Source organism: Streptomyces sp. NPDC001493 (genome assembly GCF_053597235.1).
This window is the reverse complement of record NZ_JBSFHV010000001.1, coordinates 288,108-345,778: the sequence shown is the minus strand read 5'-3', so window position 1 is coordinate 345,778 and position 57,671 is coordinate 288,108. Positions and strand designations below refer to the sequence as shown.

The following is a 57,671-nucleotide window of genomic DNA, read 5'->3' as shown; positions in this document are numbered from 1 at the left end:
CCGGTGCCGCAGCCGACGTCGAGCACGTCCCGCGCCTCGGACCCGGGGTTCCCGGCGGCGATCCGCGTCACCAGCGGTTCGGGATAGCCGGGCCTGGCCCGGTCGTACCCTTGCGCGTCGGCGCCGAACGACTCAGCCATACGCCGGGCCTGATGCGACGCCACTCGGGGTGATTCCGGCTGCTCCCGCGGTAGTGTGGGCATGCGCCCACTTTAACGGGCACATGCCCACTCGACAACGGGTTCCGAGGGGCTGACGCACGAGAGGATCTGTGAGTGCCGACCGGGGTGCACCTTCGCGACGCGCGGCAGCAACTGTTCGACGCCGCCGAACGCGTGCTGTTGCGCGACGGCCCGAACGGGCTGACCAGCCGGGCCGTCACCGACGAGGCGGGATGCGCCAAAGGCGTCCTGCACCGGCACTTCGCCGACTTCGACGCCTTCCTCACCGACCTGGTGCTCGACCGGGCCGCACGGCTGGAGCGGCAGGCGGACGTGCTGCGCGGGTCGGCCGGCACGGGCACGGTGGCCGACAACCTCGCCAGCGCGCTGACCACCTTGTTCGGGCCGGTTCCGGTGGCGATCATCCCGCTCATCACCTTCCGGGACGAGCTGCGCGCACGGCTGCGGCAGGCCCGGCCCGGAGGCGGCATCGCGATCCTCGCCGAGGCCACGGCCGCGATCTCCGGCTACCTCGCCGCCGAGCGGGAACGGGGCCGCATCGCGGCGGACGCCGACATCGACGCGCTCACCCTTTCCCTGGTCGGCGGCGGGCATCTCCTCTTCGCGGACCGTGACCCCGGCCCGTCGGACGCGGCGGCCGTCAGCAGGCTCGTGACCGCGGTCGTCGCGGATGCCGTGCGGCGGCGGCCGGTCTGAGGGCCGTCCGGCGACTGCGACTGCCCGCAGCCGCGTCCGGGGGCAGGGCTGCCCTCGTGGGGCGGAACCGCTGCGATCGCCGCCGGTTGGCGGCTTCTACGGGCGCCGCTCCCACGTGGCCCGGGTGAGTTCGTACTCGACTTCGCCGTGCTCGGACCCTTCGATGGCCTCCGGCCAGTCCTCGGTGAAACCGCGGAGGAACGACAGGCCCGCCTTCTCCATCACACGCCGGGATCGGGTGTTGACCGCCATGGTGTTCGCGGTCACCCGCTCCACCCCGAGAGCCGTGAAGCCCTTGCGGATCAGGGCCCGCGCCCCCTCGGTGGCGTAACCGCAGCCCCAGGCGGCCTTGTTCAGCCGGTAGCCGAGCTCCACCACGGCGGGGTCGTGGTCGTCCAGGGGCCGGAACTCGAACCAGCCCAGGAAGACGCCGGCGTCCTTCTCCTCGGCGGCCCAGTAGCCGCGGGTCCCGAAGCACGGGTGGTCGTGGAGGAGTCTGGGCAGGGTCCGCGTCTGGATCACCTCGCGACTCGTGGGGCGCCCGCCGTTGATGAAGCGCATGACGTCGGGGTCGTTGTCCAGTGCGAGCAGGTGGTCGGCGTCTGCCTCGGTGAACGCGCGCAGCATGAGCCGATCGGTCTCCAGGAAAGTTTTCACACCGCGATCTTCACCACCGGCAGTTGGGACCGCAACGGACATGCGCAGCAGCCGGAGGAGGAGGAGCGGGCGTACGCACCACCTCGGTCACGGCGATGGGTTGGCTCCTTGGACGACCGGCCATCGGAAGCGCGCTGCGGCTGACGTGAGGCGGTGAACCCCTATGCCGTGGAGGGTCACGAGGGCGGTGTGGACGGGGTCGAGTTCCCCGACCGGGCGCCCGAAGTAGGCGAGGATCTGCGTGAGTTCCAGGTCGATGGCTTCGGTCGAGTCGGTGATGCGGTCGAAGCGGGCTCCGAGGCGAACCGGCCCGAGCATGCAGCGCACGGTGGCAGTGGCCTCGGACGGTCCCACGATGGTGACCTGATCGATCGCCAGTTCCACCTCGACCGCGTGGATGCCAGACGTGAGGGGCTCGGTCATGACGCGGCTTTGGTGCATCGAACCAGGATGACGGCCTCGAAGCGGGCGGCGGAGGCGGGCTCCTCAAGGTCTCGCGGCTGTGCCGCTGAGCGTCTCACGTCCCAACACTACGAACCTCTCAGCCAGTTCCTCGCACATTTCAATGGCCTCGCTTGCACATTGCTCGTCTCCCCGTCCACGAGCCAGGAGTTCAACCTCGTTGCGCCAAAGGTTCATGGCCGCCATCAGGTTGTCCGCAGCACGCGCCATCAGGTCCGGCCCGAGCAGCTTCACGACGTCCACGGCTTCATCAGCCTCCTCGACAGCCGACCCGAACTGCTGAAGCGCTTCGGTCATGTCGGAGGGCCGCCGAGCACCCTCTCCCTGCAACACCACGTGGGCGGCGCGGCCCACTCGGTATGCGCGACTGCACGCCGTGGCGAGCGTCGAATAGGCCGAGGTTCTTCCCTGCCTCTCCGACTGATCGTTCTGAGTGCGCCGCTGTTCCGATCCACCGAGGCGGGTGGCGGTTCGCGTCCCCACCACTCCGCTCACTGCGCCCACGACTGTTCCGATCAGCCCGATAACCGCTCCGTCCATGTCCTCATTCAAGTTGAAGAGGGCGGATGATGCCCGGCTCTCTCCCAAACCTCGGAGCCGACCTGGTGTACGCATGGCACCTTCGTGCGCCATGTCTGCTCATGAGCGACTGCCGAAAGGCCGTGGCCCGACCGGCCATCCTTCTCGCCATGCCGGTCTGGCCACCGATGGCACCGCCAAGTCCGGAGTGGGCAGGATCGGCACTCGTACGCGCCGATGGGCCGGCCCCGCACATCTGGCCGGCGATGCGGGGCTCGACGAGCAAGGATCAACAGAGCGCGAGCTTGAACCCCTCGTGGCTGCGCGCGAAGCCCAGAGCGGCGTAGAAGCGGTGGGCGTTGTCGCGCTGCTTGTGGCTGGTCAGCTGGACCAGCGCGCAGCCACGCGCGCGTGCCCGGGCGGCCGTCTGCTCCATCAGGGTGCGGCCGAGCCCGCCCCCGCGCCGGTCCGCGCGGATGCGTACCGCTTCGATCAGGACCCGCTCGGCGCCGCCTTTGCCGAGCCCGGGGATGTACGTGGCCTGGAGGCACCCCACCACCGTGCCGTCGTCCTCCACCAGGACCAGCATCTCGTTGCGCGGGTCCGTGTCGATCGCCGCGAAGGCGCGCTCGTACGACTCCGTCACCGTGACCGCCGCCGGGTCCACCACGCGTTCCTCGTCGGCGAGCAGGGCGAGTACGGCGGGCAGGTCGGCGCGGGTCGCGGGGCGCAGGGCATGAGAGGGTACGGCCTCGGCGGACTCGGGAACGACCTCGGCGGACTCGGACTCGGGCGCGGGGGGAGCAGACATGGCACAGACCCTAACCGGCCCCCTGACCGGGGATGTTCGCACCCCCGTCCGGTGATCACGACCCCCCGGAAGCCGGGACGGAGCGCGCCGCCCCGTTCACCCGGCCCGGCCGGACACCTCCAACCGCTCTCCGCGTCACACGCCTTCGGCCACCACCGCCCTGGCGCGCACCGCGGCTGCCGGAGTGCGGGCGGGTCCGGTCGCGGCGTCGGGGACGGGCCCCGGGGTGGGGCGGCTGCCGCCCCGGGCGAGGAAGTCGGAGAGGGGCAGGGTGGCCGCGCCGACGGTGACGGCGTCCGGGCCCAGCCGGCCCATCTCGATGGTGACGCGGGCGGCGGCGTGGCGGAGCGCGTACGCGTCGGCGTACCGGCGGATCGCGGGGAGGAGGTGGGGGCCGATCAGCAGTCCCGCCCAGCCGCCGAGCAGGATGCGCTGGGGCAGGAAGAGGTTGACGAGGTCCGCGAGTGCGGCGCCGAGGCATTCGGCGGTCTCGTCGAGCAGGGCCACCGCGACGGGGTCGGGGTCGGCGCCGCCGGGCGGCGGGTAGGCGGCGGCGAGGAGGGCGGCGAGCGCCGCTTCGTCGTCGGTGTCCTCGGGGAGCGGTCCGCCGGCTTCGTACCAGCGTTCGCGCATCGCCTCGCCGCCCGCGTACGCCTCCAGGCAGCCGATGGAGCCGCAGCGGCACCGGCGCCCCCTCAACTGGACGGTGGTGTGGCCCCACTCCAGCGGGACGCTGCTGCGGTCCTCGTCGAGGACGCCGCCCCGGTTCACGCAGGCGCCGACGCCGGAGCCGATGAGGGCGATGGCGGCGGCGTCCGCGCCGCGGCCGCCGCCGAACCACATCTCGGCCTGCCCGAGCGTCTTGGCACCGTTGTCGATGAAGAACGGCACCTCGGCGGGGATGTCGACGGCCTCGCGCAGCAGCCGCTCGAAGGGGACGGCCCGCCAGCCGATGGTCTGCCCGTGCACGACCGCCCCTGATCCGTCGGGGCCGTCGCTCCCCGAGGCGTGGGGGCGTTCGATGATGCCGGGGACCCCGATGCCGATACCGAGCAGCCGGTGCGCGTCGGCGCCCGCGTCGGCGAGGACGTCCTCGACGGCGGCCCGCACATGGCCGACGATGCGCTCGACGTCGTACCCGTGCTGCGCCAACGGCCGCTCGGTGCGGGCGAGTTCCGTGAGAGCGAGGTCGAACAGCTCGACGCGCACCCGGGTTTCGCCGATGTCGATCCCGATCAGCAGGCCGCCCGCGGGCGCCACCCGGAGGAGGGTGCGCGGCCGCCCGCCGTCCGAGTCGACGATCCCCGCTTCTTCGAGGACCCCCTCAGCGACGAGCTCGGCGACGACGTTGCTGATGGAACCTGAACTCAGCCCGGTCGCCGGAGCGAGCTCCTGGCGGCTCAACGGGCCGTCGAAATACAACCGTTGCAATACCCTTGCCCGGTTGCCCCGTCGCAGGTCACGCACGGTCCGTCTGTTGCGCTCGGCCATGTTGCTCCCTTCCTTCCCGCAACATACCCCGGTCCAACCCCTTGACGCGACCTTCCTTCAGCTCTTAGATCACGGCATAAATTAAGTCATGGAGGCCGTTCGGTTCCCGAACGCAGCCATCCCCGGAAAGGGGCCATCCCGTATGCGCAACATCAGAGCCGCCGCAGCCGCCACCCTCGCGATCTCCATCGCCGCCGGAGTCACCGGCTGCGGAGGCGGGTCCAACTCGGGCGGCGGAAGCAACGAGTCGCCGAAGACCCTCACGTACTGGGCCTCCAACCAGGGGCCGAGCGTCGAGGCGGACAAGAAGATCCTCACCCCCGAGCTGAAGAAGTTCGAGGAGCAGACCGGCATCAAGGTGAAGCTGGAGGTCGTCCCCTGGTCCGACCTCCTCAACCGGATCCTCGCCGCCACCACCTCCGGTCAGGGCCCGGACGTGCTGAACATCGGCAACACGTGGTCCGCCTCGCTGCAGGCCTCCGGCGCGCTGCTGCCCTGGGACACGAAGAACTTCGACGCGATCGGCGGCCGGGACCGGTTCGTCGAGTCGGCGGTCGCCTCGGCCGGTGCGGAGGGTCAGGACCCCGCCGCCGTGCCGCTGTACTCGCTGGCGTACGCGCTCTACTACAACAAGAAGATGTTCGCGGACGCCGGCATCGCGACACCGCCGAAGACCTGGGACGAGCTGGTCGCGGACGGCAAGAAGCTGTCCAAGGACGGCAAGTGGGGTCTGGGTGCCGAGGGCGGCAACCTCTCCAACAACATCCACCAGGTGTTCGTCCTCGGCAAGCAGCACGGTGCCGACTTCTTCGACTCCGCCGGCAAGCCGACCTTCACCTCGGACGGTGCCGTCGCCGCCGTGAAGCAGTACGTCGACTTCATGGCCAAGGACAAGATCATCGCTCCGGGCAACGCGGAGTACGCGCAGAACCAGTCGCTCACCGACTTCGCCAAGGGCCGTACCGGGATGGTGCTGTGGCAGGCCGCCGCCACCACCTTCGCCGCCCAGGGCATGACGCCGGACGACTGGGGCGTCGCCCCCGTGCCGGTCCCCTCCGGGGCCCCCGGCCAGGACAAGCAGACCAACTCCATGGTCGCCGGCATCAACATCGCGGTGTTCAAGAACACCAAGAACATCGACGGCGCCAAGAAGTTCGTGAAGTTCATGACCAGCGACGAGGAGCAGAAGCTCCTCAACAAGACCTACGGGGCGATCCCGCCGGTCAAGGCCGCCCAGCAGGACGCGGCGTTCGGCGTGAACGACCTCGCGGTGCTGCGCGACACGCTGTCCACCAGCGCGGCCCCGCTCCCGCAGGTGCCGAACGAGTCCCAGTTCGAGACGGCCGTGGGCACCGCGGTCAAGGACCTGTGGGCCGACGCCGCGGCGGGCAAGCCGGTGACCACCGAGACCGTCAAGGCGGCTCTCGAAAAGGCCCAGCAGACCATGGGGCAGTGAGGTTCGAACCATGACTTCCACCGTGACCGCCGACCCCCGGGTCGGTAAGTCGGACAGCGGTGGGGGCCGGGGCACCGGGGGTGCGCGCAGGAGACTGCCGCGCATCCCCGACCGGATCCGCAACGGCGGACTGCCCTATCTCCTGCTCCTCCCGGCGATCCTGCTCGAACTGCTCGTCCACCTGATCCCGATGATCGTCGGGATCGTGATGAGCTTCCGCCAGCTCACCCAGTTCTTCATCAGCAACTGGGGCAACGCGCCCTGGACCGGCCTCGACAACTACAGCATCGCCGTCGACTTCGACGCCCCGATCGGCGAGGCCCTGCTCCACTCCTTCTTCGTCACCTGCGTCTTCACCTTCTTCGCCGTCGGCCTGTCCTGGCTGTTCGGCGTGGCGGCCGCGATCATGCTCCAGGAGAGCTTCAAGGGCCGAGGCGTACTGCGGGCGATCTTCCTCGTCCCGTACGCGCTGCCGGTCTACGCGGCCGTCATCACCTGGGCGTTCATGTTCCAGCGGGACAACGGCCTGGTGAACCACGTCCTGCACGACCAGCTCGGTCTCACTGACCAGCCGTCCTTCTGGCTGATCGGCGACAACAGCTTCTACGCGCTGCTGGTCGTCTCGGTCTGGAAGGGCTGGCCGTTCGCCCTCCTCATCCTGATGGCGGGGCTGCAGAACATCCCGCGCGAGCTGTACGAGGCCGCCTCCATCGACGGGGCCGGCATCTGGCAGCAGATCCGCAAGATCACCCTGCCGTCGCTGCGGCCGGTCAACCAGGTGCTGGTCCTGGTCCTGTTCCTCTGGACCTTCAACGACTTCAACACCCCGTTCGTGCTCTTCGGCCGCGCGGCTCCGAAGAACGCCGACCTCATCTCGCTGCACATCTACCAGTCGTCGTTCGTCACCTGGAACTTCGGCACCGGTTCGGCGATGTCCGTGCTCCTCCTGCTCTTCCTGCTGCTGGTGACGGCCGTCTACCTGCTGGTGACCTCACGCAAAAAGAAGGGTTCCGGTGTCTAGCGCCACGACTCACAAGCGCCGTTCCCCGATGGCGGCGCCGGCGTCCTTCGTCTGGACCCGGCGGATCGTCCTGACGCTGCTGACCGGCTTCGTGCTGCTGCCCGTCTACGTCATGGTCAGCAGCTCGCTCAAGCCGCTCCAGGACGTGTCCGGCAAGTTCCAGTGGATACCCTCGGGCCTCACGATCCGGCCGTACTTCGACATCTGGAAGACCGTCCCGCTCGCGAAGTACTTCGGGAACTCGCTGATCGTGGCCGGTTCGGCCACGGTCGCCTCCGTGATCATCGCGGTGTTCTCGGCGTACGCGGTGAGCCGCTACTCCTTCCGGGGCAAGCGGGTCTTCACCGTCACCGTGCTCTCCACCCAGATGTTCCCCGGCATCCTCTTCCTGCTGCCGCTGTTCCTCATCTACGTGAACATCGGCAACAGCACGGGCATCGAGCTGTACGGTTCGCGCGGCGGGCTCATCCTCACCTACCTGACGTTCTCGCTCCCGTTCTCCATCTGGATGCTGATCGGATACTTCGACTCCATCCCGAAGGATCTGGACGAGGCCGCCAAGGTGGACGGCTGCGGTCCGATCGGCGCGCTGTTCCGGGTCGTCGTACCGGCGGCCGTGCCGGGCATCGTCGCCGTCGCCGTGTACGCGTTCATGACGGCGTGGGGCGAGGTGCTCTTCGCCTCGGTGATGACGAACGACACGACCAGGACCCTCGCCGTCGGGCTCCAGGGGTACGCCACCCAGAACGACGTCTACTGGAACCAGGTGATGGCGGCTTCGCTCGTCGTCAGCGTCCCGGTCGTCGCCGGGTTCCTCCTGCTGCAGCGCTATCTCGTCGCCGGCCTCACGGCAGGCGCTGTCAAGTGACCATCTCAGAAAGGCAGTCCGTGAACGACCTCAACTCCCTCCCGGCCGATTTCACCTGGGGAGTGGCCACCGCCTCGTACCAGATCGAGGGAGCCGTCGCCGAGGACGGCCGTGCCCCCTCCATCTGGGACACCTTCTCCCACACGCCCGGGAAGGTGGCGGGCGGCGACACCGGCGACGTGGCCTGCGACCACTACCACCGGGTGCCCGAGGACATCGGCCTGATCAAGGAGGTCGGCGCGGGCGCGTACCGTTTCTCGCTGGCCTGGCCGCGCATCGTCCCGGGCGGTGACGGACCGGTCAACAAGAAGGGCCTGGACTTCTACGACCGGCTGGTGGACGGACTCCTGGGCAACGGGATCACCCCCTTCGCCACGCTCTACCACTGGGACCTCCCGCAGGCCCTGCAGGACCGCGGCGGCTGGACGGTCCGTGAGACCGCCGAGCACTTCGCGGCGTACACCTCCGCCGTCGTCGAGCGCCTCGGCGACCGCGTCAAGGACTGGGCGACCCTCAACGAGCCGCTCTGCTCGGCGTGGATCGGCCACCTGGAAGGCAAGATGGCGCCGGGCCTGACCGACATCACGGCCGCCGTCCGCGCCTCGTACCACCTCCACCTCGGCCACGGCCTCGCCGTGCAGGCGATCCGTGCCGCCTCCCCGGGGGCCCGGGTCGGCATCGTCAACAACCTCTCCCCGATCGAGCCGGCGAGCGACAGCCCCGCCGACATCGCGGCGGCCGTCCGCGCCGACGGACACACCAACCGCTGGTGGCTCGACCCGATCCACGGCCGCGGCTACCCGCAGGACATGCTCGACCTGTACGGAGTCGAACTCCCGGTACAGCCCGGCGACTTGGAGACCATCGCCGCCCCGCTCGACTGGCTGGGCCTGAACTACTACTTCCGCCAGGTCGTCACCGCCGACGAGTCGGGCCCGATCCCGCACGCCCGGCAGGTCCCGGTGCCCGGCGCCCCCGTCACGTACATGGACTGGGAGGTCCACGCGGAGGGCCTGGAGCAGCTGCTGCTGCGTCTGACCGAGGAGTACGGCGCGACCAAGATCTACGTCACCGAGAACGGCTCGGCCTACCAGGACACGGTCGCGGCGGACGGTTCGGTCCATGACCCCGAGCGCACCCGGTACTTGGAGGAGCACCTGGCCGCGTGCGGCCGGGCGGTCGCCAAGGGGGCCCCGCTCGCCGGGTACTTCGCGTGGTCGCTGCTCGACAACTTCGAGTGGGCCTACGGGTACGACAAGCGATTCGGGCTGGTTCACGTCGATTACGACACCCAGCGCCGTACAGTGAAGACCAGCGGACGGCGTTACGCGGAGCTGATCCGCGAACTGTCCTCCGGGCGAGTGGCGGACTCCGCCTGACGCCACTCCTCCGGGAGCGGGCCCCGGCCGCGCGACGGTTTTCCGCCGCGCGGCCGGGGCCTTGTCATTCTCTTTCCGGGGCGCCGACGGCCCGTCGGGAGTGCAGGGCCGTGGCGCGCGTCAGGCCGTGGTGAGCGTCAGGCCGTAGTGGCTGAGGATCTCGTTGATCGGCTGGTACCAGGTCTCGCCGCCGCTGGTGCAGTCGCCCCAGCCGCCGGAGGTGACGCCCTGGGCCTGGTCGCCGCTGATGAACGAGCCACCGGAGTCGCCGCCTTCGGCGCAGACGTTGGTCTTCGTCATCTGGTACACCGCGCCCTGGCTGTAGTTGACCGTCTCGTTCTTGGCGAGCACGGTGCCGCAGTGCCAGTGGGTGGTGGAGCCGGAGCGGCAGATGGAGGCGCCGACCGGAGCTTCGTTGGAGCCGCGTACCAGCTGGTCGGAGACGGTGCCCCAGCCGAGGACCACCGGCACCGTCCACCAGCCGTTGGCGACGTTCACCCAGGCGTAGTCGTCGCCGGGGAAGGTCGAGCCCTGGAAGTTGCCGATGGCCGATCCGTCCCAGCCGCTGACCGACGCGCCGGCCCCCGAGCAGTGCCCGGCGGTGACGAACCCGCCGTTCACCGAGAAGCCGATGGAACAGCGGACGTTGCCTGTGTAGTAGGGGTCGCCACCCACCGTTCCGGCGGACAACGTCTGCGGCATCGCCGCCGCCTGACGCACCGTCACGGGTCCCGCGGTACGGGCTTTCGCCAGGAAGGAGCGGACCTCCTGGTCCTCGGCCGAGGCGGCGGCGACCTCGACGACGACGGATCCGGCCTCCGCGTCGACGTGCCAGCTCGCCACGCCGTCAGGTGCGGTGAGCGCGTCGATGGCCGACTTGGCCCGGTCGAGGGCGCGTTGGGTGTGCGGGACGAGCCTGGTGTCGGCACCGGTCGCCCGTACGGCCGCGGCGGCCTTCGCGTCGGTGACTCCGACGGTCAGCCTGCCGGTCCCGGCGTCGAACCAGGATCCTCCGTACGAGGCCCCGGCGGCGCGGCGGGCGGCCGGCTCCTGGGCGGTGGCGGTCTTCTCCGCGGCGAGCCTGGCCTTGGCCTGCGCGGGCGTCAGCCCGAGGTCCTTGGTCATGGCGGCGAGCAGCCCGGCAGAGGCGGGTTGCGAGGCGGCGGCGCTCGTGGGGGGAGCGGTGTCGGCCGCCGATGCCGGGGCCGGGCCGATGGCCGCCCAGGCGCCGACGACGAGGAGCGCGGACAGTCCGGCGCGCAGGGGTGTCAGGTGTTTCAAGGCAGTGCCCCTTCTGGTGTTCCGATGCGTGGGGGTGGAACAGGAGGCGTCCGCGAGCACTCGCGGGGTACTCGATTGAGAGCGCTCTCAGCGCGGCACGCGACGACCCTAACGCAGCAAAATGGTCAGGTCCATGCCAAGAACGTGATTGGCTGACACTTCAACTGGCCTACAAAACATGGGACATGCTCGTTCCGGGGCAGAGCGAGCCCTGCATGTCGTCAGACGACAGCCGCCTCGATTCCGCTCAGCTCCATGAGGATGTCGGCGCGGGCGTAGTAGTCGGCGACCGGAAGACGGTCGCGGGATATCCTGACGAACCCGGCTTCCTCGTAGAGGTGGACGGCCGGAGCCAGCTTGCCGTTCGTGCCGAGGAACAGCCGGACGCCACCGAGAGTCCGGGCGCGGTCGATCGACGCGGCGACGAGCCCGCGGCCGATGCCCCGGCCCTGCGCATCGGGGGCGACAGCCATCTTGGCCAGCTCGAACACGGCGGCCGGATAGGCCAGAAGCGCGACACACCCGACAACGGCACCGCTGTCCGGCTCACGCGCCAGGAGAACATCGCCACCCGGTTCGACAATGCGGCCGAATGGGTCTTCGAGGACGACCCGATCCCGCTCCTGGAGGGTGAACACCCGGGAGATCCACTCCTCGTTCAACGCGCGAAAGGCCTCGGCGTCTTCCTGCGAGGCGATCGAGGAGACCACCACCGGGGCAGAGGTGTGCGGCATGATGCGGGTTTTCCCTTCTCCATGGCTTTCCGGAGCCGGCTTTCGCCGGGCCTCCGGTACGGACGACTTCCTGTACGGATCTCCGGTACCGATCTCCGGACCGATCTTCGTCAGTCTCCGGCGCCGGCCACCCATACGTCCAATACAAGGAATGACCTTGATCGATAAGCTGCCCCTATGGATCAGCGATTCGAGCTTCGTCATCTGCGGTACTTCCTCGCCGTGGCCGAGGAGCTCCATTTCGGTCGTGCTGCCCAGCGGCTGAACATCGCCCAGCCGGCTCTGTCCCAGCAGATCAAGCAGCTAGAGCGGATCGTCGGCGTCGAGCTGTTCCGGCGGACCTCTCGGAGCGTCCGCCTCACGGACGCGGGATCCACGTTCCAGCCGCGGGCGAGGGACCTCCTGGGCCGTCTGGCGGCGGACCTCGACGAGGCCGGCCGCGTCGGGCGCGGTGAGGCCGGCCGCTTGGACGTCGCCTTCATCACCTCCGCCACCGCGATCGTCAGCGAACGGCTCCGTGAGTTCTCCTGCCGCCGCCCCGATGTCCAGGTCAGCCTGCGTGACGGCTTCACCGCCGACGTCCTGACCGCCCTGGAGCGGGGCACCGCGGACATCGGTATCGTCCGGGACGCGGAGGAGTCGGCGGAGACCGACCTCCGCCCGCTGGCCACGGAACGTTTCGTCGCCGTCGTTCCGGCCGGCCATCCGGCCGCAGGGGGCGACCGCGTGGAGGCGGCGGCCCTTGCCACCGACCCGCTGATCCTGTTCCCACGTTCGGCGGGAGCCCTCGCCTTCGACCTGAACACGCGGCCGTTGCGGGACGCCGGCGTCAAGGAGGTCCAGGTCGCACAGGAGTGCTCGCACTGGCACACCATCATCACACTCGTCGCCGCCGGCCTCGGCGTCACCGTCGCGCCGTTGAGCGTCACGGCGCTGCTGCCGCCGGGCGCCCGGCGTCTCGAACTCGTCGGCCCTCCCCTCATGAGCCGGATCTTCATGGCCACCCGACGCGGCGACAGCCGCCCTCTCGTACGGGCTTTCGTCGCGGACGCGTAGACAGGGCCTTCCGCATGGATCGGGCCGGGCCGGCGAGCGGGGTCGGGTGCCGTCCGTCGCGAGACGGAGGAGGGAGTCGACGCGGAGCATCGGCGGCCGACGGCAACGCGGCGAGGTGCGGCACCCGGGCACGCGAGCCCGGCAGAATCCGAACGAAGGACCCTTACACGTCCACGACCCCGGGCCGGGGGCCGGCGGGTCGAGGCCCCCGAGCGCACACCGTGCGGGATCGCGCGACGCGCCCCGTACGTGGAAGGCCGAACCGGCGGCAGCCGGGGCACTCCGTGTCCGAGTGGCCGGGTACGGCCGGCCGCTCCCGGCTCAGCCCCGGTCGGAGCGGAACGTCCTCGCGGTCCGCTCCAGCCGGTCCACGTACCCCTTCCACCAAGTGGCTTCGCCCTCGGGCAAGTTGTCTCCCCGGGACCGGTAGCCGACCTCTCCGTCGATGAACTCCCGGACGATGTCGGCGTGGCCCGCGTGCCGGTGTGTCTCGGTGGTCACGTGCACGAGGATCCTGTGGAGCGTCACCTCGCGTTTCGCCTCGGACCACCACGGCACGACACCGATCGCGTCGAGGGGCAGCGCGGCGATGGTGGCGTCCGAGTGCTGCCACACGCGTCGATAGCGGGCGACGACCTCCTCGCGGCTCTCGTCCTCGGTCGCCCACATGTCGGCGTTGTCCTCGGCGCCCTCGTCGAGCCACGGGAAGGGCTCGTCCGAGGGCCTGTCGAACGTCTCCCCGAAATAGCCCAGTTCGACGCCCGAGAGGTGTTTGACCAGGCCCAGCAGGTTGGTGCCGGTAGGCGTCAGGGGGCGACGGACGTCGTAGTCCGAGAGCCCCTCCAGCTTCAGCAGAAGGGTGTCGCGTGCTTCTTGGAGGTAGGACCGCAGATCGTCCTTGGGCTGTGACCGACTCATCCGGGCAGTCTCGCACCCCGCGCCGACAACCCGTCGAGCAACTATCCCGGCCCTCCCCCACCGCATGACCCACGGGCATGCCCGGCGGCGAGCCGGTCAAGGAGTCAGGAGCGGCAGTCCCGCCTCGCGCCAGAGCGCACGCAACCCCCTTGCGTACGAGTCCCGTTCGGGGGAAGGCCCCTGTCCGCCCGGCTCCTCACGTGTACGCCAGTGGTGCACGTCCGGGTCGCCGCCCGGCCCGAGCCTCGCCCACCCCGGATCGCCGCACCCGGCGAACTCGGCCCACGACCGCATCATCCGCGCGGAGAGCTCACGGTCGGCGTCGCCCGGCGGCCCACCGACGAGGAAGTAGACGTTCTCGTCGTCGAGCGTGCCGAAGGCGAACGGAACGTCGGCGCAGTGCCAGGCACGCACCGGCCGGGCCGGGGACCCGCCGGACCTGCGGTCGAAGTGTGCGAGGAAGGCCGTACCGCCCGCCTTCGCGTGGGCCTCCGCGAACCGGTCGCCGTACTCGGCGAAGAGCAGGTCCCCCTGGATGGCCAGGTACGTCGCACGGACGGATTCCCCCGCCGCCCGGTCCCGGTACCCCTGGACCAGGGCGTCGGGAAGCCCGAAGTCCCGTGCGAAGACGGCGAGTCGGGCCTCCGTACCGATGTCCGCACTGCTGCCGACCGCTTCAAAGAGGGTGTACTCCTCCGTGGTGCGGCACACGAGGATTTCGACGCCGTCCGCCGCGAGGCCCTCGGACGCGGCGGTCAGGGGCTCGGCGGGCAGCAGGGTGCCGTCGACGACCGGTCCGTAGATGGCCGGATCGTGGTGGCGCCGGCCGGTCGCGGGGTTCCGGCGGCACGCATCGACCACGGCGTCGGACGCGGTGACCAGCGCCTGCGGGGAGGCTGCGAGCAGCGCCTCCCGGGTGGCGGGGATTCCGGCCGCCTCGGCGACCTCCCGGGTGGTGCGGGCGGCCGATTCGGCCGTGGCGCAGGAGTTGACGGCGGAGTGCAGTATCGCGCGCCGGAACAGCCCCCGCGCCCGGTCCATGGCCATGAGGCACGCGACCGAGGTGGCACCGGCGGACTGGCCGGCCACGGTGACCCGGTCGGCGGCGCCCCCGAAGGCGGCGATGTTGTCGCGTACCCATTCCAGCGCGGCGATCTGGTCGAGCAGCCCCCGGTTGTCCGGGCAGACGTCCCCGTCCCCGCCCGGTACGGCAGGGGCACCGGCCGGGACATGGCCGAACCCTTCGAAGCCCAGGCGGTAGTTGCAACTCACGACCACCAGGCCGAGCCCGGCGAGGGCGGCGCCGTCGAAGTCGGGCTGGGCGGAGGAGCCGAAGGCGAAGGCGCCTCCGTGGATCCAGACCAGCACGTGCAGCGCGTCGCCGGGCCCTCCCGGCGTCCAGACATTGACCGTCAGGATGTCCTCGTCCCCGGGCTTCCAGCCGGGCGCGCCGGGGAGTTCGGCGGACTGCGGGGCGACCGGACCGAAGGCGAGGCAGGGGCGGACGCCGGTCCATTCGGTCACCTGCCGGGGCTCCCGGAACCGTCGGGGTCCGAACGGTGGCGCCGCGTACGGGATGCCGAGCACGGCAGTGACGTGGGGCACCCGCCCGGCCGGCCGCCCGCGCACCGCGCCGAACCTCGTCGTGAACACGTCCACCGGTACTCCCCCTGTCGTCGCCCGGCCGCCCACCGGGCCGGGGCCCCATCGTGCCGACGGGAGCGGGGCGGGCGCCAACACCGGAGTTGGGGCGATTGACGCGGCTGCGATGTGAATGGGCGCGGCAGATCTCCACGGCCCTCCACCGCACCCTTCCCGACTCGCTGTGGACCGGGGTGACGGGCACGCTCCGAGGAGCGCCCTCCGCCCCCCAAGACCCCCTGACAGAATGACGTCAGGCAACCTGGTTGTGCCTCGAGATCCGTTTCAGCACTATGAGCCCTGACAGGGCTGGGCGGGCAAGGACGAGGGTGCACGGTGGAACTGATCGGCCTCTCGGACGGCGACAACAGCTTCAGCGTGCGCGTGTTGGGGCGCAGGTCGCCGGGCGTGCTGCACCTCCACGACCTGCTGGACGCGGAGGTCCTCGTCACGAGCGGATTCGTGAGCGGCCGGCTGGCCATGGCCCTGCGGCCCTCCGATCTGGAGAGCTGGGGTCGCGCTCTGGACCGGCTCTCAGCTGGTCAGGACATCTGCTGGAGGGACGCCGATCACAGTCCTGAGATCAGAATCCACCCTCACCACGAAGAGCATGAGACGGTCGCGGTCCGCGTGGAGGACCTCGGCAGTTCGTGCGTTTCCGTGTTCATCCCGTTGTGCCTCGAAGAGGGCTGGATCGACGAACAGCGGAGGCTGCTCGCGCAGGTACGACAGGAATGGCCGAGCGAGGTCCTCGAATCCTCATGGGGTGTCCATGAGTGGCGGCACTGAGGTTCCGACAGCCGTCGCCGGCAGATACGTGCGCATCCGAGAATCAGGAAGGCTTCGTGGATGCCGTCGCGGACCTCCGTCGGTTCCGAAGGCGGCGGAACCGGTGGAGCTGGGCGAAGGCGCGCTCGACGACCCGGCGTCGAATTCCCAGGCCGGAGCCGAAGCCCAGTTCCTGCGGCAGGTGTTCCCAGGCGATCGCGGTGTGCGGGACGAACAGGATGCCCTGGAAAACGGGTCGGTCCGGATGCCGTTCATGTCCGGGGTGCAGGGTCCGGCGCTCAGCCTTGGGCAGCAGCGGCTCGATCACCGCCCACAACTCGTCATCGACTTCCCGCGGCTTCGGCCGAGCCACCTCACACCCCCGTGTGACTGAGCAGTTCAGTCGACCGGCCAAGCCGACTTCTCGGCCACAGGCGTAACTCAGCTTCGTTGGTCCTCAACCGTCCAGCCGTCACCCAGCTCGCGGCGCAACACCTCCAGAGCTGCATCGGACTCACACCGGAATGATTCCCGCTGCTCACGAGTCCACGGCGAGGGGCCCATCGGGTGATTCCAGTCAAGCCCGGACTGGTACAGCTCGGCGAGCCTCGTCAGCGTGTTGCTGGTGTCCGGAGTGATGGGCAGGTTCTCCGGGACGCAGGGATACCCGTAGGGACTGTCAAGGTCGGGCATGTTCGACGGGCCTGGCCACAACGGAGTGTCGACGCCGTACTCGAAGAAGAACCGCAGGTGGTGGGGCATGGACTCAGCCTTTCACAGCACTGAGTACACGAGCGGCCGGCTGCACGTCTCAGCCGACGACTGAAGCGCTCGAACGCATCCGGGATCGTCGGTCCCGGAACAATCCCATCACCTCGAAGATCATTTCGTTGGGGGTTCCAGAAGGCCGGAGCGTCCCGAGTGGCGGGAACGGCTCGGAGGGTGTGTGGCCCCCGCTAGGCACCGTCGGGCCCAGTCGGGCCCCACAGAGCCTTCGCCGAGGGGTACGCGGGGCGCTTCGGCCGCCGCGATCAGGGCATACGCGCTTCCGGGGCGCCGCCACCCCGGCGCCTGCGGAGATCTTCCCTTTGCGGCGGGCGCGCGACCGGAGTGCAATTGCGGCAGGGGACGGTACGGCTCCGCCATCGGCGAGAGGACACGCAATGAGCGACACCGACCGGGGGGACGACGTCTATCAGCCCCAGCCGGAGCAGGCGTCCGACCCCGACGAACAGCTGGACATCGAGGACACCCTCGTGGACTCCGACCTCGGCGACGCCCTGGACGAGGGATACTCGCCGCCGGAGCGACCGTGGGCCGTGGAGGACGTGGGAACCACCGCGTCCGAGCAGCACGACGGGGAATCGCTCGACAGCAGACTCTCCCGCGAGCTGCCGGAGGTGGCCACGAGCGACGGCGACGGAACCGGCGACCTGTCCGACGGCGAGGGTGAGCCGTGGGACGACGAAGTGGGTACGGAGCGTGCCGGCAGGCTCACCCAGCAGGCGGACGGGACCGTACCGGCCACCCTCACCGCGAACGACGTCGGTGTCGACGGGGCCGCGGCCTCCGCCGAGGAGGCGGCCATGCACGTCGTCCCGGACGAGGAGCCATGGCTCCCCGAGTGGGACCACCCGGCCACCTCGCCCGGCCCCGGTCCGGACGCCGTCGGCGTCGAATCGGACGCCGCCACCGGCCCTGCCACCTCCGAGGACGACCCCGCCCGCGCCCGTTGATCCCTCTGCGGGCAGGTGGGCGGCCGGACTCCGCGGGCAGGTGGACCGGCCGGACATCCCGATGCATACCGGCCCGCGCGGCACCGCGCCGCCGCCCCACCGGCGACACCGCTTGTCGACAACCACCCCCGAGACAGCCAGGAGCACCCCCATGACCGGCATCACCCCGACCGGCACCGCTCAGATCGGCGTGACAGGACTCGCGGTAATGGGCCGCAACCTCGCCCGGAACTTCGCGCGCAACGGGTACACCGTCGCGCTGCACAACCGGACGAACGCCAAGACCCGCGCACTGGTCGAGGAGTTCGGGAGCGAGGGCAACTTCGTCGCCACCGAGTCCGCCGAGGAATTCGTCTCCGCGCTGGAACGCCCACGCAGGCTGGTCATCATGGTGAAGGCCGGCGACCCGACCGACGCCGTGATCGCGGAGTTCACCCCGCTCCTCGAGCCCGGCGACATGATCGTCGACGGCGGCAACGCACACTTCGCCGATACCCGCCGCCGCGAGAAGGAGCTGCGCGAGCACGGCATCCACTTCGTGGGCACCGGCGTCTCCGGCGGCGAAGAGGGCGCCCTCAACGGGCCCAGCATCATGCCAGGTGGCTCACCCGAGTCGTACGACAGCCTCGGCCCGATGCTCGAAAAGATCTCCGCGAAGGCCGGCGACGGGGCCCCGTGCGTCACCCACATCGGCCCGGACGGCGCAGGCCACTATGTCAAAATGGTGCACAACGGCATCGAGTATGCGGACATGCAGCTCATCGCCGAGGCGTACCACCTGCTCCGCGCCGTGGCCGGGTACTCCCCCGCGCAAATCGCGGACATCTTCCGCGCCTGGAACACCGGGCGCCTGGACTCCTACCTCATCGAGATCACCGCTGAGGTGCTCTCGCACGTCGATGCGGCGACCGGCAAGCCCTTCGTGGATGTCGTGCTCGACCAGGCGGAGCAGAAGGGAACCGGCCGCTGGACCGTGCAGATCGCCCTCGACCTGGGCGTTCCCGTCTCAGGCATCGCCGAGGCCGTCTTCGCACGCTCCGTCTCCGGCCACGCCGGTCTCCGGGACGCCTCACGTACCCTCGCGGGTCCGACCGCCCGCAAGCTGGGTGAGGGCCAGGCAGCAGCCTTCGCCGACCAGGTCGAGCAGGCCCTGTACGCATCGAAGATCGTCTCCTACACGCAGGGCTTCCACGAGATCTCGGTCGGCAGCGAGCAGTACGACTGGGACATCGACCTGGGCAGGGTCGCCTCGATCTGGCGCGGCGGATGCATTATCCGTGCCGCGTTTCTCGACAGGATCACCAGCGCCTACGAGGCCCAGCCCCGGATGCCGAGCCTCCTCTCCGACAAGAGCTTCGCCGAGGAGATCGCCGGCGCCCAGGACGACTGGCGCCACGTGATCGCCACTGCCGTCACCCAGGGCGTCCCCACCCCCGCCTTCGCCGCCACCCTCGCCTACTACGATTCCCTGCGCGCCGAACGCCTCCCCGCTGCCCTCACCCAGGGTCAGCGCGACTACTTCGGCGCACACACCTACCACCGCACCGACCGGGACGGCACCTTCCACACCCTCTGGGGCAGCGACAAGACCGAAGTCGAAAGCTGACCGACCACCCGCGACAGCCGACACCGGAGCGGAATCGCCCCAGAGGCGATCGGGAAGCAGAAGAGATCAGCAGAGATGAGCGAGGCCACGCTCCAGTCCGCGCCAGGACGTAGAAGCGGAGCTCCGGAGGACCGTAAGAGGGGGCCCTCTCGTACTACGGCGGGCTGCGCGCCGAGCGGCTGCCGGCCGCGCTGACCCAGGGCCAGCGGGACTGATTCGGGGCGCACACCTACCGGCGTACCGACCGGGAGGGGGCGTTCCACACGCTGTGGGGCGGCGACCGTTCGGAGGTCGACGCGGGCTGAACGGCCCGGCAGGACGCCCGGTCGAGGCCCCGCCCGGACGGGCCGCGCCCGGGTGCGGCCGGACCGCGCCTGTGGGTGAGTGGCAGTAGTCCCTGCTCCCGCCCCCGCTGCCCCGTCGCTGCCACTGGAGAGTGCGCCCGATGCCCGATGCCGTTCCGGACCCCGTCACTGTCCAGCCGGTGGTGGCTCCGCTCACCGAGGCGGCGCTGATCCTCGTCGGCACGATCGAGCCGGGCGGCGAGGAAGCCGTGCGCTCCGTGCTGCCGGAGGTGGCCTCGATCGCCCGGTCCCTGGGCTTCCGCTTCCCGGACGCCGGACTCTCCTGCGTGCTGGGTTTCGGCTCCCACGCCTGGGACCGGCTCTTCGGCGGCGGGCGTCCGGCGCTGCTGCACCCGTTCCAGGAGCTGCGCGGACCGCGCCATACCGCTCCGGCCACCCCCGGCGACCTGCTGCTGCACATCAGGGCCGAGCGGGCGGACGTCTGCCACGAGTGGGCCGCACAGCTGCTCGGCCGTCTCGGCGGGGCGGTCCGGATCGTGGACGAGACGCAGGGGTTCCGCTATCTCGACCACCGTGACCTGCTGGGATTCGTCGACGGTACGGAGAACCCGGTGGGCGACGACGCCCGGGCCGCGGCGCTGGTGGGCGACGAGGACCCCGCGTTCGCCGGGGGCAGCTACGTCCTCGTGCAGAAGTACCTGCACGATCTGACCGCCTGGAAGGCGCTGAGCACCGAGGAGCAGGAGCGGGTCATCGGCCGCACCAAGGCGGACGACGTCGAACTTCCCGAGGGCGTCCAGCCCGCCGACTCGCACGTCGCGCTCAACACCATCACCGATCCGGACGGCACCGAACGGGACATCCTCCGCGCCAACATGCCGTTCGGCAGCTTCGGACGGGGCGAGTTCGGTACGTACTTCATCGGGTACGCGGCCGACCCCGGCGTCACGGAGCGGATGCTCCGCAACATGTTCCTCGGCGACCCGCCCGGTACCCACGACCGCATCCTGGACTTCTCCACGGCGGTCACCGGCACGCTCTTCCACGCCCCCGCCGCCGGCTTCCTCGACGCCCCTCCCCCGCCCCCCGCCACCGCGGGCATCCGGCCGCTGCCGGAGACGGCCGCCCCTCCGCTCCTCCCCGCCGGCCCCGCCCTCCCGGACGACCCCGACCTCCCCGGCCACCCCGCGCTCCCCGACGACGGTTCGCTGCGCATCGGCAGCCTGCAAGAAAGCGCCCAGTGATGAACAATCTGCACCGAGAACTCGCCCCCGTCACCGAAGCCGCCTGGCAGCAGATCGAGGAGGAGGCGCGGCGGACGTTCAGCCGCCATGTCGCGGGCCGCAGGGTCGTCGACGTCACGGACCCGGAGGGCCCCGCCCTGGCGGCGGTCGGCGACGGCCACCTGCGGCCCATCGACCCGCCCACTCCGGACGTGCTGGCGCGGGCCCGTACGTCGATGCCGGTGATCGAGTGGCGGGTGCCCTTCACCGTGACCCGGCAGGCCGTGGACGACGTGGAGCGCGGTTCCGACGACAGCGACTGGCAGCCCGTCAAGGACGCCGCTCGCACCTGCGCGTTCGCCGAGGACATGGCGATCATCGACGGGTACCCGGCGGCCGGGATCACCGGCCTGCGCGACGGCTCCTCGCACGATCCGCTGCCGCTGCCCGCCGACGCGCGCGACTACCCCGCGGCCGTCAGCCAGGCGCTGACCCGGCTGCGGCTCGCCGGTGTCGACGGCCCGTACCGGCTGCTGCTCGGCGCCGACGCCTTCACCGAGGCGACCGAGACCTCCGACCACGGCTACCCGGTGGCCACCCACATCGGCCGCCAGCTGGACGACCCCATCCTGTGGGCGCCCGCGATCAAGGGCGGGGTGCTGCTGTCCACCCGGGGCGGGGACTTCGAACTACGGCTCGGCCAGGATCTGTCCATCGGCTACCAGAGCCACGACGCCACCGACGTGCACCTCTACTTCCAGCAGGCCTTCACCTTCCGGCTGCTGACCCCGGAAGCCGTGGTCCCGCTCATCGCCTGATCCCTCCCGGCAGCCGCCGCGCCGCCTCCGTACGCGGCGACACAACCGCCTTCATCGGGCAATTGCCCCGAGGACGCACCCCTCGCCCCCGCCCCGGGACGATCTGGTCGATACTCATCTCCCGTACCTGTCGCGGTCGGGGTGTGTACCGAGGCGAAATGAGGGGCCACGTGGCGGAGAAGAGCCCGACCGGGCGTCGGACGGAACGCGGACCGGTGGACGACCCCACAACGATCGGCCGGCGCGTCCACCGGCTGCGCGCGGAGCGCGGTCTCACCCAGCGCGAGCTCGCCGAACCCTCGTACACGCCCGCCTACATATCCACGCTGGAGGCCGGCCGGGTCCGGCCCTCCGAGGCGGCCGTCCGGCACCTCGCCGAGCGGCTCGGCGTGAGTTACGAGGAGATCGCCACCGGGCGCCCCGCCCACCTCGCAACCGAGTTGCGGCTGCGTCTGGTCGAAGCCCAGCGCACCCTGGCGACCGGCGCCGCCGACGACGCGGTGGCCGACTTCACCGAGCTGCTCGCCGAGGCCGACCGGCTCGGGCTCGACCAGGAGAGTGCGTCGGCGGCCCTGGGGCTCGGCGAATGCGCCCTGGAGACCGGCGATCTCCCCACTGCCCGGCGGCACTTCGAGGCGGCCGAGCACCTGCTCGCGGACGCCCCGCTCTCCCAGCGGGCGCGGGCAGTCCGGGGCCGGGCCGTCGCGCACCTGCTGGCGGGCGAACTCCGGTACGCCTGCTACCTGTTGGAAAGCACCATCGAGGAGCTGAACTCCTCCGGCCTCCCGGACCCCGGCGCGCTCCTACTGCTGTACACGGCGTCGATCGCGCCGTACATGGACATGGGCGCCCACGCACGGGCCGCGCAGGCGGGCGAGCTGGCGCTCGCGCTGGCCCCCCGGGTCGACGATCCGGAACTGGTGGCGGGTATGCACCGCGGGGTGGCCAGGTCCCTCATCGCGGCCGGGCGCACCGCCGAGGCCGACGCCTCACTGGCCCGGGCGGCCGAGATCTACCAGCAGCTCCAGATCCGTACGGAGATGGCGCACTGCCACTGGATGCGCGGCTACGTACGGGCCCAGGGCGGCGACCTCTCCGGCGCCGAGAGCGAGCTGCGTGCCGCCCGGGACATGCTGGCATCCAAGCGGGCGGCCCTCTACACGGCCCAGGTCGAGGTGGAGCTCGCGGACGTCCTGCGCCGCCAGGGCAAGGCGCGTCAGGCCGAGGACCTGCTGCACCGGCTGCTGGGCGAGCTCCAGCCGGACCGGGGCGCGGTGCACGCGGCCGGGGCGCACCGGCTCCTCGGGCTGATCCACGAGGAGGACGGGGAGACCGACACCGCCGAGGAGCACTACGTCAAGGCGCTGGCCCTGCTGGAGCGCGCCGGGGCGGCGGGTGACCTGGCGGACATCTGCCGGCTCCTCGGCGACCTGCTGCGCCGGGCGGGGCGCACGGAGGCCGCGCTGGACGCGTACCGGACCGGCCTCGGGCGGCGCCCGGCTCCACCACCCTGGGTCCCGCGCCGGTGAGCCCGCGCCCGATCCTGGGAGGTGCCGGGCAGTAGGAGCCCGGCGGGGCTCCTCCCGCCGGGCGGGGCGACGGAGGGCGACGGACGGCGGGGCCACGGCGGGCGGGGCCACGGGCGAGCGGGACGGCGGCGCGTGAGGCGGGCGTGACGGGCTCCTTCCGCGGGGCGGGCGACGCCGTCCGGGCGGGCCGGACCCGCCTCCTATCCTCGGTGCCATGACCCGTGGCCCGGCCCCCTCACCCGAACCGCCCCCGCCCGGTGTCGCGCGCCAGGACGTCACGCTGCCGGACGCCACCCTGGGTGACGTCAGAATGCCGGACGCCACCCTGCCGGACATCACTCCGCGGGACGTCACTCTGCAGGACGTCACTCTGCGGGACGTCCTGGCCTTCGACGACAGCGGCACGCTCCGGCTGCTGCTGGCCCCGGCCGGGCAGGACGTTTCCGTCCGGGGCACCGCGTTCGCCGAGCACGGCACACCCGGGTCCGCCCGAGGGCTGCTGCTCCTCGCCGTGGGTGCCGATGCCTCCGCTCCGGACGCCGTGACCGCGGTGCGCCGGGCAGCGCGGCAGGGAGCGTGCGCGGTGGTGCTGCGCGACGGTGGGGACACCGGGCCCGCACCGGAGGTCCTGGAGGCCGCGCGGGAGCAGGGGATCGCCGTTCTGGCCCGCGCCGCATGGGCCGACTGGACGGACACGGCGACGCTGCTGCGCTCGGCCCTCGCCTTCGGGGCCGTGGACGGCGCCGCTCGGGAACCGTGGGCCGACGGCCTCCCGCCCGGTGGACTGAGCGCGCTCGCCGCGGTGATCGCGGCTGCCACCGGCGGGGCGATCACCATCGAGGACACCCGGTTCCGGGTGCTGGCCCACTCCGCGACCCGGCCCGAGGCGGACGGGGTCCGCCGCTCCACCGTCCTCGGCGGCCGGGTACCCGCATGGCGGGTGGCCGAGATGCGCCGCAGCGGCCTGCTGCGCACGCTCTGGACCTCGCGCGAGGTGATCCACCGCCCCGCCGAAGGAGACAGCCCCGAACGCCTGGTCGTCGCGGTGCGCAGCGGCCCCGAAATGCTCGGCTCGATCTGGGTGGCGGCGGACGGCAGCCCCCTGCTGCCGGATGCGGCCCGCGCGCTGCTCTCCGCCGCCACCACGGCCGCGCCCCACCTCGTACGCCACCGGCTGCGGGAGAGCGGCGAGGAGCGGCGGCGCGACCACGCCCTGCGCGGGCTGCTGCGGGGCGAGGGGGACCTCAGGACCCATGCCTGGTCGCTCGGGCTCGCGCCCGGCACGCCGTGCGCGGTGGTGGCGGTGGCCGCCGAATCGGCCGCGGATCCGGTGACTCCCCCGCTGGACCGGACCCTCGACGTACTGGCTCTGCATGCCGCCTCGTACCGCCCCGACGTGCGGGTTCTCCGGGAGCGGGACCACCTGCTCACCCTGCTGCCCGTCGGCTCGGGGAAGGACCGGGAGGCCCTGGGGCTCGCCCGGGAACTGGCGGCCCTCGCCTCCTCGCTGCCCGGCGGGATGCCGGTGCTCGTGGGTGCGGGGGCCGTGGTGGATTCCGTCCTCGGCGTCCCGGCCTCGTGCGAGGAGGCGACCCTCGTCGTCCGGGTGCTGCGCGAGAGGCTCGCCACACGCGATTCGGGCCGGAACGAGGACCGGGCAGCAGTGCGGTGGGCCGGCGCCCCGGGACTCGGGCCGGTGGTCGACGTGCGGCGCATGCTCGACGCGGTCCGGCCGCTGTGGGAGGCGGGCGGAGGTCCGGTGCACGACCTGGTGCGCGCCGATCTCGCGGCCGGCGGCGAGCTGGTCCGGTCCCTCGCCGCCTACCTGGACGCGGCGGGTGACGTCCCGGCGGCCTCGCGGCGCCTCCGCCTGCATCCCAACACCCTTCGCTACCGGTTGCGGCGGGTCAGGGACCGGCACGGGGTGGACGTGGACGACCCGGACACCCGGCTCCTGCTGACGGTCGCGGTCCGCCTCGCCGCCGGCTTCTGAGACGGCCCGACGCGCTTCGGACGCTTCGGACGCGTCGGGCCTCTGCACAGGTACACCTGTCCGCACCCATCAGTTCGCGTTCACACCTTCTGGGGCCATTTGCCCGGTGTTTGCCCGGCAGAACGGGTTTCAGCTCCAGGCTTGGCCCCGCCGACAAAGACCGGGGCCCGCCGATCGGCGATCGTCGCCGTATGACCCAGACGTTTTCCGCCTCCGGCACGCCGGCAACCCCGAAGTTCGCCCATGTCGTGCGCCGCGCGATCGCCGACGGCCTGCTCGGAAAGTCCCAGCCCGTCGTCGGATTCATCGACCCCGAAGGGGTACGGAACTCGGTCGACGCCCTGCGGGAGGCGTTCGCCGGCGCCCCGCAGGTCCTGCACACCTTCGCGGCGAAGGCGTCCCCGCTCGTTCCGGTGCTGCGCCTGCTCGCCTCGTACGGAATGGGGTGCGAGGTGGCGAGCCCCGGTGAGCTCCGGCTGGCCATGGACGCCGGTTTCGCGCCCTCGACGATCGTGCTGGACTCCCCCGCCAAGACCCGCGAGGAGATCCGGCTGGCGCTGGCGCTCGGGATCGCGGTCAACGCCGACAGCCTCGACGAACTGCGCCGTATCGGCACGCTGCGCTCCTCCACCTCCGCATCGGTCATCGGACTGCGGGTGAACCCGCAGGTCGGAAGCGGTGCGATCAGCGCCATGAGCACGGCCACCGCCACGTCGAAATTCGGCGTCGCGCTGCGGGACCCCGGGGCCCGCGCGGCCGTGGTGCGCGCCTTCGCCGAACACCCCTGGCTGACCCGGCTGCACTCCCACGTGGGCTCCCAGGGCTGTCCGCTGGACCTGCTCGCGGCCGGTGTCGCGGAGACGTACCGACTGGCCGAGGAGATCAACGCCCACCTCGGCGAGCGCAGGATCACCAGCCTGGACATCGGCGGCGGGCTGCCGGTGAACTTCGCCGACGACGAGGTACGGCCCACTCACGGCGACTACGTGACCGCGCTGCGCACGGCCGTACCGGACCTGTTCGACGGGCGGTACGCGCTGGTGACGGAGTTCGGCCGGTCGCTGCTGGCGAAGAACGGGTTCATCGGGGCGCTGGTCGAGTACACCAAGGACGCGGGCGGGCGGCGCATCGCCCTGACCCACGCGGGCGCGCAGACCGCGACCCGTACCGTCCTGATGCCCGGGGCATGGCCCCTGCGGGTGGGCGCCTTCGGACCGGACGGCCTGCCCAAGGAGGGGCCTCTGCTCGCGCAGGACATCGCGGGTCCCTGCTGCTTCGCCGGCGACGTGGTCGCGTACGCCCAGGAACTCCCCGAGCTGCGCGAGGGTGACTTCGTGGTGCTCTACGACACGGGCGCCTACTACTTCTCGGCGCCGTGGGCGTACAACAGCCTGCCGAGGCCGGCGGTGTACGGCTTCCGTACTACGGACTTCGGCACGACGGATGGGGGCGACGGGTACGAGGGGGTGCGTTTCGCGCCGGTGCGCGACGCCCAGACGCTGGAATCGATCGCGGCGGAGAACGGCCTCGGCCACGCCGACGCGCTGGTGGGCCTCGGCGGGGTGAACAGCGGCGTGCGCGGAGGGGTGGGCAGCGCCTCCGAGTGACCGCGGGCGCGCCCGCGCCGCCCCGCACCCGGGCGGGCCCGTCCGGCATGTCACGCCGGACGGGCCCGATGCCCGGGATCAGCCCGCGGGCTGCGGGGACGGCTCGGGATCCGGTACCGGGTCGGGGCCCGGCGCCGGAGGCTGCGGAATCGGGTCCGGAGCCGGACCGGGCGGTACGGGCCCGGGGCCCGGCGGCACCGGAGGCGGGGTGGGCACCGGTGTCGGCGGCCCGGGCACCGGAGGCGGGCTCGGCACGGGCGACGGATGGACGGGATCGGGGTACGGCTGGGTCATCGCGACCCTCCCATGGTGCGAACGGTACGAGTGGGGCTCATCCCCACCGTCTCCCGCTGCGGCTGCCCGCGCCCGCCGGGACCACACCTCGCACGCCCGGACCGCACCCGGCCGGGGTCCCGCCGTACCGCCGCCGAGGCCCCGTCGGCGTCAGCGGGCCGACGGGACCGCGTGCGGGCTGCGCTCGGTGGGGGTGCCGGGTACCGGCGCGGAGGCGTCGTTCCCCAGCGCGACGATCCGGTTCTCCGCGTCGACGTGCACCACGCTGGGGACGAGCGTGCGCGCCTCCGCGTCCTCGACCTGCGCGTAGCTGATCAGGATGACCAGGTCGCCGGGGTGCACGAGGTGCGCGGCGGCACCGTTGATCCCGATCACGCCGGAACCCCGCTCGCCCTCGATGACGTAGGTCTCCAGGCGGGCACCGTTGGTGATGTCGACGATGTGCACCAGCTCACCGGGGAGCAGATCGGCGGCTTCCATGAGCTCGGCGTCGATCGTGACCGATCCCACGTAGTGCAGGTCGGCCTGGGTCACCGTGGCACGGTGGATCTTGGATTTGAACATGGTGCGGATCATCGATGAACTCCTGAACTTAGGCTCCCTGCCTGCGTTTTTGCAGGTCAAGTGCTGTCTGCACAGCCTACAACGATTCGCATGCCCGGGCACCTGTCCCAGAGTTTTTCAGGTCTCATGCTGACCACTTGCCGACTTAGCTGACGCACCGTCAGAGAACAGCAGAGGGCTTCGACCTCTCGGAGACCTCCCCGTAAGCCTTCGCAGTGCCATCCCTTGGACGAACGCAGTCACCGCCGCCCCGAGGGCCTGTCGGCGATCCCACATCTCCTACGTCACCTCGAGGGGTCGAAGGCGACGCGGGGCGAGTAGCAGCAAATCGCGGCGCGGCAAAGTCGACGATTTCCGCGAACATGACCGTCGCCCATCCGGTCACTCTTTGTAGCGGCACCGGGCGGGTGCAGAACCTTCCGATCCGGCCTGGGCTGGGGTCTGCCGAATGCCGTCCTCAGCCCTGCCGGCCTCAGGGAGCCGCCTTGCCCATGCAGCCGCAGTCCAACGATCGCCCCATCGAGATCAGCCCGTCGCGCAGGGTGCAGCTCGCAGAACCTGTCCTTATGGATACTCCCGAAGTCGCCACGATGCTCGATATGTCCACGAGCTGGGTCTACAGGGAGGCGTCGAAACTGGGCTTGAAGGGTTACAAGCTCGGCCGAGGTAGGAATGCCAAGGTCCTGTACGAAAGGGCCGAGATTCTCAAATGGCTGGAGCAACAGAAGGTCCGCTAACAAGACTGATGCAAGCTCGAAAGAGCCGATCAGCTGTACGCGGAGTACAAGGAGCCCCTGTACGCCGCTCCCCCGCTGCTCCAGCTCATGGTGGACGCGGGGCGGCTCGGCCGGAAGACGGGGGCGGGGTTCTACCCGTACGCCTGACCGACGGTGGGCCCGGTGGTGACGCCGCCGGTCCCACCGAAGCACGTTGCCCCATGCCCTTGGCCGTGTACCGATCTTGGTGCGCGATGAAGTTGCGGTCTTCAACCGCCCCGGAGGGCGACCGCCACGGCGGCCATGAACTCAGCATCGTCGAAGACCTTGAGGTTGCGATCCTCGGTCGCCCCGGAGTGGCGGTCGCCCTCCGGGGCGGCCGAGGATCGCAGCTCCAGCGCAGTGCGGAGCCGGAACTCCGGGTCGTGGTGGAAGTCGCCCAGACGCCCTGCGGCGAAGATCGTTCAGGTGCAACCTAAAGCTGATCGGCCCGGAGCAAGCCGCCAAAGGAGCCCAGGTACAGGATGCGTGACTTGGGGTTTCCCAGGAATCCCCTGCTGCATCGAACCAAACGACCTACGCATTACAAGACCGCGAGCGATCGAATTGCCCGGTGCCGTGGTGCCAGGCCGTTACGTTTTACCTGATCAGGACAGGTGCACCAGGTTGAGCTGTGCCGCCCTGCGCCGCCCCGTCCAAAGGCGTCTGTCCACCGGTCCATACGCTCTCGGACCGCCAGAAGGCCCCGCTGAGAAGACTGCGTCACAGGCAGTACACGCTCGGGCTGCCCCGCTCCACGCGAACCTCCGACTTGTACGTCGCTGCGTGAGCCAAGTCTTCAACGACCTGCGGCCCGGACCGCCCGGCTCCCTGACATCACTTCCTCGACGTCCGCTTTCGCTGCGCGAAAGCCACTGTCCGCGTGAACATGATCGTTGCCGACGGTGGCCACCCGGCACCGGCCTCGTGATGCCAGACCTGCGCCAGGCGGACGACGACCCGCCCACCGGAAGCAAGGGACCACCACACCTCTCAACTGGAAAGTCCTACCGCCATGCGCTGGGAGTCTCGGCGAATCGTTTCTTGTACGCCTTGACGAAATGGCTGCTGTCGGCGAAGTGCCAGCGAGCGGCGATCTCGGACACCGTCAGGCGTGTCGAGGTCAGCTCCGCCCTGGCGCGTTCGAGACGGCGTTCCCGTACATATCCCATGACCGGCGACGTGCCCCCTTGACCGAACGCGCGGTAAAGGGTGCGGACGGAGACGTTCAGGGCCGCCGCGATCCCCCGGGGACTGAGGTCGGGGTCGGCGAGCAGTCGGGTCTCGATGTGGTCCATCGCCGCCCTGAGGAGCGCCGGTGCGAACTCCGCGTCATCGATGACCTGGTCGTTCATCAGCCCTCTGAACAGCTCCAGAGTCGCGTTGCGGGCCGCACCCGCGGCAGCGGCACCGAGTCCGTCCGCCAGTTCCGCCCAGAGACGGAGCTGGGCGAGCAGAAGGGCCGCAGCGGGCGAGCCCTGTTCCGCGGTGACCGCCCGCGTGTTCGACGGGAAGCGGATCTCGCTCGCGGGAATGACCAGGGTGATCGCCCGGGTGCCCCGGGCGATCTCGAAGTCCCACGGGTCCTCGTTCCTTCGCGCGCACACCATTCCGGCCGCCGCCGCGGCGCGCTGCCCCCCGGTGGCGAAGCGCCACTCACCGCTGAGCGTCACGCTCGTCACGATCCGGTCCTCCAGGTGCCCGCCCGGGCCGCCGGTGCCGCCCGCGACCGCGTCGCTGTACTGGTCCTCGAGGAACAAGTCGAGCAGGTTCTGCTTCCAGATGCGAGCGCGGTACGTCCCTGCGCCGTGCCGCGGCAGCCGCATGGGCGGCGCCGGCACCCGCTCACCGCCCTGCCGCCGCCACTCCCCGAGCAGCACGCGGTCCCGGTTCTCGTTCGCGTACGGCACGGTGATGTCGACTACGGGCGTCGAGGGATCCCCGACCCGCCAAGGGGACACGCTCACTTCGGTGCTCATCCGGAGCAACGCTACTCCTCCCCGGCCCACCACCCCCGGGCCGGGCACACCGTGCGCCCTCGGGTGGCACGGAAGTACCACGTACTTGGCCGACCGGTACTGGTCTCCGGCGTTCGGGCCCGGTGAGCATGAGCGAGTGCTTCCCGCCTTCCCCCGGGACGAGCGGGCCTCGCCGGACCTCCGGGTCCTGCTTCCAGCTGCCTGGGCGCTGATCCGTCGGTCCAGGTCCGTTCCACTCTCCGACTGGAGTCCTCAGTGTCCGAATCCGTGGTGACCCTTTTCGAAAGCCTCGTCGGCGCCGAGCCGCCGCGCGACGCACCTGTCCTGTTCGACACGGCGTGCGTGATGGGCGGGAGCATCGCGGGACTCCTCGCGGCACGGGTGCTCTCCGACCGCGCACGCAACGTCGTCATCATCGAACCCGACGACACAGCGGCCACGGCCGGGTCGCGCCCCGGAGTACCGCAGGACCAGCAGGTGCACACGCTGCTGCCCGCCGGCCGCCTGTGGATCGAACGGTGGCTTCCCGGCGTCTCCCAGGAGGCACAGGACCGGGGCGCGTCACTCGTCGGACCCGAGCAGCAGTTCGTCGGCTACGACGACACCCCGCAGGTCCCGGACGGCGTGGACCACCAATTCCTCGCCATCGGACGTCCCCTGCTGGAAACCCTGGTCCGGGACCGGGTCACCGCCCTGCCCCACGTCTCGGTCCTGCGGGCGCGGGCGACCGGGTTGCGCTACGACCACGGCGCCGTCACCGGCGTGCGCTACGACGAGACCGGAACAGGCGGTCGGGCAGAGCGGGCGGAGGGGGTCCTCGCGGCGGACTTCGTCGTGGACGCGATGGGACGCTCCAGCAGGCTCTCGCACTGGCTCGAGCAGGACGGCTACGACCAGCCCCAGCTCGAACGGCTGCAAACCCCCGTCAACTACGCGACCGCCCTCTTCGAGCGCCCGGCGAAACTCCCGGACCTGGACGCGGCGACGGTGCTGCAACTGTTCACACCCCGGTACCCGTCGGGCGGAGTGTCCGTCGCAGCGGCGACCGCGATCGAAGGACAACAGTGGCTCGTCATGCTGATGGGCTACGGAGACCACCGGCCCGGCAGGACCATCGACGAGTTCCGCGCCCAGTGCGCCGCGCTACCCCCCATCTTCAGCGACGTCACCAGCAACAACGTCACCCGCGAGGTGGTGACATACCACCAGGCCGAAAGCAGGCGACGCCACTTCACCGAGGCCGGCCGCCTCCCGGCGCGGCTGGTCAGCACGGGCGACGCCGTGGCGTCGTTCAACCCGGTCTACGGCCAGGGCATGAGTTCCGCCGCCCTGCACGCCTCCTGCCTGGCCTCCTACCTCGACAGCGGCGCCGACCTCGACCAGGCGGCCACCGAGTTCTTCCGCCTTCAGCAGGTCGTCGTCGACGCCGCCTGGGCCGTATCCGCGGGAGGAGACGCCGCCCGCATCGACGCCGAGAACGGCACCCAGGTACCCGAGGAAGTGCGGCATCAGCGCCGCGCCATGGAACAGATCGTCCGTGCTGCCCTCGTCGACGCGGACGTGTCAGGAGCCTTCAACAACGTGTCCTACATGCTGCGTCACCCCGGCACGCTGTTCGATCCGGCGATCCTGGAGAAGGCGGCAGCCGCCACCGAAGAAGCAACGGCCGGGTGACCGACCCCACGATCGACCGGTACATCGGCCTCGACCTGTCGTAACGGGCGGCGCACGACGACTCGGTGGGATGCCCGCGGTAGCCGCCGTCGACGCAGGTCTTGCGGATGCCCTCCATGGCCTGGGCTCCCCCGGGCGCCCTGCCCGGACAGATCCCGGCCTGGCCTCGCGCTGCCCGTGTCCCTGCCGGAGGCCGGCCGTGCTCCGTACCGTCGACGGCTCCGAGACGTCCGACCGCGCGAGGCCGTCGCACTCGTACTCGTTCCATATATGGAGACCTGAATGCCCTACGTGACGACCGAAGACGGCGTGCGCATCAATGTCGTCGAAAAAGGCCGGCCGGACGGACGCCCCATCGTTTTTGTCCATGGACTCGGCAGTTCGTGCCAGGCGTGGGAAGGGGTGGTGGCCGCTCCCGGACTCGCCGACCGTTATCGCTTGATAGCGTTCGATCTGCGCGGCCACGGTCGTTCCGACACCGTTCTCAAGCCGGAGCTGCTCACGGCGGACTCCATCGACGCCGACGCACTCGAACGCGTCGCAGCCGTCGCCGAGGCCACACCGGCCGAGTCGGTGGCCGCGGTACTGCGATACGTCATCGACTTCCGGCCCTTCCTCTCGACGCTCGGCGCGGAGACCCGCGCGCGTATCACCGCCGTCATCGCCGACGGCGACCAGATCTTCGACGAAGCCGCCGGCCCGGACGGTCTGGGATCAGGCGGGCATCCGTACCGTCCACGTTCCCGACGCCTGCCACGCACTGCCCCTCCGCGAACCCGACCGCTTCGCCCGGCTCCTGCTCGACCTCCTCGCACCCCACGACTTACGGCGGAAGAGGTCCGACCGGCCGAGTTGTCGGCGGACACGCTCGTAGCAAGGGCTCCCCCGAGATCGAACCTGCGCAACCCACTGATGATCCGAACACTCGACCACTCGCGCGTCGGCGACGGCAGGTGCGGGGCAAACCCAGGAGAGGTGCACACACGTGAGTGCCAGAGACGTCGTCGACGAAACCGGAACGGGACGGGGCGGCCTCGAAGAGCCGTCGGCTCCCGCGCCGGACAGGATCAAGGGGGGTGTCTCGGGGGAGCGGTTGGTGCTGTTCACCGATGCGGTGACGGCGATCTCCATCACCCTGCTGGTTCTACCGCTGGTGGACCTCGTCCCCGAGGCCGCGTCCGCCCATGAGCGCGCCGGCGAGGTGATCACCGGTCATCTCGACCAGTTCTGGGGCTTTCTGCTCAGCTTCGCGGTCATCGCGAACATCTGGCGGGAGCACCACCGGGCGTTCTCGACGGTCCAGGAGGTCACCCGTTCCCTGACGGTGTGGAACATGGGATGGCTGCTGTCGATCGTGCTGCTCCCGCTCCCGACGGAGATGATCGGCGCCTTCGGCGGCCGCGACCGGGTCGTGGCGTCGTTCTACTACGCGGTGCTCCTGGTCGGCATGGTGTGCCGACTGGCCATGCTGAAGATCCTCAAGGGCAACCCGGACATGGTCGAGGGGGATGAGGAAGAGACCCGCCGGAGGACCGCGTACCTGTACACCGACAGCTGCGTCAACGTCATCGCCACGGTCGTCGCGTTCGCCGTCGCCCTCGCCGTACCGGCGCTGCAGTACTGGAGCCTTCTGCTCCTGCTCCTTCCGGGTCGGGTGCGCTTCACGGGCCGGCGCGGTGCGGGCTGACCACGGGAACGACCATTGCCCTGGGCACGCAGGGGGCCGGGCAGTACCCCACTGGCCGGCCCCACCGCAGACCGGCTGTTCAACGTTCACGGCCGTGGGCGAGCCGGAGGCGGTTCAGCCCGGCGACCAGGGCCTGCGGTCGGCCCAGAATCCCCGACAGAGGCGGCCGCCACATGCTCGCCCACGATCCCCAGGAACGCGAACGCCCTTCTTGAAGCGGGGATAGCCGACACGGCATCCCGCCCGCTTGCCCTTGAAGGAGTCCAGCCAGTTCTTCCACGCCGCGTCCACGTCGAGGAAAGCGGACTGGTAGACGCGGCTGCCCACCTCGCGCCACCACGGTGCGACGCCCTCAATGCCGTAGCGGTCATCCCCGCGCTCCGCCATGAACCGCTTGTAGACCGTCGGCTTCGTCGGAATCGGGACCTTCACGCGCCTGCGTGCCGTCGCCTCCTCGACGCCCGCGTCGATCAGCGCGACGACCTGAGTCCGCCAGTCCTCGTGGCCTGCGTTCGGCTCCTCGGGTCCGGAATACCTGGGTCGTCCGAGCGATTGGTTCTCGTGCAGGGATCATGGGAGGGGGACGTACTGGTGGCCGAGCTGATGGTGTTCCGGCGGGACGCTGATGGGCGTGACATCGAGTTGCCCGGTTCGACGGTTGCGCTGGAGGTGGAGCTACAGCGGCGGGTCGAGGCGGGGATGGAGTCGATGCTCGGGATCCGGTTCCTGGCGTCGGAGTACCCGACTGGTCCGTGGCACCGGGGGCGGATCGACACGCTGGGGCTGGACGAGAACAACACTCCCGTGGTGATCGAGTACAAGAGGGGCTCGGACAGCGGTGTGGTGTCGCAGGCGCTCTTCTACTTGTCCTGGCTGAAGTCGGCGCGGATTGAGTTCGAGGCCCTCGTGCGGAAGGTGTTGGGCGCGGAGGTGGCCGAGTCCGTCGACTGGCGCCGTCCGCGGATGGTCTGCATCGCGGCCGGCTATTCCGCTCACGACCTGGTGGCTGTGCAGCAGTTGCCCGAGCGGATCGACCTGGTGCGCTATCGCGTCTTCGAGGGCGATCTGCTGACCTTGCAGCTCGTGGACTTGGACAGCACGCAGATCTCCGCCAGAGCGGAGGTGAACCGATGCAGGCAGAGGGTTGCGACGCCCTTCCTTCTGTCTTCTCCGCGCGAGCGGAGGTGCTCCGGATCCCGGGCACGCGGCCCGGGATCCGGTATGCGTCGTATCCGCGTACGCTTGTTGGTGACCTCATCCGGCTCATCTCCGCTCGCACGGAGAGCACCCCGGCCTCCGCTCGCACGGAGAGCACCCCGGCGGCGACGAACACAGCTGCAGCTGCTACTTCTGCGGCCAACACCTGTCCTTCGGGAATCAGCGCGAGCGCTGCGCCGACGCGGCCACGAAAGCAGCCACGTGGACTCACCCGGACACCGGCGAAGAGTTCGACCTCCGCGACCACTACCTGCCCACCAACGCCACCTACGACCCGCAGGGAGTCGTGTGGCTGCACCTCGACACCTTCGACGACAACACCCCGCTCCTCACTCCCGTGTACGCGGTCGACACCCAGCCGACCGGGGAGGCGGCCCGACCGATCACTGAGGGGGAGTGGGAGGACGCTGCGCAGGTCATCCTCCGGCAGTTGGCCGCGACTTGACCGTCAGTGCACGATGAGCCCCGGACCGTCTGGTCCGGGGCCTCTGTGTTTCCTGCAGGTCTACTCGGGTTCTGTCTGCCCCCGCTTCTTCGCGCAGTCCGGGCAGTAGTCCCGGCTCCAAGTCCCGCTGTGGCGTGCCCCGCAGGTCTTGCACTTCAGCTCGCTCGGCTTGACCATGAGCCCTCCAGATTCGTTGTCGGTGGCGACTACTCCGGGGACTTCTCCAGAATCTCGCCGGTCTCCTTCAGGAAATTCAGCCACGGCCCGGCCTCGGCGTCACCGCCGCGCTGGTAGGCGGCTGCCCACTCCTGCATCACCCACATCCGGAAGTCGTCCCAGATGTGGCCGTTGCCAGGCGGCAGGAGGATGCTCGCCTCCAAAAGGCGGTTATACAGGTCATCTTTGACCTCGACGAACGGCCTGCCCCCGTCGATGGCTCGCTGGTAGTTGCCGATCTCCTCGAACAGGACTTTCAGCCGGTCCATGGCTGTCACCAATTCCCCCCCTTGTGGCTGAACATCACCGTATGGACGAACTGGCCTGTGGGGGAGAGGTATGCGGCAGGTTGAGGACGCGGTCGGCACGGAATCTCCTACGTCGATCTGGCCTGACCGGTAGACGGGACGGTGCGGGCCGCGAGCCGGCTGTTCTCGGCCGGGGCTCTCGTGTCGGGTACGGCCCGCGCGATCCACCGGGGTCCGCCGAGTTGAGCCGGCTCCTGCACGACCCGGGCGCCAACGACTGCGCACAGTTCGCCGAGTGCTGTCTCGCACTCAGTCGTGTTTCGCCGAGGACGGCGTAGCGAACCCCACGTCACCAGTGTGACGCGCGTGCTGAGGTAGTACGGGGAGAACACGGGAAGCTACGGGAAATCGGGGTGGGCGGGTGTCATGGCCGCCTGCCGCTAACGGAGTTCACCGAGGAGCGAAGGGCTGACGATCGTCACGATGGCCTCAATGTCGCGGTCGTCGGCGGCGGCCCACAGGATGTCGCGGGCGGACCTGTACTTCGCGGCGAGCCGGGTCCGCTTCTCCTCCGGAAGTTGCGCGGCCCGGTCGGGGTGGCTGTTGTGCGCGTTGTCCGCGACCTTGAGGAGGACCGCTTCGCGCCCGTGCCCGGTGATGCGGGCCACCTTCTCCTCATAGGGGACGCCCCGTTCGTTCGTGACCGCCTCCACAAGGGTGACCACGCAGTCCGGGACGCCGGTGTCACGAAGCCGCTCGGCAGTCCAGTCGGTGTCCTCGATGACGTCGTGCAGCAGCCCGGCCATCACCAGCTCGTCAATGACCGGTGCGAGGCCGGCGGCGACCGCGCGCACGTGCTCGATGTAGGGGACGCCGATCTTGTCGACCTGGCCGACGTGCACCTCGGTGGCGAGTGCGTTGGCTGCGACAGCGGTCCAGACGGGAGCAGTCACAAGGGGTCCTCCTGATCGCCCGGCTCGACCACGGCCCTGCTGCTGGCCGGCCGGGGAGCGGTTCGCCTCCGCTCGCACGGAGAGCACTGGGTGCTGCCAGATCCGAAGCTGATGAACTGCGGTTCACCTCCGCTCGCACGGAGAGCACGGGCCGGAGGACCTGCTGGACCCGTTCAACATCGGTTCACCTCCGCTCGCACGGAGAGCACGTTACGTGGAAGCTGACTTGCTGCCGTCCTGACGGTTCACCTCCGCTCGCACGGAGAGCACTCAGTTAACACGCTCACCTAGGGTGACAACTGCGGTTCACCTCCGCTCGCACGGAGAGCACGGTTGCGGCGTTGCCCTGGCGGGTTCGTCCCTTGTCCTCTCCGCGGGAGCGGAGGTGAGCCGGACCGGCCATCCCCGCGAACGACCACACCCGGTCCTCTCCGCGGGAGCGGAGGTGAGCCGCGTCTCGATCGTTGCCTCGGCGCGGATCACGGGTCCTCTCCGCGGGAGCGGAGGTGAGCCGCCTGGCCGAAAGGCGCCACCGGTCTGGCGTGGGTCCTCTCCGCGCGAGCGGAGGTGAGCCGTGGATGGGTGACCCGCAGAACTGGGCGCGCGTGTCCTCTCCGCGCGAGCGGAGGTGAGCCGAGCTTCATGGTCACCTCACCGCGCCGGATCTGGTCCTCTCCGCGCGAGCGGAGGTGAGCCGATCCCGCTGTCCCGGCCGCCCGGGGTGTCGATGTCCTCTCCGCGCGAGCGGAGGTGAGCCGTCCATCGTCACCTTGCACAGGACCGATGCGTAGTCCTCTCCGCGCGAGCGGAGGTGAACCGTGCCAGGAGTGCGGCCGACCGGGCCGATCCAGCCGCTACCACACCCGTTGAACTGCGCTAACGTCGACGATCCATCATTACTCTGCGTGATACCTCGTAGTGACATTCTTCGCCCGGTTACCCAGAGACGTGGGAAAGACTCCAGCGCACGGTGGCTCACCAGGTGGCCTTCACGACCATGGTCGTGAAGGCCACCACGAAGGCAGGCAGGAGGAGCGGGGTCTCCGGTGTGCCTCAGGCGGCTTCCCAGAGCCCGGCATCCATGAGTCGGGCGGCCTTGGTGATACTCCCCGGCATCAGGTGCCGGTAGGTCCGGTACGTCTCCTCGATGGACTTGTGGCCCATCCATTCCGCTACGTCGGTGATGGGGATCCCGTGCCCGAGAGCGTTCGAAGCGAAGTAGTGCCGGAAGCCGTACATCCCCACATCTTCCTCCGCCGGAAGATTCTTGAAGAGCCGCTTCACCCGGCGTCGCTCCATCGGCTCCGTGAAGTAGCCGCTGGGGCCGCGCAGCAGGTAGCCGTCTTTCGTAGTGCCGTGCTGCTCCGCGTAGCGCTCGATCGTCTCCCGGACCGACCGGGGCAGCGGCACCTCCCGGAGCTCCCCCGCCTTCCGGTGCTTCAGCTTCGCCGGCTTGTGCGTGTTGGAATGTATCTGCTCGCGTACCCGGTAGACGTCCTATGCGACGACGTTGTTGACGTTCACCGCCCGCGCCTCACCATTTCGAAGGCCGCACCCCGCCATCATGACGATCTCCAGCGCGAGCGCCTCGTCGGCGACGACCAGTGCTCGTTGCAGATAAGCGGGAGACGGTATCGCAACCCTCTCCCGAACGTACTCCGGTTCCTGGACCCCCTTCACCGGATCGTCCGCCATCGCCCCCTTCCCGTAGGCGTCTCGAAGAATGGCCTTGAGGGCGCGGAAAATGTTCACCTGGTTTCCTCGACCGACCCCGTCGGTCTCCATCTCATCCAGGAACCGCTCAACCACGATCGGTGTGACCGAGTTCAGCTTTCGTGATCCGAGACGGGGGACGATGTGCACGTTGATCGAGCTGTCCACGTGCTCGCCGGTCGAGTGGTCCGTCATCTTGCGCTGCCGAGGCCGCCACTGCTTGGCGTATTCCTCGACCGTCTGCTGGCCCAGTTCCCGGCGGGCCGCCGCTACGGACGGTGCCGTGGTCTTCTTCTCCGCATACACCTGCGTGAGGCGTTCGATCGCATCGTCCTGCGTGGCGTAACCGGACTCCTCACGCTGCCTGCCGAGGGCGTCCCGGAAGCGGATCGAGTAGGGGTGAGGGCAGCGGGTGGGCTTGACGCATCCGCAGAGCTTCGAGAAGGACCCCATGCCGCGGGCGAGCTGTCGGGCCATGTGTCGCACCATCCGTTCCAGCCCAAGATCCTTGCTCAGGCGCCGCGCTGCGGGTCGAAGGTCAGCAAGCGGCGACGCGTCCGGGACGCATGCTGACCATTTGCTGACCTGAGGGGGGCACATAATGCCCCTGACCTGCGGCAACGCCAAATAGCTAGATCTTGGACTTGAACATTGTGCGAAGCATGGAGGAACTCCCGATTTGTCTGCCCCCTGCCTGCTTTTTGCAGGTCAAGGGCGGTCTCCGCAGATTACAATCAATCGCATGTTCGGTCAGCTTTCCCTTGACCTCTCAGGACTCACGCTGACCAATTGCTAACTTTTCTGACACACCGGCAGACCAACCCATAGGGGCGGCGTGGCCGGGCTCCCCCTGCCTGCCGCGCCGAGGGCACGAAGCACACCACCGCCCCGGCGATCGCGGAAATCGCCCGCTGGCTTCGCCCAAGTTTGCACTGGCCGCCGTGCCCCGCTACTTCCACGAACAGGTGAGCAAGTCCTCCTTTGACCTTGGCCATACTCTCTGGCGAACACAGTCCTGAATTGTCACCACAGGCGGGATCCGGCCCGACTCCACCGGGCCGTCCCGTCGCAGTTCATCCGCAGCTTTCCCACTGCCCTCGACCTCCGCCTCGGGCAGGATCGCAAACTGCCTGTCCTTCGTGGGCGCCATGCGGTTCCGAGGCTCGCCACGAAGGCTCGGACCTTCAGGCGGCCAGCACTTCCCGGTACCGCGTATCCCCGAACGTCTTCTGCAACTGGGCACCCACCTTGATCGAATTGATCCCGACCTCCCGGCGAGGGACAGCAGCTCGTCGATGACAAGCCGGCAGGCATCTCCAGCGTCCTCCCGGACTCGACGCACGACTTGCTGCCATACCTGTACGGATACCTCGGCCGGAGGGTACGGCGCCGACACTCGGGCCGCCCGGCGCCCGTCGGGCAGGGAGGACGACGGGGCATCCGCCCCGACGGCCGGAGCGAGTCCCGGGACGTCGCGCCGCAGCCGCTGCTCTTCGGTCAGCTCGACCCGCCAGGCCCGGAGGCCCTCGGTCAGACCCTTTCGCTTCAGGTCGTCCAGCAGCCCGTGCAGCAGACAGCGTGCCCGGGTGGTAACGCTGCGCCTCTCTATCTGAGGTACACGACCGCCCAGTCCATGTTGCCCCTCAGCTCCGCATCGAGCAGTCGGACGACTTTCCGCTGCCGAACAGGCCGAACAGACCGATCGCGAAGAACTGGTGCGAACCACGCAGAATGACGGACAACTCCCGAGCCACCGAGGGGTGGTCGAAGCAGTCCGGCTCGCGTGAATCGATCGCGGAAGGCTCGAGGCCCCAGGGCCGCCAGGCTGCCATGTACGTCGCTCCGCTCCTACTCACCAGAACGGGTGCACGGATCCCAGGCGCCACCACTGGCATCCGCCTCTCACAAGCAGACTGCTACGCGCCGGCAGCGCCATCCCCGACCTTGGGTTACGCCACCATGCGCCGGCCGATGAACGCTTCGAGGGAGAGGACTCGCCACAGGGAGCGGTGCGCAAGTCGGAGGAAACGCAAGTGTAGATGGCGGCCGTGAACGCAAGGCCATGGGCCGACGATGCCGTCCCCCGGAGTGGTGTAACGTATTTTGGTTGCGCTGAGCAAATCCCATCAGCCCGTCGGCACCAGGTTGGCACCCGGTCCGGTCGATTGGTCATCGCCCGGTTCATGTCTGCCCCTTGAGGTCCCGAACTGCTACAAGGAGCCAATCATGTCGGCGGCTCGGGCTACAGTCCCTGGTAGGTCGATGATATGTGTGACGTATCGTCGAAGAACCAGGTGATCGACATTCAGGAGCCACGTAAGTGCAGGTCGGGCAGGGGTGCGTTGCCGTGTCGGCAGCCGAGGGGGTGCCGTCGTGACGACAGGCAATTCGGAGTGGAACCCAGACGCGGGGTTGGTCCGTGAGATCGACACCCTCTTCGGTCGGGCGATCGATGCGTATCGCGCGAATCCGAACCTGATAACGGAGCACGCCAACCACGAGGAGTCCATCCGGGTCGGCGGCTATTCCAACCGCACGCTTCTGGAGTTGGTGCAGAACGCGGCCGACGCGATGTCGGATGCAGACGGCCGCGAAGAAGGGGCAGGGCGCGTCGAGATCGTCCTCGACCTCGACCGGCGGACCTTGTACTGCGCCAACGCCGGCCGTCCGTTCTCGGAGAGCGGTCTCACCGCCATCGCCCACGCCCATCTGAGCGGCAAGAGGGGCGACGAGATCGGGCGCTTCGGTCTCGGGTTCAAGTCGGTGCTCGCCGTCACCCAGGCCCCCCAGGTCTTCAGCCGGTCGATCTCCTTCGGGTTCAATTCCGCCGAGGCGAAGGCCGCAATCGCATCGGTCGGGTCGACCTCCCAGAGGTTCCCGATCCTCAGGACCGCGACGCGTGTCAATGCCGCCGCGGAGTTCGCCGAGGATCCGGTTCTGGCCGAACTCGCCGAGTGGGCAACGACGGTCGTCAAGCTGCCGCAGGTGTCGAAGCCGGAGCACCTCAAGGCGGAGATCGAGCAATTCCGCTCCGAGTTCCTCCTCTTCGTCAACGCGGTGCGCGAGGTTCGACTCCGGGTGATCGGGGCGGAGCAACGCTTCGTGACGAGCCACGTGTCGCGCGACCTGGGCGACGGCAGGTTCCGGATCGAGCGTCCGGCGGGCGACGCCGAGGACTGGCACGTCGTGAACCGGATGCATTCACCCAGCGCCGAGGCGAGGGCCGAGGTCGGTGAGGCGGTGTCCCGTGACCGGGTGAAGGTCACGGTCGCCCTACCGGCGCGCTTCGCCCAGCTCAAGAAGGGCGAGTTCTGGTCGTACTTCCCACTTCAGGACAAAACGTCCGCGTCCGCCCTGTTCAACGCTCCTTGGAGCGTCAACGACGACCGCACGACGCTCCTCGACAACGTCTACAACCGCGACATGCTCGTGGCCCTGTCCGAGATGTTCGTCGACATGCTGCCGAGGGTCTCGTCCGCCGACGACCCCGCCTCACACCTGGAATACATGCCGGCGCGTGGTCGTGAAACCAACTCGTACGGTGACGAGATCCTCTGTGCCCACGTCCCGCTGATCGGATCCCGGAGGGCTCTGGTCCCGGACGCGACCGGCACCATGCACCTGCCACAGGACCTCCGCCCGCTCGACTTCACCGTCAGCGTCGTGTCCGAGCACGAGCACGAGGAATGGATCAAGTCGCCGCACACCGACGACGACGTTCCCCACTGGCGTTGCTACGCCAACAACCAGCGTATGGCCCGCCTGCGGCAGCTCCACGTCCACAGCCTCTCCTCCTTCTCCGACGGGCGTCCCCGGGACGAGTCGAAGGCGCTGGAGAGACTCCCCAAGCGGGGTGTGCTCTCGTGGCTGCGCGAATGGGCCGACGGCCCCGACCTGAACTCCGCCGCAAGGGCGCTCTCCTTCGTCCTGCAGAACCCCAAGGTCCAGGACATCAGGGCCGCGAAGGTGATCCCGACGACCAGCGGGATGCGGTCCGTCGAGGACCACAGCGAGGTCTTCCTCAAGCGTGTGGACGACGTCGACATCGAAGGGGCCGCCTTCGTCCACCCGGGTTTCCTGGCCATCCCGGGCATTGAGAGGAATCTCCGCGAGAAGGCGGGGTTCCGGGACCTGGATCCTCTCGCGATCCTCCGGGCCAGGCTGGCCAAACTGTCGCGGGCTTCGAACGACGAGGAACTGTCGAAGTTCTGGAACGCGGTGGACGACGTGCCCGTCCCCCTTGCCCGGAAGCTCGTGTCGGCGGACACCACGGGTCGCATCAAGGTACCGACGCGGGACGGCGGCTGGGCCCTGCCCCTGCACGTGCTGGACATCGACGGGCTCGGCGACGGCCTTCCCGATCGACTGTTGGACCGGGCCCGATGCACTGCTCAGGTCGCGCACGAGGCAGGGGTCGTCCACGCTCCGCGGTCCAAGTACTCGATCGAGGACGAGATCCACTTCGACGCGTATCGCCAGTACGTGACGGACGAGCTCAATCGGAGGCTCGGGCCCGGAGAACGTCCCGTCGAGCGCATCGACTTCGACAGGAACGAAAGCCCAGGCCCGTTCTCCGTGCTCCTCATGCTGGAGGAGGCCGGTGCCCCCGCCCACGTCCGTGAGGCATGGACGACCCAACTGCTCGGGTTCGACGAGGGAACCGCCTGGACTTGCGAGGACCTCGACACCAGACAGCCCCGCCACGTCATCTCCCCGGTGCGGTGGGCGGTGGATCGCGCAGGGCTGCTGAAGTCGACTCGTGGTCATCTGCCTCCCCAGCGGGTCGTGTCCGCGTCGCTCGTCGAGTTCGAGGCGCTGCTTCCCCTCTTCCGCGGACCGCGCGCCGTCGAGGACGCACTGGATCTACCGAAGGAGCTGGACGAGGTTCCGGCCGAGGTGCTGCGCGAAGCACTCGGTGCGGCCGGGTTGATCCCGTCGCAGGTCAAGGACTCCACGCTGACGGCGTTCGTCCTCGCTGCTGGCAGGATCGCGTTCCCGGACGGACATCCGAAGCTCGTGCCGGCCCGGGTGGGGCGCGGCATCGAGGCAAAGAGCCCCGACACGGTGTATCTGGCGACAACGGACGAGGAATTCGCGTACCTCAGTTCGAAGCACATGGCATACCTCAGGGCGGACCAGGCTCAGGCGGGCCCACTCGTCGACGCCGTCGGATGCCGATGTTTCGAGGACAGCTTCTCCTTCTCCGTGGAGGTCGAGGGCCGACAGGAGGGGGAGCTGGTCAACGACCTCTACACCGGACTCCGTTCGATGTTCGTCGCGGACAGCGTGCTCAACACCACCGTGGCGAAGGCCGTCCACATCGCGAAGCGAGTGACCACCGAGGACGGGGTCGAGGACAACTCCCTCGAATGGCACATGGACGGACCGACGCTCGTGGTCCGCGCGGACCACGACGAGCGGCGTGTCCTCGAGATCCTCAACGAGGCTTTCGACCTGAGGCTGTCGAACGCCGAACTGGGCAACGTCCTCCAGGCAGGCCTCGACCAACGCCTGGAGGAACAGCGGCAGACCGCGCGTGCCTCCTCCAACGACCCAGAGCGTCTGGAGGTGTTCTTCGGCGACGACACATTGAGGGAGAACCTTCCGAAGGGACTCTGGCAGGCACTGGAGGAGCAGGGCCTGGTGGACCGGACGACGTCCGTGGCAGAGCTCTTCCTGACCGTCTACGGCAGTGACTCGATCAAGCTCCTGGCGGACCAGTTCCGCCAGGAGGGCTACTCGGACGTTCCCACCACCTGGGCGGGTGGAGCCCCGACGATCGCCTGGCTCCGCAAAATGGGATTCGGCGCGGAGTACGCCCGACGGCGGAACCAGCCAAAGGACGACGAGTTCGTCGTCCCCGGTGCCGTCAAGCTCAACCCCCTGCACCCCTTCCAGAAGAGCATCAGTCGCCAGTTGCGGGATGTCCTGACGCTCCGGGAAGCGAACGGCAACTCGCTGAAGGGCCTGGTCGAGCTCCCGACGGGAGCGGGGAAGACCCGCGTGGCCAGTGAGACCGTACTGCAGCTGTTCGTCGAGGGCCGCATGAGCGGAACGGTGCTCTGGATCGCCCAGTCGGTCGAGTTGTGCGAGCAGGCGGTGCAGACGTTTACCACGGTGTGGCGCGGGCTCGGCGACGAACGGCCGTTGACGATCGGCCGGCTCTGGGAGAACAACGTCGTCCATGAGCCGGACACCGAGTGCAGCGTGATCGTGGCCACCGACGCCAAGCTCGAGGCGGTCGTCAAGGCCCCCGATGCCTACGACTGGCTGAGCCGGGCGTCGGCCGTCTTCATCGACGAGGCCCACCGTGCCGGTGGTTCGAAGCGGTACACGCAGATCCTGAAGTGGCTGGGTGTCGACGGCCGCAGCTGGGAGCGTCCGCTCGTGGGCCTCACCGCGACCCCCTTCAAGGGCAGGATCGATGACAGCGAGCAGACGAAGGAGCTGGTGGCCCGCTTCGGTCGCCGCAAGATTCCCTCCCAGAGCATCACCTACGAGGAGCTGTCGAGGCTCGGCGTCCTCGCCCGGGTCCGACACGACGTCCTACCGGGCATGAACATCACCCTGAAGCCGGAAGAGCTTGCGCACGTGCAGTCGAAGGGCAAGTTGGAGCCCCAGGTACTCGACCGCATCGGCCGGGACCAGGCACGGATGAAGGCGCTCGTGGAGCACATTCTGAGCCAGGACCCCTCGTGGCCCATCCTCGTGTTCACTCCGAGCGTCCTGTCCGCCCAGGTTCTTGCCGCGACCCTTCGCTGTCGAGACGTCGAGGCCGAGGCGGTCAGCGGGCAGACCGGACGGCAGGCACGCCGTGAGGTCATCGAGAGGTTCAAGAAGGGCGAGGTCCGGGTCCTGGCCAACTGCGATCTCTTGGTCCAGGGCTTCGACGCGCCCGGGGTCAAGGCCCTCTACATCGCGCGACCGACCTTCAGTCCCAGCGCGTACATCCAGATGGCCGGCCGCGGACTGCGCGGATCGGCGAACGGCGGCAAGGACGAGTGCCTGATCGTGGATGTCGCCGACAACTTCGGGGCGGTCAACGACTTCCTCGGCTACCGCGCGTACGAAGACCTCTGGCTGGAGCGTGAAGCGTGATCCTGATTCCGGACCTCTCCGACATCGAGGCAACCACCACCAGCAACGCCGAGCGTCGGGTGGCGCGCTTGCTCCAGGCGGTCGACGGCCCGTCGAACGCGGTCGCCTTCCACTCCGTCAAGCTGCGAAGCCATGCCGTCAAACAGCAAGGCGAGGCGGACTTCGTCGTCCTGTGGGACGGCGTCGTGATTCTCATCGAGGTCAAGGGCGGAGGCGTCAGGAAGCACGACGGCGTCTGGTACAGCGTCGACCGTCACGGTGACTGGAAGAAGCTGCGCGAGTCCCCGATGGACCAGGCCCAATCGGCGATGTACGCCCTGCGGGACATCCTCCAGGAGGAACGGGTCGGCTGGTTCGCGACCGAGGCCGTCGCTGTCACGCCCGACATCGACGCCCCTCCGCCTGCCGTCGAGTGGAAGGGCAATCACTGGTGGGCCAAGGACCGCATGAGCGTCGCCGGTCTGACGGAGGCATTCAAGGGCGTTGCGGCGGAGGCCAGGTCCGCCCCTCGCGGGGTCAGGGTCGCGCGGGCGGAGAGCCTACGGGCACGCCTCTTCGGGGAGTTCACGAGGATGCCCGTCATCGACGCGCAGCGTGGCGCCGTCATCGAGGAGCAGAACCGGGCCACCGAGGGACAGGCCCGCGTGCTGGCCGCGCTGTCGCGCAACCAGAGGATGCTGGTCTTCGGTGGTGCGGGGACCGGTAAGTCCCTGGTGCTGGCGGAGGCGGCGAAACAGGAGACGGGCGAGGGGAAATCGGTCCTCATCACCTTTCATTCCCCCTCCCTGGTCGACTTCTTCAGGCCCCGCATCGCGGAACGAAACATCGACCTCCTGCCGTTCGCCGAACTGGCCGGTGGCAAGCAGTACGACGCCGTCTTCGTCGACGAGGCACAGGACCTCATGAACGCCGCCGGCATGGACGCGTTGGACGGCGTGATCCGCGGAGGCCGCTCGGGCGGCCGGTGGCGAATGTTCCTCGACCCCAACAATCAGGCACGCGTGGACGGCGAGTTCGATCCCGACGTCTGCGAACTGATTCGGGAAGAGGCCCTGCAGTACGACCTCGACCGGAACGTGCGCAACACGCGGGCGATCGTCCACGTGGTGCAAGAGTACTTGGGCGCCGACATCGGCGATCCCGGCATCGTCCACGGTGACCGTGTGCAGTGGCGGTGGTCCGACGGCGCGGCCAACGTAGCGGCAGCCGAGAGCGTAGCCCGAGACCTCGTGGCGAACGGGGCGCGCCGCGAGGACATCTGGATCATCAGCGTGTCCTCGGATGCCGAGCCCCGAAGGAACAAGGGCGGATTCCTGGTGACGAGCCCCCGATTCGCCAAGGGGCTGGAAGCGGAGCACGTCATCGTGTGCGACCTCCCCGAGGAGTACGACGACCGGGCAACGGCGGCGTTCTACGTGGCCGTGACCAGGGCGCGGGTCACACTCCATGTGGTCGCCTCGGAGGAGGACAAGGGCCGCCTCCAGGATCTGGTGCGGAAGCAGGTCGGGAAGTGAGGCTCACCGCAGCCCAGCAGGAGGCGCTGAAGCACCTGCGAGCGTCCTACGTGGGCCCCGAAGAGGGTAACGAGGAGGTCACGGCGAATCTCCCCCACCGGCAGTACGCCGTCGGCATGCTGTTCCCGAGCGAGGCCGTAGCGGACGCGGCACCGGACGGAGGGGGTACGGGCGAAGAGCTTCCCGCCGATGTCGCCGAGGGTGACGTCGAGGAGGACGGCGCCGGTGTGCCCCTGGCGGAGGACTGGCGACCGTCCTCTGTCGCCGTGTCCTTCGTGACCGACGGCGACTCCGTGCGCGTCGAGTTCTCCGGCGGCACGTACGCGCCCGTCGAAGGAGACGGCCCACCGAGATGGCGTCGCAGTCCGTTCAGCGTGGACGAGCTCGTTCTCCACAAGGGAGAAGGGCCCGCACGGCTGGCCATGGGACAGGTTCCCGTGGAGGTCGGATCGCGCTGGCGCGACTTGCGGGGTGACCACTTGGTCACTGTCCACGTCCGCGTCCTGACCGAGAGCACAGGAGAGGAACGGCTCGACGTCGCCCGGATCCTGTTCCAGGTCCGGCTCGCCGTCGCTCCCTCCGCAGGCGCTCAGATCCTCGAGTACGACATGACGCGCCCGTTCGAGAGCGACACCGAGACCACCGAGCTGCGCCTGCGCTACCGCGATAGGAAGGTCTACGCGGTCGGGCACGGCATGGCGGCGGACTGGGAGTTCGAGGCGGGTCGTTGTACCAGGGTCTTCCTCGATCCCGTGCCTGCCTTCGTCGTCCCTGGCGTCGAGACGACGGGCTTCGACGATGGGACGGCCGAGGCTGAGGCCCTGGAGCTGGGGCACCTCCAGCGGATCGACACCGATCCCCATGTGGTGGTGCGGTCGTTGGATGCCTTCGTCGACGCCTTCTCCGGCTGGGCCGTCGAGCAGATGGAGCGAGCGGAGGCCTTCCCCGAAGACACGATGGTGGCCATCCGGATCGCCAAGCGTTCGCAGGACGCGGTCGACAGGATGAGGGAGGGTGTGAACCTCCTGCGGGCTGCCGAACAGGGGGACCTGCGAACGGCTTTCTCGCTCGCCATGGCCGCCATGCGTCTGCAGATCCGGCAGGCGTCGATCAACAGCGGAAAGTCGGAGGAGGAGGAGCCGCGATGGCGCCCGTTCCAGCTTGGCTTCCTTCTCGTCTCGTTGGCCTCCACCGTCGACCCTACACACCCGCACAGGGACCATGTCGACCTCATCTGGTTCCCGACCGGTGGTGGCAAGACCGAGGCGTACCTCGGTTTGGCCGCGATCGAGATCTTTCATCGGCGGCTCGCCCATGGAGTGGCCGGGGGAGGCACCGCCGTGCTCACCCGCTACACTCTACGGCTGCTGACCGCTCAGCAGTTCCAGCGTGCCGCGTCCTTGGTGTGCGCGATGGAACTGCTACGGGCGGCCGACGGCCGTGCCAAGGGGATGGTGCCGTTCTCGATCGGGCTCTGGGTGGGCAACGAGGTCACCCCCGGCACCCGCAAGGACGCTCAGGACTCGCTCGACCGCCTGTTGAAGGCGGCACGTCCCGAAGACGCCAATGAATTCCAGGTCGAGAGCTGCCCTTGGTGCATGACTCCACTGGTGCCACCCGGCAAGAGCAACAAGCCGCAGGACTACGGCATGCGCCGAGTGGGTCCAGATGTCGTCATTCACTGCGTCGATGCGTCCTGTGCCTTCGGTGACGAACTTCCGCTCACGGTCATCGACGAGGTGCTGTTCGACGAGCCACCCACGATCCTCCTGGCGACCGTGGACAAGTTCGCGCGACTGCAGTTCGTGCCCGAAGCGGGAAAGCTCCTCGGACTCGGGACCACCTTCAAGCAGCCGTCGATGGTCATCCAGGACGAGCTGCACCTGCTCTCGGGGCCGCTCGGCACCACCGTCGCCGTCTTCGACGCCGTTATCCAGCTGCTGATCACCCGATCGGGCACCGCCCCCAAGATCATCGCGTCGACGGCCACCATTCGTGCCTCCGAGGAGCAGGTACGGGGGCTCTACGGTCGGGAGGTCGCCCTGTATCCGCCGTCAGGTCTCGACGACGACCGCACCTTCTTCTCCCGGCCGGTGGAGAGCGGGGAAGGACGTCTCTACGTCGGTCTGATGCCGCAGTCGGTCTCTCAGCCGTCGGCCGTCATCTCCGCCGTCACCCCATTGGTGGAGATGCCGGAGGCCCTCGCCACCCGCGCCCCGTTCGCCGCGGACCGGGACGCGTATTGGACGCTTGTCATGTATCACAACAGCCTCCGTGAGCTGGGCCGGACGGGGACGCTGGTCGTCGACGACGTCAACGGTCGTCTCGAGCCCCGCGCCGAGCGCCTTGGTTTCCCCTTGCGTCCTGTCAGGGCGGGCAAGGTGCTGGAGCTGACGAGCCGTCGCGGAGCCGAGGAACTGCCGAGGGACCTCCGCGCTCTCCGTATCAAGGCCGACGAGTCCTCGGACGCCGTCGACGTGGTCCTTTCCTCGAACATGCTGTCCGTCGGTATCGACATCCCGAGGCTCGCCCTGATGCTCATGGTGGGCCAGCCGAAGACCACCGCCGAGTACATCCAGGCAACCAGTCGCGTCGGTCGCGGAGAGACCCGAGGGATCGTCGTGACCCTCTTCCGGTCGAGCCGGGCCCGCGACCGGTCCCATTTCGAAACTTTCCGCGGCTACCACGAGGCGCTCTACCGCAGCGTGGAGCCCACGAGCGTAACGCCGTGGTCGTTGGCTTCACGCGAGCGTTCTCTCGCCGGTGCGCTCGTCGTGTTGCTGAGGCAGTCGTTCACCCCGCTCGCCGGAAACGACTGCGCGGGCCGGTTCGACCTGCAGGACGACAGGCTCCGCGAGGCGGTCGAACGACTCGTCGAGCAGTTCCTCGGGTACGTGACGCGCGCCGACGCACTCGAATGGGAGGAGACGAGCGACGCCGTCTGGAGCCACCTCCGGGACTGGGACCGCAGGGCTTCACACGCGCGCGAGGCCAAGGAGCCCTTGTACTACGAGCGCCCGACGAAGGAACAGCAGGGGCTGTTGAAGGCGTTCGGTCAGCCCGGTGAGGGGTGGTCCGTCGGGAACTCGATGAGGTCCGTCGAGCCCAACGTCGCGGTCGAAGTACAGGAACCACAGGAGGAGGTGCACCGTGGAGAAGATCAAGCATGACCTGCGGCTGTCCGAGACGATCTCGCCCTTCGGTGTCGGATCGATCGTCGACGTCCGGGGCGAGTCCCTCATGGCCCCGGACACCTCTTGGTGGGACAAACGGTCCGCCCGGGAGATCAGCTGCGAGCGGCTGATGGCCCGGCTCGGAGCCGGCATCCTCAAGCAACCACCGACGCATACGAACCGTGCGGGCAAGAACACCCCGACACTCCCCTACTGGCGGTTCCCCGCCTGGCGGTTCTGCGAGCGCTGCGACAAGCTCTCCAAGCTGACGGGCAAGAAGCTGGGCAAGTGGAGCAACACGTGCGACTGCGGTGGCCTGCTGGTGCCGATGCGCTACGTCGCCGTCTGCGAGAAGGGCAGCCACGTCCAGGACGTCAACTGGGTCCAGTGGGTGCACCGCGGCCGGGCGGCAGGCCTCGACGAAGCGATCCGCTTCTGCCATGACTACAAGTCGCTCAGGTTCAGGAAGCTGGCGAACCGCGGTGAAGGCCTCACCTCGCTGGTGGTCAAGTGCCATGGCTGCGGCAACTCCCGCAGCCTGGCGGAACTCGTCTCGAAGGGCGCCCTGCAGCGAGACGGCATCCGTTGCGCGGGCCGACAGCCCTGGGAACCGGAGGGAGCGGTCAAGGAACCTTGCCCGCACCCGCTGACCGCCGTCCAGCGGGGTGCCACGGGAAACTACATCGCTGTGAGGATCTCAGCTCTCGACATTCCCGAGGAACGTCCGCAGGCCGTCGAGGCGACGGACAGGATCCGCAGTCACGTCTTCTTCGAGAAGGTCGTCACGGACAACGGTGGACCGCAGGCGGAGATGGTGGCGGGGTGGATCGCGGCCGAGCTCGGAGTGACCCCGGAGACCGTACTCGCCGTGGCAGCGGGAGAGGAGGTCGGTGCCGACGAGATGCTGCTCGACCTCAAGGACGGGGAGTGGGCGGCGTTCTTGAAGAAGCTCGGGGGCGGGCGCGACCTCACGGGCAGCGACTTCGTCGTCGACGCGCGCAGCCTCGAAGGCATCGCGGGACCGCGACATCTCCTTGACGGGATCAGCGGCATCGGGCAGGTACGTCGAGTCCGCGAGGTCCGTGCCCTCCGCGGATTCCGACGTCACGATGCGGACGCTGCCATGATCAACGCGGATCTTGGTCCCGACCAGTGGCGCCGGCCCACCTACCCCGCGATCGAGCTGTTCGGAGAAGGTATCTTCCTGCGCTTCGACGAGGAGAGGCTGGCCGCGTGGGAGGCACAGCCGGAGGTGCAGGCGCGCGCCGGCATCCTCAAGAAGCGGAGGACCGACTCGTCATGGGCCGACCGACTCGACGTGCCGGAGCCCAGGTACGTCGCCCTACACACGCTGGCGCACCTACTCATCCGTCGGTTGGCGTTCGCGAGCGGCTACGCGTCCGCCGCGCTGCAGGAGCGGATCTACGCGAACTCCGATCGTACGGACAGGACCGCCGGGATCCTGATCTACACCGCGGGAGGGGATGCGCAGGGGACCTTGGGGGGACTCGTCAGGCTCGGGGAACCCGACAAGCTGATCCCCCTGCTGGTATCAGCTCTGGACGACGCGGATTTCTGTTCCAACGACCCCGTGTGCATCGAAAGCGACCGACAGGGATCATCCCAGCTGAACCTCTCAGCCTGCCACGGTTGCTCGCTGGTGAGCGAGACCTCCTGCGAGACCGGGAATCGGCTGCTGGATCGCCAACTGGTACTGGGCGGAAGCGATGTGAGGGGACTGCTGGACGGCGTTCTGGCTGAGGTCCGGCGGGGCGTGGGTGACGACTCTTGAATTGGCGTCGCCATACGGTCGCCCACCTCACTGCCGGCTCAACCAAATCCATGACCCGATGAACAGCAGCGGGATGATTGTTCCTGCGCAGCCGTCGGCGTGCCACACAGCGATAGTCGGGGCGTCCCAAGCAGGGAAGGGGATTCGTGACACTTCAGAACGTCGTCACCTGCGGACGAATGCGGGCGTAACGTTCACTGAGCCCTTTCCAACCTCACGCTGACGCTTGGTGAAGGACAAGAACGGCCTGGACGATCGCGGTGATGCGGTTGGTGCTGCAGGGCCTCTCCCCCGCGGGTCAGGAGAAGGCGACGACCCCGATACCGAGTACGAGCCAGACGACGAAGAAGAGGAGTGCCGGAGTCACGACGACCAGCGCGCGGAAGCGCCCGGACCGAGCGGATTCCAGGTGGTCCTCCAACTCGACAACGCCGGGGGCCTCGGGGTCGTAGACGACGGTGACGCTGTCGCGCGGGGCGACGCTCGTGAAATTCGTGGCGTAGGAGTCCGCCTCGCGCGTGGTTCCGTCGGGCAGTGTGTAGGAGAACCGCACCGACACCTCGTCGTCGTGCCAGGAGAGACCTTCGCACACACCCACGGTGCGGACGCCCGAGGCGATGAGCCGTCGGGCGGTGCGGTGGCCGCGGAGGACGTGGACGGCGACGGCTCCGAACAATGCGCAGAGGGCCGCCGGCAGGACCAGGCAGAACAGAACGACGCCCATCGTGTGATTCTCGCTTTCCGTCGCGCCTCTTCCGACGCGCCCGGCAGGGTGCGGCGATCCATCGTGGTGAACAGAGTCGGCGAGCGCCCTGGGTCTGCCGGACTTCGGCGGTCGGCCCGCTCGTCGGCGGAGCTCGGCGGCGACAGCGTCGCCGGTGAGCTGGGGGGTCTGGTGGTGGTCGCGGATCCGCGAGCTGTCGGGGCACGTCGATCTGTCTCGCCTTCCGCGAGAGCGCGAGAGCCTCGGGCAACGGTTTCCGGTGCCCGCGGACTCTATGGTGCGAGGAGGTGAGCCATGAGAGACACGGTAGGAGCAGCAGCAGACGCCGGTGAGCGTTCCGAGGATTTCCAGGCGTTCGTCGTGGGGCGGTGGTCCCGGCTGATGCGGACCGCGTATCTGCTGACAGGAGAGCAGTACGCGGCGGAAGACCTCGTGCAGGGCTGTCTGGAGCGAACATTCGTCGCGTGGCGCAAGGTGTCGCAGGCCCGGGATCCGGACGCCTACGTGCGACGCATCATGGTCAACACACATGCGCGCAAGTACCGCAGGGGACTCAAGGAGTTCCTGTCACGAGGTGACGACCCCGGGCTCGGACACGGTCTGCCGGATCGCGGCGACGACATGGCACAGGCCGTCGAGCGATCCGACCTGATCGCCGCACTGGCTCAACTGCCGCTGCGACAAAGGGAAGCCGTCGTGCTGCGGTACTGGGAGGACCTGAGCGAAACGCAGACCGCCGCCGCGATGGGGTGCTCGGTGGGCACCGTGAAGAGCAACGCGGCCAGAGGGATCACCCGGCTCCGGTCGGCCATCGGGCCGACCCACACCAGCACGGACACAACTCACCTGGTGCACGAAGGGCGGATGTCATGACGGATACAGGCACCGATATCTCCAAGCTGCTCGCCGACGCCGCGCAAGGCGTCCGGATCGGGCACGCACCCGTCGAAGCGATCGTCGTGGGCGGCAGGCGGCGCAGGAGCAGGCGCCGGGCATCCGGGGCGGTCGTCGTCGCGCTCGCCGTGGTGTGCACGGCCGGGATTCTGACGTCGGTCTCCGCACGCGTGGGCTCCGGGGCGATGTCGGTCGCCGCGGAACCGGACGCGGTGCCCCGGCCCAGCACGGAGGTCATCGCGAGTGGGCGGCTCGACGGGAAGCCCTGGACCCTGAGCGTCGACGTGTGGAAGCGGGCCGCCGACGCCGAAGAGGCGGGTCGCGTGTGGGATGCGATGGAGGAGGCCGAATACCCGGACCCACGGCGTGCGGGCGGTGCAGGGGGTCCTCAACTCGTGCACACGGGCTGGTTCTTCGCCAACCTGAAAGTCGGAGAGCGGAGCTCGTTCGTGGATGACGGAGCGCTGACCGGAGCCGGGGACCGCAGGGTCGAGACCAGCTGGGGCAAGCTCGCCCCGACCGGTTCCGGCTGGTTCGTCTTCGGGCGGACCGCTCCCGGAGTCCACGCCGTCACGTGCACCTGGGACGACGGGCGCAAGGCCGCACCTCAGCTGCGGACGGCCGCCGGAACCGACAGGCGGTTCTTCGCGATCGAGGCCCCGGCCCCGAAACCGACCGCCGGACAGCCCCGGTGCACGGCGGCGGACTGACCTGACCGCAAGGCGGAGGAGGGAGTCGACGCGGAGCGTCGGCGACCGACGACAACGCCGCGAGGTGCGGCACCCGGGCACGCGAGCCCGGCATGATCCAAGCGAAGGGCCCAGGTGGACCCCGTGCCACGGAACACCGTTCTCGCGCCAGGGGGTCCGCCGTAGGGAATCCGGGTCAGGGGCGGCCGGCGACGAACCAGCGGGCGGGGAGTTCGACCGGGGAGCCGGTGGGGCGGGTCTCACTCATGGTGAGGGCGGTGGTGCCTTCGCCGAGGATGGTGAGCCCCGCTGCCCGCAGCAGGGCGGCGACTTCACCCTCGGCGACTTCGCCCGGGCGCAGGTCGTGTTCGATGACCCGGCGCAGTTTGGCGGAAGGGCCGCCGGGCTGAGCGGCGACTGCGGCGATGACGGCCTTGGCCCGACCTGTCGGCTCCAGGATCAGGGCCCTGCCGTGCGCGCCGACCAGCCGGGCGATGGCGGCGGCTACCGCGGGGCGGTCCTCGGGGTCGCTCTGGTGCAGGACGGCCCGCATGTAGACGTTGGTGTCGCCGAGGCGCTCGTGGAGCGTGCCGGTTTGCACCGGGTCGGCGAGGTTGAGTTGCTCGTACGTCGCGGCTCCGCCCGGATCGGTCCGGCGGGCGTGGGCGATGGCGGCGGCGGAGAGGTCGACGCCGACGGCGAGGGTGAAGCGGGTGGCGAGGAAGCGGGTCTGGGTGCCGTTGCCGCACCCGAGGTCGGCGACCGGCAGGGTCGGGTCGGCGTACGGGGTGAGGTGTTCGAGGTCGCGCAGCGCCGTCAAGGCCGGATCCGCGTCCCAGAATGGTTCGCCCTGCTCGCCGGAGCTCTGCTCCCAGAAGCCTTCCCACGCGGTGCGGTAACGGTCGGATACGGTCATGGAATCTCCTCGCGCTGTGCGGGTGAATCGGTGTGCGGACGGATCGGCGGGCGGGCGAATCAGCGTTCGGGCGGTGCGGCATGCGGACGGATCAGCATGCGGGGGCCGTCGGCTTCGACGGCCCCCGGCGGACGCCCCACCAGCCTCCGGGCCGCCCTGGAAGGGTGTTCCGTCCCGGGCGCCGGTGTTGAGGGGCGCCCACCGCCTACAGCCTGGCATGCCCGGCCACCGGGCAGCCGCCTTGACCGAGCCTCGCAGTCCGGGCATGCCGCCGGCCCACGACCGTGCGGGCCGGCGGCGCGGGGTTCACGACCCGTTCACGGCGACCCCGGTGTCCTCGCCGCCGAGGCCGAACAGCCGGTCCCCGCTCCACCACTCCGGCGTCTCGTCGACGACGGGGGTGAGCTCCACCAGCGTCACTTCGTGGCGGCTCAGGACGAGGTCCACGTCGGCGCGCCCTGCGGCGACGGGCACGCTCCCGTGTGAGCGGGCCGGTTCGGCGGCCTCGCGCAGGGCGTCGAGTTGCCGGTTGCCGGGCGCGAGCGGCCGCCCCATCTCGCACCAGGCCGCCCAGGAGTTACCCGCGTCCTCGCTCACGGAGCGGCGCCGGACGAAGGCGGAGTTCGGCGTGTCCGGGGCGCCGACGGGCAGGGACAGCCGGATGGTGTGGCCGTTCACGGGATCGCCGCCGGCCGGGTCGGCCGGCGCCCAGGCCAGCACCGTGACGCGCCCGTCGCCGTGTCGCGTCACCAGGTGGTCCTCGCCCCGGGCGAGGACCTGCTCGCCCATCTCGGCCATGAACGCGTACAGGTGGTAGGTGGGCTTCTCGATCTGTCGGTGCGTCAGCAGCCCGAATCCACCGTGGAACGGTGCGGTGGGGATGCCCACCTCCTCGAACACGTCGCTGAAGGTCCAGTACGAGAAGGAGTCCGCGCAGTCACCTCCGTTCACCAGCACCGGCGCCAGGTACGCCGCGTGGAACGCGGTGTCGTGGATCGGATTGTCCGGCCGGTACGAGGAGTTGAACTCGGTGATGTGCAGGGGCAGGTCAGCGAGACCAGTGCCCGCCAACTGCCGTCGCGGGGCGCCGAACTGCTCCAGCAGCGCCGACGCGGGCATGAGCGTCTGGTGGGCGCCGAACGGCACGGACTGGACGGGGCCGGACGAGTAGGCGTGCCGGCTCACGAAGTCGATCGGCAGGTCGCGGGAGTCGACGAAATCGGCGAAACGCTGGATCCAGCCGTCTTCGTAACCCGGCGCCAGTGAGGGTCCGCCTACCTGGAGTTCGGCGTCGACCTCCTTGACGGCCAGCGAGGTCACCTCGTAGAGGCGGTGGTAGGCGTCCTGGTCCGAGGCCCAGAACGGCACCAGGTTGGGCTCGTTCCACACCTCGATCGGCCACTGACGCACCTGCTCGACGCCGTAGCGGTCGACCAGGTGCCCGATGACGGCGCGGACGAGGTCCATCCACTCCTTCTCGTCGCGAGGAGGAGTGACGTTGCCCTTCCACCAGAACACGGTGTCCTCGCCGGAGGCGAGCCCGGAAGGCATGAAGCCGAGTTCCAGGAAGGGCGCGATGCCCATCTCCAGGTAGGCGTCCACCACTTGGTCGACGTATGTGAAGACGTGACGCACGCGCCGCTCGCCGGCGTAGTCGTAGGGGCGGTGGACGCCCATGCCGTCGCTGAGCAGCCCGTGCCCCCGGATGTACCGGAAACCTATCTCCCGCTGAACGAGGTCGAGCGACTCCTGGTAGTCGCGCCGCAGCGCGAGGTCGAGTCGGCCCGTGCCGACGCACTGACGCCAGGCATCGGAGAGCCGGCCTGTCGGCTGCCGGGGGACGACGATCCGCATGGTGGGGTTCCTTTCCCGTGGTGTGGTGCGGGACGGGCGGGCGGCACGACCGGTCCTCGCTCAATGTGCTGCGCACCGTGGAGAGATGGCGAAAACGGTGTCACCACGTCGAGCCCTCTGCTTGCCGGCCCCCTGCGCCCTCCCGCGTCCTTCCGCGTCCTTCCGGCACGCGATGCCCGGATGACCGCGGCCGAGCGCGTTCCTGATCGTCACGGCACCCGCTCACGCTCGCGCACGACGGCTGCCACGATCGATAACGATCGCGCATCTTGCGAAAACTATCAGTTGCCTCATGTTCATTTCAGACGGTACACCTTGCTCCTGCCTGGCGGACGCCCCATGAGTTTGCGCAAATTAATCGGCAGTTGGACCCCACTGACAACAGATCAGGAGTTCCCACGATGACGAGGAGAACCCGCAGCGCGAGCGCTGCCGCGATCGGCTTGTGCGTCGCACTCGTCGCTGCCGGCTGTGCCGGTGGCGACGACGGCGGCGGCGGTTCGTCCAACGGCCA

At 69.5% G+C, this 57,671-nt stretch carries 45 protein-coding genes, 5 pseudogenes and 1 CRISPR repeat array (2 of these 51 cut by a window edge); of the genes and pseudogenes, 28 read left to right on the top strand and 22 right to left on the bottom strand.

The window, feature by feature from the left end; translation table 11 throughout:
* Positions 1–203 carry the start of a class I SAM-dependent methyltransferase gene (locus tag ACWCWD_RS01405; protein ID WP_450769294.1) on the bottom strand. 634 nt of this gene lie to the left of the window's left edge, so the window shows 203 of its 837 coding nt (coding positions 1–203); it begins with the start codon at positions 201–203; the stop codon falls past the left edge of the window.
* Positions 204–275: 72 nt separating this feature from the next.
* Between ACWCWD_RS01405 and ACWCWD_RS01400 the strand changes: the two genes are divergently transcribed.
* The gene (locus ACWCWD_RS01400; RefSeq protein WP_450769292.1) at positions 276–878 is read left to right on the top strand and encodes a TetR/AcrR family transcriptional regulator; all 603 of its coding nucleotides are present in this window, start codon (positions 276–278) and stop codon (positions 876–878) included.
* Positions 879–974: 96 nt separating this feature from the next.
* Here ACWCWD_RS01400 and ACWCWD_RS01395 read toward each other — a convergent pair whose 3' ends face one another.
* The 5 genes from ACWCWD_RS01395 to ACWCWD_RS01375 all read right to left on the bottom strand — a co-directional run bounded on the left by ACWCWD_RS01395 (position 975) and on the right by ACWCWD_RS01375 (position 4,818).
* The gene (locus tag ACWCWD_RS01395; RefSeq protein ID WP_450769291.1) at positions 975–1,535 is read right to left on the bottom strand and encodes a GNAT family N-acetyltransferase; all 561 of its coding nucleotides are present in this window, start codon (positions 1,533–1,535) and stop codon (positions 975–977) included.
* An 87-nt stretch (positions 1,536–1,622) separates the two neighbouring features.
* On the bottom strand, positions 1,623–1,958 hold the full coding sequence (locus tag ACWCWD_RS01390; protein ID WP_450769289.1) for a hypothetical protein: 336 nt from the start codon (positions 1,956–1,958) through the stop codon (positions 1,623–1,625).
* 63 nt (positions 1,959–2,021) lie between these two features.
* Positions 2,022–2,537 (bottom strand): hypothetical protein, encoded by a 516-nt coding sequence (locus ACWCWD_RS01385; RefSeq protein ID WP_450769287.1) that lies wholly within the window; start codon positions 2,535–2,537, stop codon positions 2,022–2,024.
* A gap of 268 nt (positions 2,538–2,805) precedes the next feature.
* Complete coding sequence (locus ACWCWD_RS01380) at positions 2,806–3,327, bottom strand: N-acetyltransferase family protein (RefSeq protein ID WP_450769286.1); 522 nt, start codon at positions 3,325–3,327, stop codon at positions 2,806–2,808.
* 135 nt (positions 3,328–3,462) lie between these two features.
* Positions 3,463–4,818 carry an ROK family transcriptional regulator gene (locus ACWCWD_RS01375; protein WP_450769285.1) on the bottom strand — a complete coding sequence of 452 codons (1,356 nt, stop codon included), beginning with the start codon at positions 4,816–4,818 and terminating at the stop codon, positions 3,463–3,465.
* Positions 4,819–4,960: 142 nt separating this feature from the next.
* Between ACWCWD_RS01375 and ACWCWD_RS01370 the strand changes: the two genes are divergently transcribed.
* From ACWCWD_RS01370 to ACWCWD_RS01355, 4 genes are read left to right on the top strand one after another with little or no spacing between them, the layout of a single operon-like run.
* Positions 4,961–6,274 (top strand): ABC transporter substrate-binding protein, encoded by a 1,314-nt coding sequence (locus ACWCWD_RS01370; protein ID WP_450769284.1) that lies wholly within the window; start codon positions 4,961–4,963, stop codon positions 6,272–6,274.
* 10 nt (positions 6,275–6,284) lie between these two features.
* A complete protein-coding gene (locus ACWCWD_RS01365) occupies positions 6,285–7,295 on the top strand; it encodes a carbohydrate ABC transporter permease (RefSeq protein WP_450769282.1) in 1,011 nt (336 codons plus the stop codon).
* Between the two features lie 28 nt (positions 7,296–7,323).
* Positions 7,324–8,163: a carbohydrate ABC transporter permease gene (locus ACWCWD_RS01360; RefSeq protein WP_450769664.1), complete on the top strand. Its 840-nt coding sequence runs from the start codon at positions 7,324–7,326 to the stop codon at positions 8,161–8,163.
* A 20-nt stretch (positions 8,164–8,183) separates the two neighbouring features.
* The gene (locus ACWCWD_RS01355) at positions 8,184–9,542 is read left to right on the top strand and encodes a GH1 family beta-glucosidase (RefSeq protein ID WP_450769662.1); all 1,359 of its coding nucleotides are present in this window, start codon (positions 8,184–8,186) and stop codon (positions 9,540–9,542) included.
* Positions 9,543–9,662: 120 nt separating this feature from the next.
* Here ACWCWD_RS01355 and ACWCWD_RS01350 read toward each other — a convergent pair whose 3' ends face one another.
* Together ACWCWD_RS01350 and ACWCWD_RS01345 are read right to left on the bottom strand one after the other, a co-directional pair.
* Complete coding sequence (locus ACWCWD_RS01350) at positions 9,663–10,823, bottom strand: S1 family peptidase (RefSeq protein ID WP_450769281.1); 1,161 nt, start codon at positions 10,821–10,823, stop codon at positions 9,663–9,665.
* A 221-nt stretch (positions 10,824–11,044) separates the two neighbouring features.
* Entirely contained in the window at positions 11,045–11,761 is a 717-nt protein-coding gene (locus ACWCWD_RS01345) for a GNAT family N-acetyltransferase (protein WP_450769279.1), read from the bottom strand.
* On the opposite strand from ACWCWD_RS01345, the gene ACWCWD_RS01340 reads away from it, so the two are divergent.
* A complete protein-coding gene (locus tag ACWCWD_RS01340) occupies positions 11,735–12,613 on the top strand; it encodes a LysR family transcriptional regulator (RefSeq protein ID WP_450769277.1) in 879 nt (292 codons plus the stop codon). The two genes, ACWCWD_RS01345 and ACWCWD_RS01340, sit on opposite strands and share 27 nt — an antisense overlap.
* 321 nt (positions 12,614–12,934) lie before the next feature.
* Here the strand turns inward: ACWCWD_RS01340 and ACWCWD_RS01335 are convergent, their stop codons facing one another.
* The gene (locus ACWCWD_RS01335) at positions 12,935–13,531 is read right to left on the bottom strand and encodes a DinB family protein (protein ID WP_450769275.1); all 597 of its coding nucleotides are present in this window, start codon (positions 13,529–13,531) and stop codon (positions 12,935–12,937) included.
* A gap of 96 nt (positions 13,532–13,627) precedes the next feature.
* A complete protein-coding gene (locus tag ACWCWD_RS01330) occupies positions 13,628–15,190 on the bottom strand; it encodes a carboxylesterase/lipase family protein (protein ID WP_450769273.1) in 1,563 nt (520 codons plus the stop codon).
* Positions 15,191–15,508: 318 nt separating this feature from the next.
* Here ACWCWD_RS01330 and ACWCWD_RS01325 point away from each other — a divergent pair, with 318 nt between their 5' ends.
* Positions 15,509–15,961, top strand: coding sequence for a DUF5959 family protein (locus ACWCWD_RS01325; RefSeq protein ID WP_450769271.1), 453 nt, complete (start codon positions 15,509–15,511; stop codon positions 15,959–15,961).
* 124 nt (positions 15,962–16,085) lie between these two features.
* Here ACWCWD_RS01325 and ACWCWD_RS01320 read toward each other — a convergent pair.
* Positions 16,086–16,313 (bottom strand): annotated as a pseudogene (locus ACWCWD_RS01320) (transposase); the annotation flags it as partial.
* Positions 16,314–16,381: 68 nt separating this feature from the next.
* Positions 16,382–16,702 carry a hypothetical protein gene (locus ACWCWD_RS01315; RefSeq protein WP_450769269.1) on the bottom strand — a complete coding sequence of 107 codons (321 nt, stop codon included), beginning with the start codon at positions 16,700–16,702 and terminating at the stop codon, positions 16,382–16,384.
* A gap of 401 nt (positions 16,703–17,103) precedes the next feature.
* Here ACWCWD_RS01315 and ACWCWD_RS01310 point away from each other — a divergent pair, with 401 nt between their 5' ends.
* The 8 genes and pseudogenes from ACWCWD_RS01310 to ACWCWD_RS01275 all read left to right on the top strand — a co-directional run bounded on the left by ACWCWD_RS01310 (position 17,104) and on the right by ACWCWD_RS01275 (position 26,757).
* Entirely contained in the window at positions 17,104–17,676 is a 573-nt protein-coding gene (locus tag ACWCWD_RS01310) for a DUF5709 domain-containing protein (protein WP_450769267.1), read from the top strand.
* A 151-nt stretch (positions 17,677–17,827) separates the two neighbouring features.
* A complete protein-coding gene (gndA, locus tag ACWCWD_RS01305) occupies positions 17,828–19,282 on the top strand; it encodes an NADP-dependent phosphogluconate dehydrogenase (protein WP_450769266.1) in 1,455 nt (484 codons plus the stop codon).
* 143 nt (positions 19,283–19,425) lie between these two features.
* A pseudogene (locus tag ACWCWD_RS01300) lies at positions 19,426–19,587 on the top strand (NADP-dependent phosphogluconate dehydrogenase); the annotation flags it as partial.
* Positions 19,588–19,727: 140 nt separating this feature from the next.
* The gene (locus tag ACWCWD_RS01295) at positions 19,728–20,831 is read left to right on the top strand and encodes a Dyp-type peroxidase (protein ID WP_450769265.1); all 1,104 of its coding nucleotides are present in this window, start codon (positions 19,728–19,730) and stop codon (positions 20,829–20,831) included.
* On the top strand, positions 20,831–21,628 hold the full coding sequence (locus tag ACWCWD_RS01290) for a family 1 encapsulin nanocompartment shell protein (protein WP_450769263.1): 798 nt from the start codon (positions 20,831–20,833) through the stop codon (positions 21,626–21,628). Before ACWCWD_RS01295 ends, ACWCWD_RS01290 begins: the two co-directional genes overlap by 1 nt.
* A gap of 158 nt (positions 21,629–21,786) precedes the next feature.
* Positions 21,787–23,192: pseudogene (locus ACWCWD_RS01285) on the top strand (tetratricopeptide repeat protein).
* A gap of 179 nt (positions 23,193–23,371) precedes the next feature.
* Positions 23,372–25,150: a PucR family transcriptional regulator gene (locus ACWCWD_RS01280; protein ID WP_450769262.1), complete on the top strand. Its 1,779-nt coding sequence runs from the start codon at positions 23,372–23,374 to the stop codon at positions 25,148–25,150.
* Positions 25,151–25,341: 191 nt separating this feature from the next.
* Positions 25,342–26,757 (top strand): diaminopimelate decarboxylase, encoded by a 1,416-nt coding sequence (locus ACWCWD_RS01275; protein ID WP_450769260.1) that lies wholly within the window; start codon positions 25,342–25,344, stop codon positions 26,755–26,757.
* Between the two features lie 444 nt (positions 26,758–27,201).
* Here ACWCWD_RS01275 and panD read toward each other — a convergent pair whose 3' ends face one another.
* Positions 27,202–27,627 (bottom strand): aspartate 1-decarboxylase, encoded by a 426-nt coding sequence (gene panD / locus ACWCWD_RS01270; RefSeq protein WP_450769258.1) that lies wholly within the window; start codon positions 27,625–27,627, stop codon positions 27,202–27,204.
* Positions 27,628–28,106: 479 nt separating this feature from the next.
* On the opposite strand from panD, the gene ACWCWD_RS01265 reads away from it, so the two are divergent.
* Together ACWCWD_RS01265 and ACWCWD_RS01260 are read left to right on the top strand one after the other, a co-directional pair.
* Positions 28,107–28,352: a helix-turn-helix domain-containing protein gene (locus ACWCWD_RS01265; protein ID WP_450769256.1), complete on the top strand. Its 246-nt coding sequence runs from the start codon at positions 28,107–28,109 to the stop codon at positions 28,350–28,352.
* Between the two features lie 24 nt (positions 28,353–28,376).
* Positions 28,377–28,499, top strand: a pseudogene (locus tag ACWCWD_RS01260) (3-hydroxyacyl-CoA dehydrogenase family protein); the annotation flags it as partial.
* Positions 28,500–29,377: 878 nt separating this feature from the next.
* Here the strand turns inward: ACWCWD_RS01260 and ACWCWD_RS01255 are convergent.
* Positions 29,378–30,349 (bottom strand): helix-turn-helix domain-containing protein, encoded by a 972-nt coding sequence (locus ACWCWD_RS01255; protein ID WP_450769255.1) that lies wholly within the window; start codon positions 30,347–30,349, stop codon positions 29,378–29,380.
* Positions 30,350–30,619: 270 nt separating this feature from the next.
* Here ACWCWD_RS01255 and ACWCWD_RS01250 point away from each other — a divergent pair, with 270 nt between their 5' ends.
* The 3 genes from ACWCWD_RS01250 (at position 30,620) to ACWCWD_RS01240 (ending at position 33,710) form a co-directional block, all read left to right on the top strand.
* Positions 30,620–32,023 carry an FAD-dependent oxidoreductase gene (locus ACWCWD_RS01250; RefSeq protein ID WP_450769254.1) on the top strand — a complete coding sequence of 468 codons (1,404 nt, stop codon included), beginning with the start codon at positions 30,620–30,622 and terminating at the stop codon, positions 32,021–32,023.
* A 282-nt stretch (positions 32,024–32,305) separates the two neighbouring features.
* The gene (locus ACWCWD_RS01245) at positions 32,306–33,211 is read left to right on the top strand and encodes an alpha/beta fold hydrolase (protein ID WP_450769252.1); all 906 of its coding nucleotides are present in this window, start codon (positions 32,306–32,308) and stop codon (positions 33,209–33,211) included.
* Positions 33,120–33,710 carry a TMEM175 family protein gene (locus ACWCWD_RS01240; RefSeq protein ID WP_450769251.1) on the top strand — a complete coding sequence of 197 codons (591 nt, stop codon included), beginning with the start codon at positions 33,120–33,122 and terminating at the stop codon, positions 33,708–33,710. The genes ACWCWD_RS01245 and ACWCWD_RS01240 overlap by 92 nt, the downstream gene beginning before the upstream one ends.
* Before the next feature lie 114 nt (positions 33,711–33,824).
* On the opposite strand, the gene ACWCWD_RS01235 is transcribed toward ACWCWD_RS01240, so the two are convergent.
* Positions 33,825–34,142 (bottom strand): transposase, encoded by a 318-nt coding sequence (locus ACWCWD_RS01235; RefSeq protein ID WP_450769249.1) that lies wholly within the window; start codon positions 34,140–34,142, stop codon positions 33,825–33,827.
* Positions 34,143–35,214: 1,072 nt separating this feature from the next.
* Between ACWCWD_RS01235 and ACWCWD_RS01230 the strand changes: the two genes are divergently transcribed.
* Positions 35,215–35,373: a hypothetical protein gene (locus ACWCWD_RS01230; RefSeq protein WP_450769247.1), complete on the top strand. Its 159-nt coding sequence runs from the start codon at positions 35,215–35,217 to the stop codon at positions 35,371–35,373.
* Positions 35,374–35,579: 206 nt separating this feature from the next.
* Here the strand turns inward: ACWCWD_RS01230 and ACWCWD_RS01225 are convergent, their stop codons facing one another.
* The 4 genes and pseudogenes from ACWCWD_RS01225 to ACWCWD_RS01210 form a co-directional block, all read right to left on the bottom strand.
* Complete coding sequence (locus tag ACWCWD_RS01225; RefSeq protein ID WP_450769245.1) at positions 35,580–35,867, bottom strand: hypothetical protein; 288 nt, start codon at positions 35,865–35,867, stop codon at positions 35,580–35,582.
* A gap of 410 nt (positions 35,868–36,277) precedes the next feature.
* The gene (locus ACWCWD_RS01220; RefSeq protein ID WP_450769244.1) at positions 36,278–36,790 is read right to left on the bottom strand and encodes an HD domain-containing protein; all 513 of its coding nucleotides are present in this window, start codon (positions 36,788–36,790) and stop codon (positions 36,278–36,280) included.
* A gap of 58 nt (positions 36,791–36,848) precedes the next feature.
* Positions 36,849–37,121: a CRISPR direct-repeat array (repeat unit 29 nt; unit sequence CGGTTCACCTCCGCTCGCACGGAGAGCAC).
* Positions 37,122–37,843: 722 nt separating this feature from the next.
* Positions 37,844–38,956: pseudogene (locus ACWCWD_RS01215) on the bottom strand (tyrosine-type recombinase/integrase).
* A gap of 1,190 nt (positions 38,957–40,146) precedes the next feature.
* On the bottom strand, positions 40,147–40,335 hold the full coding sequence (locus tag ACWCWD_RS01210) for a hypothetical protein (RefSeq protein WP_450769243.1): 189 nt from the start codon (positions 40,333–40,335) through the stop codon (positions 40,147–40,149).
* Between the two features lie 541 nt (positions 40,336–40,876).
* On the opposite strand from ACWCWD_RS01210, the gene ACWCWD_RS01205 reads away from it, so the two are divergent.
* Genes ACWCWD_RS01205 through drmB form a run of 4 tightly spaced genes read left to right on the top strand, consistent with a single transcriptional unit; the run spans position 40,877 to position 52,080 of the window.
* Entirely contained in the window at positions 40,877–45,601 is a 4,725-nt protein-coding gene (locus tag ACWCWD_RS01205; RefSeq protein ID WP_450769242.1) for a sacsin N-terminal ATP-binding-like domain-containing protein, read from the top strand.
* Entirely contained in the window at positions 45,598–47,115 is a 1,518-nt protein-coding gene (locus tag ACWCWD_RS01200) for an NERD domain-containing protein (RefSeq protein ID WP_450769240.1), read from the top strand. The genes ACWCWD_RS01205 and ACWCWD_RS01200 overlap by 4 nt, the downstream gene beginning before the upstream one ends.
* The gene (locus ACWCWD_RS01195) at positions 47,112–50,285 is read left to right on the top strand and encodes a helicase-related protein (RefSeq protein WP_450769239.1); all 3,174 of its coding nucleotides are present in this window, start codon (positions 47,112–47,114) and stop codon (positions 50,283–50,285) included. The genes ACWCWD_RS01200 and ACWCWD_RS01195 overlap by 4 nt, the downstream gene beginning before the upstream one ends.
* Positions 50,266–52,080: a DrmB family protein gene (gene drmB, locus ACWCWD_RS01190; protein ID WP_450769238.1), complete on the top strand. Its 1,815-nt coding sequence runs from the start codon at positions 50,266–50,268 to the stop codon at positions 52,078–52,080. The genes ACWCWD_RS01195 and drmB overlap by 20 nt, the downstream gene beginning before the upstream one ends.
* Positions 52,081–52,378: 298 nt before the next feature.
* Here the strand turns inward: drmB and ACWCWD_RS01185 are convergent, their stop codons facing one another.
* The gene (locus tag ACWCWD_RS01185) at positions 52,379–52,804 is read right to left on the bottom strand and encodes a hypothetical protein (RefSeq protein ID WP_450769237.1); all 426 of its coding nucleotides are present in this window, start codon (positions 52,802–52,804) and stop codon (positions 52,379–52,381) included.
* 294 nt (positions 52,805–53,098) lie between these two features.
* On the opposite strand from ACWCWD_RS01185, the gene ACWCWD_RS01180 reads away from it, so the two are divergent.
* A complete protein-coding gene (locus ACWCWD_RS01180) occupies positions 53,099–53,677 on the top strand; it encodes a SigE family RNA polymerase sigma factor (RefSeq protein WP_450769235.1) in 579 nt (192 codons plus the stop codon).
* Positions 53,674–54,408, top strand: coding sequence for a hypothetical protein (locus ACWCWD_RS01175; RefSeq protein ID WP_450769233.1), 735 nt, complete (start codon positions 53,674–53,676; stop codon positions 54,406–54,408). The genes ACWCWD_RS01180 and ACWCWD_RS01175 overlap by 4 nt, the downstream gene beginning before the upstream one ends.
* 175 nt (positions 54,409–54,583) lie before the next feature.
* Here ACWCWD_RS01175 and ACWCWD_RS01170 read toward each other — a convergent pair whose 3' ends face one another.
* Positions 54,584–55,303 carry a class I SAM-dependent methyltransferase gene (locus ACWCWD_RS01170; protein WP_450769231.1) on the bottom strand — a complete coding sequence of 240 codons (720 nt, stop codon included), beginning with the start codon at positions 55,301–55,303 and terminating at the stop codon, positions 54,584–54,586.
* A gap of 306 nt (positions 55,304–55,609) precedes the next feature.
* Positions 55,610–57,157, bottom strand: a complete 1,548-nt coding sequence (locus ACWCWD_RS01165; RefSeq protein WP_450769229.1) for a GH39 family glycosyl hydrolase — start codon at positions 57,155–57,157, stop codon at positions 55,610–55,612.
* A gap of 401 nt (positions 57,158–57,558) precedes the next feature.
* On the opposite strand from ACWCWD_RS01165, the gene ACWCWD_RS01160 reads away from it, so the two are divergent.
* A protein-coding gene (locus ACWCWD_RS01160) for an extracellular solute-binding protein (protein WP_450769228.1) crosses the window boundary here: on the top strand, positions 57,559–57,671 show its beginning. It continues 1,180 nt past the right edge of the window; 113 of the gene's 1,293 nt are visible here — the first part of the coding sequence; its start codon is at positions 57,559–57,561; the stop codon falls past the right edge of the window.

Excerpts from the sequence above, each read along its gene's own strand:
- ACWCWD_RS01390 (WP_450769289.1), bottom strand. The coding sequence starts at position 1,958 with ATGACCGAGCCCCTCACGTCTGGCATCCACGCGGTCGAGGTGGAACTG.
- ACWCWD_RS01385 (WP_450769287.1), bottom strand. The coding sequence starts at position 2,537 with ATGGACGGAGCGGTTATCGGGCTGATCGGAACAGTCGTGGGCGCAGTG.
- ACWCWD_RS01380 (WP_450769286.1), bottom strand. The coding sequence starts at position 3,327 with ATGTCTGCTCCCCCCGCGCCCGAGTCCGAGTCCGCCGAGGTCGTTCCC.
- ACWCWD_RS01375 (WP_450769285.1), bottom strand. The coding sequence starts at position 4,818 with ATGGCCGAGCGCAACAGACGGACCGTGCGTGACCTGCGACGGGGCAAC.
- ACWCWD_RS01370 (WP_450769284.1), top strand. The coding sequence starts at position 4,961 with ATGCGCAACATCAGAGCCGCCGCAGCCGCCACCCTCGCGATCTCCATC.
- ACWCWD_RS01365 (WP_450769282.1), top strand. The coding sequence starts at position 6,285 with ATGACTTCCACCGTGACCGCCGACCCCCGGGTCGGTAAGTCGGACAGC.
- ACWCWD_RS01360 (WP_450769664.1), top strand. The coding sequence starts at position 7,324 with ATGGCGGCGCCGGCGTCCTTCGTCTGGACCCGGCGGATCGTCCTGACG.
- ACWCWD_RS01340 (WP_450769277.1), top strand. The coding sequence starts at position 11,735 with ATGGATCAGCGATTCGAGCTTCGTCATCTGCGGTACTTCCTCGCCGTG.
- ACWCWD_RS01345 (WP_450769279.1), bottom strand. The coding sequence starts at position 11,761 with ATGACGAAGCTCGAATCGCTGATCCATAGGGGCAGCTTATCGATCAAG.
- ACWCWD_RS01335 (WP_450769275.1), bottom strand. The coding sequence starts at position 13,531 with ATGAGTCGGTCACAGCCCAAGGACGATCTGCGGTCCTACCTCCAAGAA.
- ACWCWD_RS01315 (WP_450769269.1), bottom strand. The coding sequence starts at position 16,702 with ATGCCCCACCACCTGCGGTTCTTCTTCGAGTACGGCGTCGACACTCCG.
- ACWCWD_RS01310 (WP_450769267.1), top strand. The coding sequence starts at position 17,104 with ATGAGCGACACCGACCGGGGGGACGACGTCTATCAGCCCCAGCCGGAG.
- gndA (WP_450769266.1), top strand. The coding sequence starts at position 17,828 with ATGACCGGCATCACCCCGACCGGCACCGCTCAGATCGGCGTGACAGGA.
- ACWCWD_RS01295 (WP_450769265.1), top strand. The coding sequence starts at position 19,728 with ATGCCCGATGCCGTTCCGGACCCCGTCACTGTCCAGCCGGTGGTGGCT.
- ACWCWD_RS01290 (WP_450769263.1), top strand. The coding sequence starts at position 20,831 with ATGAACAATCTGCACCGAGAACTCGCCCCCGTCACCGAAGCCGCCTGG.
- ACWCWD_RS01280 (WP_450769262.1), top strand. The coding sequence starts at position 23,372 with ATGACCCGTGGCCCGGCCCCCTCACCCGAACCGCCCCCGCCCGGTGTC.
- ACWCWD_RS01275 (WP_450769260.1), top strand. The coding sequence starts at position 25,342 with ATGACCCAGACGTTTTCCGCCTCCGGCACGCCGGCAACCCCGAAGTTC.
- panD (WP_450769258.1), bottom strand. The coding sequence starts at position 27,627 with ATGATCCGCACCATGTTCAAATCCAAGATCCACCGTGCCACGGTGACC.
- ACWCWD_RS01265 (WP_450769256.1), top strand. The coding sequence starts at position 28,107 with ATGCAGCCGCAGTCCAACGATCGCCCCATCGAGATCAGCCCGTCGCGC.
- ACWCWD_RS01255 (WP_450769255.1), bottom strand. The coding sequence starts at position 30,349 with ATGAGCACCGAAGTGAGCGTGTCCCCTTGGCGGGTCGGGGATCCCTCG.
- ACWCWD_RS01245 (WP_450769252.1), top strand. The coding sequence starts at position 32,306 with ATGCCCTACGTGACGACCGAAGACGGCGTGCGCATCAATGTCGTCGAA.
- ACWCWD_RS01210 (WP_450769243.1), bottom strand. The coding sequence starts at position 40,335 with ATGGCAGCCTGGCGGCCCTGGGGCCTCGAGCCTTCCGCGATCGATTCA.
- ACWCWD_RS01185 (WP_450769237.1), bottom strand. The coding sequence starts at position 52,804 with ATGGGCGTCGTTCTGTTCTGCCTGGTCCTGCCGGCGGCCCTCTGCGCA.
- ACWCWD_RS01180 (WP_450769235.1), top strand. The coding sequence starts at position 53,099 with ATGAGAGACACGGTAGGAGCAGCAGCAGACGCCGGTGAGCGTTCCGAG.
- ACWCWD_RS01175 (WP_450769233.1), top strand. The coding sequence starts at position 53,674 with ATGACGGATACAGGCACCGATATCTCCAAGCTGCTCGCCGACGCCGCG.
- ACWCWD_RS01170 (WP_450769231.1), bottom strand. The coding sequence starts at position 55,303 with ATGACCGTATCCGACCGTTACCGCACCGCGTGGGAAGGCTTCTGGGAG.
- ACWCWD_RS01165 (WP_450769229.1), bottom strand. The coding sequence starts at position 57,157 with ATGCGGATCGTCGTCCCCCGGCAGCCGACAGGCCGGCTCTCCGATGCC.